We start from the raw sequence: 55,186 nt of genomic DNA, 5'->3' as shown, positions 1-55,186 counted from the left end.
CGGTGCGGATGCTGGACCGGGTCGGCATTCCCGAGCCCGAGCGGCGCGCCCGCGCGTATCCGCACGAGTTCTCCGGCGGCATGCGCCAGCGCGTGATGATCGCGATGGCGCTGTGCCTGGAGCCCGACCTGCTCATCGCCGACGAACCGACCACCGCGCTCGACGTGACCGTGCAGGCCCAGATCCTGGACCTGCTGCGGGAGCTGCGGGAGCGGTCCGGCACCGCCGTCATGCTCATCACCCATGACATGGGCGTGGTCGCGGGACTGGCCGACGAGATCGTCGTGATGAACGGCGGCCGGGCGGTCGAACGGGGCCCGGTCCGCGAGGTGTTCTACCGGCCGAGCGCCGCCTACACCAAGGGCCTGCTCGCTTGTGTGCCCCGGGTCGACGGGCCGTTGCCCGACCGGCTGCCCACGTTGTCGGCACGGGAGGTGACAGCGTGAACGCACCGCTGCTCGAGGCGCGCGACCTGGTCAAGCGGTTCGCCGTACGGCACGGCCTGACCAGGCGGCCGGCCGGACATGTCAGGGCGGTCGACGGTGTGTCGCTGCGGGTGGACGCGGGAGAGACACTGGGTCTGGTCGGCGAGTCCGGCTGCGGCAAGTCCACGGTCGCCCGGCTGCTGACCCGGCTCATCGAGCCGACCTCGGGCACGGTCTCGGTGTCCGGACGGGAACTGGCCACGCTGGACGAGCAGTTGATGCGTCCCATGCGCCGCGACCTGCAGATGATCTTCCAGGATCCGTACTCCTCGCTCAACCCCCGCCAGACCGTCCGGCAGATCCTTGCCGCGCCGTACCGCTACCAGGGGCTGCCCCCGGAGGAACCGGTGGAAGAGCTGCTGGCGCGGGTGGGCCTGCGGCCGGAGCACGCCGCCCGCTATCCCCATGAGTTCTCCGGCGGCCAGGCGCAGCGCATCGGCATCGCCCGGGCGCTGGCGCTGCGGCCGAAACTGGTGGTGTGCGACGAGCCCGTCTCGGCGCTCGACGTGTCGGTCCAGGCGCAGATCCTCAACCTGCTCAAGGACCTGCAGCAGGAGTACGGGCTCGCGTACGTGTTCATCGCGCACGACCTCGGCGCGGTCCGCCAGATCAGCACGCGCGTCGCCGTGATGTACCTGGGCACGGTCGTGGAGACGGCCGACCGCGACACGCTCTACGGCCGCGCCGCGCATCCGTACACCCACGCCCTGCTCTCCGCCGTGCCGCTGCCCGACCCGGACGCCGAACGGGCCCGCGAGCGGATCGTCCTCCGTGGTGACCTGCCCAGTCCGCTCGACCCGCCCAGCGGCTGTCCGTTCCGCACCCGTTGCCCCAGGGCGGCCGACCGCTGCGCCGCCGAACGGCCCGTGCTGCGTCCGATCGCCTCGGGCCACGAGGTCGCCTGCCACTTCCCCGAGCCGCTTCCGCAGCCGCCGTCCGTGTCGTTCACCGAAGGGGCGACCTCATGAGCCTCAGCTACCGCCTGCCCGGTCTCGCCGTGACCGACCACTCCTTCACCGTGCCGCTCGACCACGCCGCCCCCGCGGGGCCTTCGATCCAGGTGTTCGCCCGGGAACTGTCCGATCCGGCTCACGTCGGCGAGCGACTGCCCTGGCTGCTGTTCCTGCAAGGCGGCCCCGGAGGCAAATCGCCCCGGCCGCTGAGCGCCACCGCGGGGTGGCTCGCCCGTGCCCTCAGGACCCACCGGGTGCTGCTCCTGGACCAACGCGGCACCGGCCGCAGCACCCCGGTCACGGCCCGGTCGGCCGGGCGGTTCTCCGATGCCGGGGAACTGGCCGGTCACCTCGCCCTCTTCCGCGCGGACTCGATCGTCGCCGACGCGGAGCTGATCCGGCACGAGCTGTGCGGCGACGAGCCATGGGAGACGCTCGGCCAGAGCTACGGCGGCTTCATCACCCTGACCTACCTGTCCCAGGCCCCCGAAGGGCTCCGTGGCTGCTACATCACCGGCGGCCTCCCCGGCCTGGAGGCCACCGCTGACGACGTCTACGCGGCCACCTGTCCCCGGGTCAGGGAGAAGGTGACCGCGTTCTACGCCCGTTACCCGGGTGACCGCGATCTGGTCCGGCGCGTCGCCGATCTTCTCGACGGCCGGACGGTCCGGCTGCCCGACGGGGACCGGCTCACCGTCCGGCGACTGCGCACCCTCGGCCTGATGCTGGGCATGGGCGAGGGAGCCGAGCGCCTGCACTGGCTGCTGGACGAAGCCCTCGGCGCCGACGGTGAACTCTCGGCGACCTTCCTGCAGCAGGTGATGAACCTGACCGGGCTCGTCGACAACCCGCTCTTCGCCGTGCTCCAGGAAGCCTGCTTCGCGCAGGGCGGCAAGCCCACCGACTGGGCCGCGGCCCGAGCCATCGCCGACCGCCCGGAGTTCACCGAGGACGCCGACCCGCTGCTGTTCACCGGGGAGATGTTCTATCCCTGGATGTACGAGGAGATCGCCGGGCTGCGGCCGTTCCGCGATGCGGCCCATCTGCTGGCCGAGCGAGCCGACTGGCCGGAGCTGTACTCCCCGTCGCGGCTGGCGGCCAACCAGGTGCCGGTGGCGGCCGCGATCTACCACGACGACATGTACGTCCCCACCGAACTGTCACTGCCGACCGCGCGGTCGGTCGGCGCGCTGCGCGCCTGGGTCACCGACGAGTGGGAGCACGACGGGGTGAGCGCGTCCGGCGTGGGCGTGCTGTCCCGTCTGATGGACATGGCCGCCGGACGCGCCTGACGTCCCCCGTCCCCGCACCGGCCGAAGGAGAGAAGAGGAGACATGACCGGATCCCCGCACAGGCTCAGGGCCTTTGCCGCGAGTGCCGCCGCGACGGCGTTCCTGTCGCTCGGCGCCGCCGCTCCGGCCGCGACCGCCGCCCAGGCCGCGAGCACCGCCCGGCCCACGACCACCGCGCCGGAGCACAGTACGGTTCCGGCCACCGACTGTGCCCTTCCCGGCCGGACCGGCTGGACGGACGAGGGCCACACCACCGACTACACCACCCAGTTCCAGCGCCCCCTCGGCACCAGGCACGTGCTCATGCTGTTCGTCGACTTCCCCGACGCCCAGGCCTCGGGACCGACCTCCGACTACTACCGGCAACTCGCCCCGGCCGCCGGCTGGATGAAGGGCGACTCCTACGGACGGGCCACCCTGGACATCACCTCGCTCAACCGGTGGATACGGATGCCGCAGGACTCCACCAGCTACGGCTTCCAGCGCGGCATCACCTTCGAGCAGCACGAGACCTACGTCCGGCAGGCGGTGGCCGCGGCCGACCCGTACGCCGACTTCTCCGCGTACGACATGGTCTACATCGTCCCGGCGAAGTCCGCCTCCGCGATCAGCTTCTCGCCGACGTACCTGTACGACCCCACCACCGCGGGCATCACCGCCGACGGCACACGCATCAAGTGGGCGGTGACATTCGGGCAGGACATGTGGCACTGGGGCTTCAAGGTCGCCGACCACGAGACCAGCCACACCTTCGGTCTGCCCGATCTCTACGCGTTCACCGGCAGCGACTACCACCGCTTCGTCGGCGGCTGGGACCTCATGGGCGACATCTCCGGCGCCGCCCCGCAACACCTCGGCTGGGAGCGGTGGAAGTTCGGCTGGATCGACGATCGCCAGGTCGCCTGTCTGCCCACGACCGGTAGCCGCACGGTCCGCCTGAGGGCCGTGGAAAGCCCCGGCGGTACCAAGATCGCGGTGATCCGCACCGGCGAGACCACCGCCTACGTCGCCGAGTCCCGCAGGGCCATCGGCGCGGACGGCCACGCCTGTTCCACCGGAGTGCTCATCTACCAGGTGGACTCCTCCGCCCAGACCGGCTACGGCCCGGTCCGCATCGTGAACGGCAACCCCGGCGCCACCCCGCCCTCGGGCTGCCGGGCACTGGACATGGCGGCGTTCCACCCCGGCCAGTCCTTCACCGACCCCACCACGCATGTCCGGATCGATGTCGACGGCAGCACGCCTCTCCAGGACCAGGTCTCCCTCACCAAGCAGTGAGAGCCCTGGCTCACTTCGGCAACCGCAGCGACTCCGGATGGCGCCGCCGCCATCGCGCGTACGCCGGTGCGGCGGCGCAGGTGGCGAGATACCCCTCGGCCACTCTGCGGACGACCGCGTCGCCGTGTGCGGCCAACGGCCCGTCGCGGCGCCAGCCGAGTACATGGCGGTACCAGAGTGGATTGCCGCGGAGAGGGCGCACCGTGACGCCGGGCACCTCGATGAAGGTCGCCTGGCAGAGGCTGACGGCCAGGCCCGCCCTCACCACGTCGATCAGCTGCCTGCCTTCGACCTCGTAGGGGGCGTGCGGCTGACGGCCCGTCAGGGAGAAGACGGACGCCCAGTACTCCCGGGTGCGATCGCTGTCCGGGTGCGGCAGAGCCCAGTCCTCGCCGATGAGTTCCTGCAGACTCACCTCTTCGCGTCCGGCCAAGGGGTGCGTGGACGGCAACAAGGAGAAGACGGGCTCGGTGACGACCGGGCACAGGACGACTCCCGCACGGGGCGGGAGTTCATGGCCGGGGTTGTCGCCGAGGACCGCCGCCTCCAGGCGGCCCGCCGCGAGGTCGTCCAGCAGTGGCGAAGGGGAGTACTGGCACCGGGTCGTCACCTTCGCGCCGGGGATCGACTCCCTTGTGGCCACGACGAGATCGGCAAGCAGGGGCGCGCCCACCGAACCGAGGCGTACGCGGCCGGGCGTGGTTCCGCAGCGGGCCGCGCGGGCGGTGTCGGAGAGCAGGCCGTCGATGCCCGGCAGGATCGCCCGCGCCCGGGGCAGGACCAGCTCGCCCAGGGCGGTGGGCACGGCGCCGGCCTGCCCCCGGTCGAAGATCGGCCCGCCCAGCATGGCTTCGATACGCCGGAGTTGGGCGCTGAGCCCCGGTTGGGTCAGACGCAGCGACGCGGCGGCACGGGTAAGACTTCCTGCCTCCGCGATCGCACAGATCACTCGCAAGTGCCGTACCTCTAGATCCATGGCGCGGATGGTAAGGAGCGGCGCAAGCTTTTCGTCAGAGGGCGGCGCGGCATGGTCCCCTATGAAATGTCGCGTGCCGTCCAAGAGCTATGGGATGCGAAGCGCGGAGGTCTTGACGGAAGCGGTGCCATGTGACAGGCGGTTCCGGCAACCGGCGTGGGTCAGTTGACGCAAGGCACTCCGCCCGCCTGCACGGCCGGGCCCGAGTCCGCGGCCGATGCCGATGCCGACTGTGACGGAGCAGCGGTCGCGGTCGGGGACGGTGCTTGTCCGCCGGGCGGCGTGTAGTCCGCACCGAGGGTGACGGCGACATGGCCCGCGGGCACGGCGGAGCCGGCCGTGGCGGTGCCGGCGTGGAGCCGGCCGGCGATCTGCTGGGCCGCCGGCCCGGCCCCGGTGCCGTAGCGGACGGTGGTCACGGACCGCGGGGCGACATTGCCCGTCGTACCGGCCGTGTAACCGAGTTTGACCAGGGCGGACAGCGCCTCGGAAGCGAGGCCGCGCCTGCCGTTGCCGTTGCTGACGTCCACCGTGGCGGAGGAGACCGCGGTGGTGGAGGCCGAGGGGACCGGGGAGGCCGCGGGGCCGAAGGCCTGCTGGACGATCGACTTGACCTTGTCCGGGTCGACGAGGTTGACGTCCTCTCGGTTGCGCATGCCGAAGCCCTCGATGGGCAGGGTGTGGAACACCACGTTGCCGCCGGTGAGGTTGGGGGCCTGCTGGGCGAAGTCGAGCACGTTCCAGGAACTGTCGAGGACGACGTCCTTCTTCACCACGTCGAACAGGCCCTGCAGCTTGGACGGGCTGCCCCAGACTCCCTCGGACTTGAGCTGGTGCGTGACCGTGGAGATGAACGCCTGCTGCCGGCGCGTGCGGTCCAGGTCTCCTTCGTCCAGCCCGTGCCGCTGGCGTACGAAGGCCAGCGCCTGCCGGGCGTTCAGCTGCTGGACGCCGGCAGGGAAGTCCGCGCCCGAATAGCGGTCCCTGACCGGGTGTTTGAGGCAGACCGTGACGGGCTGCAGCACCTTGGCGATGTCGTAGAAGCCGAGGAGGTTGACCTCGGCGAAGTGGTCGATGGGCACACCGGTGAACTGCTGCACCGTGGCCAGCGTCGCCTCCCGGCCGGCCTCACGGCTCTTGGCCTCCAGGTCCGCGCCCTTGACGCCCTGTGCGGCGTACTTGTCGTGGGCGGTGGTATACGCGTTGGCGTACGCCTCCTTGATCTTGTAGTGGCCCTGCACCGAGCCGTCTCCGTTCAGGGTCTGCACATAGTCGTCACGCGGGATGGAGAACGCCTGCACCTTGCCGCCGTCGGCGGGGATGTGCATGAGGATCAGGGTGTTGGTGTTGTAGTAGCCGATGTCGCTCGACCCGGCGTGCAGCTCGGTCTGCACGAACTGCCGCGGCAGGTCGTTGCCATTCATGTCCTTGCGTGAGTCCAGGCCGATGAGCAGCAGGTTGACCGAGTTGTCCAGGTGCCGGGGCGCCTTGCCGCGCACCGCGTCGAGCGCGTCGGAGGTGGTGAGCCCGTCCGTCAGGGACCGGTACACGTACCAGGTCGCACCACAGCCGAGCAGCAGGGCCCCCGAAGTCCCCCACGCCGCCACGCGCAGCGCGAGCTGCCAGGGAGCCCGTCGTCCACGTCGGTCGGCGGCCGTGCGTGGGCGGTGTCGCGTGTTGTCAGCCACGGCTCCTCCGCGTCACCCCGAACCGGAGCACGACCACCGTCAGTGCCACGATGGCCACCGCGCACTCCGCGGCGGCCATCGCCGGGAACACGGCCACGGCCCAGCGCACCAGCCGTGTGGCCAGCGGACCGCGGGAGGTCAGCATGGCTCCCGCCGTGACAGCGGCCACGGCCAGAACCGGCAGCGGCGCCACCCACCCCAGGCTGCGGCGACGAACCGCCACCAGGGACGCGAGCACCGCGCCCGTCGTCGCTCCGACCACCACACCCCAGCCGGGCCCCTGACCGACCAGGGCATCCACCCCGGCCCCCACCACCAACGGCCCCAGCAGCACCGCCACGGTGACACCGGCCCCGGGCCGGCGCACGGCTGATCCGCCGTCCCCTCGGCGCGGCGAGCGTCGTGCACGGGGGGCACCGACGGACGGCGTACGTTCCCCTGCCCTGCCCTGTACGACCACTCGCCCCTGCGCCACAGGGCCGTGCCGCCCCTGCGCGCCCATGGCGCCGGTGATGCCTTCCTGCTGATGGCGCATAAGCTCGCTCTCGCTCATCTCGACACAGGGCAAAACAGACAATTCCGATCGGCGTCGCCCCGACTGCTACCAGTGAGACGAGGAATCGACCCAGATAGTTGCACACTCGCGCAAGTGAGCGAGTGATGATCCGCACAATCCTCGCGATCTCAACCCTGGCGTTGCAACCAAGGGACCCTTCGACCGGTGTTAGCAGTGCGCCAAGAACTTGCGCAACCACGCAACAAGGTGGTTATGCTTCTGGAGGTTTGAAGAGGGCACCTCGTTCGGTGAGGCGTCTGCGCGGACACAGGCCACTGACCCCACGACGTCGAGAGACGCCCAGGGTCAGGACAGGTCTCCCCGGCCCAAGGGGTGACCCCAAGTGGCTTCCCTCGCAAGGGGATTACGCCGTGCAGTGCCAAAGCTCTGACGAGTTGGGGTGAACCGGTCGACCGGACCGGTCCGCTCTTTGCCGAGTCGTACGGCGCACGGCGCCACGGCCGGAGGGAGGCGAGAATCACATGGACTGCAGTTGCAGTAGTCCGGGCCATAGTCGGCCCCGCATCCGATCGACCTCGCCCGTCCTCGGCACGCGGTAACGACACTCATCCACCGGCGTCCCTACTGACCTGGCACCCGTGCACCCCGCGCCGCCTCGGGCTGCCCGGCTGCCCAGGTGTGCCCATGGAGTGTCCCGCGTGCGTCCGATTCATTCCCCGCCGGGGGAGGGGAGGCTCCGCATGACCACGACTGAATCGATGACGCCCATGCCGCCCGCCGCAGTCCTGGCCGACGCCCGCGTCGGTGACTTCCCAGGGCCCCGGCCCGCGGACCAACGACTTCCGCCCCTTTTCGAAGCAGCCGAAGCAAAGGTGTGTTCGTGATGCTCGCCGCACTCGACTACGTACAGCTGGCCGCCCCGGCCGGCTCCGAGGACACCCTGCGCGGTTTCTATCTCACCGCACTGGGGATGACCGAGATTCCGCAGCCCGCTGCGGCGGCCCGGCTCGGCGGATGCTGGTTCGCCGCCGCCGACGGTGGCCGGCTGGAGATCCACGTCGGCATCGAGGACGGGTTCCGTCCGCCCCGCAGGGCCCATCCGGCGGTGCGGGTGACCGGTCTCGACCAACTCGCCGCCCGCCTCCAAGCCCATGGCGCACCGGTTGTGTGGACCACCAGCCTGCCGACCCACCGCCGCTTCTACACCCAGGATCCGGTCGGCAACCGCCTGGAGTTCCGCGAACCACTGCCGTGAACGGCTACGGCAGCCTCGGATCCCACCTCGGGGATCCCGCCCCGCCCCAGTCCTTGCGCACCCGTGTGCGCCCTTCCCGGGAAACGGGAGGCTTCTCATGAACCGCTCCACGCTCGGCGTGCTGTGCCTGGTCCTGGCCGACGGAACCGAACGCCCCTATCTCATCGAGGACCCGACCCCCGAGGCCCTCGCCTCCGGGGCGGTGTACGACCCCTGGGTCCACCTTGCCCATGTGCTGGCCCAACAGGGCCGTGACGCCGACTGGCTCGCCCGCTTCACGGGACTGCCACCCGCAGCGATTCACCGGATCACCGAGGCCGCCCGACAGTCCCAGCGTTAGTCCTGCCCCCTTTCTCAACAGCCCTGTTGCCGCGCCGAGCGCGCACGCGTCCGTCCACGGAGGTGACGTCCATGTCCGCACTCACCCGCCACGGCGTCAGGCACGCCTGGCCCGTCCGGCCCGTCGGCGCCCTGCTCGCCTTCTTCACCCACGTCATCGGCCGGCTGGCCGACAGCCCGCTCGACCACCCCGCGCTGCACGCGGCCGCCCCACACACCCCGGCGCCACTGCGTGCGGCCGCCCTCGCCCCCGGCCGGCCGCATGCCCACTGGCGCACCGTCACCGGTCCGGACGGCCACCGCCGCCTCGAGGCCCACTGGCACAACGGTGCGTGACCGCCCGTCTGTCGCTGTTCAACGCTCCTCGCCGAAGTCTGTTCAAGTCTGCCCCCTCTGGTTCAACGGCTCAGCCTGCTGCTTCCTCGCCCATCTGATGCTCCGCATCCTCCGACGAGACCGCCTCGGCGGAAGGCGCCTCGGGAGTGGTGCGCAGGGTGCGTACCTGCGGCGAGAGCAGGGCCGCCGTAGTGGCCAGGACAACCAGGGCGGCGCAGCCGACCAGGGCCTGGCTGGTGCCCACGGCGGCGGCGACGGGTCCCGCGATCAGCAGTCCGAGGGGGGCGAAGGCCAGGGAGCCGAACCAGTCGTAGGAGCTGACACGGGACAGGAACTGCTCCGGGATCTCCCGCTGGATGGTGGTGGCCCACAACACGCCGAAGACGTCGCTTGCGATGCCGGCGACGAACATGGCTGTGGCGGTCAGCCATACGGGGGCTTCGGCGCCGAGCAGAGCGATCGGCACGGCGGCCGGAAAGGTGCACAGCACGGCTACCAGAACGGGGCGGTTCACTCGCACACGGGCGGCGAGTCCCGCGCCGGCGATGGTGCCCACAGCCTGTGCTGCCACGATGACCGACCACGCTCGCGCCCCGCCGAGGTGCTGCTCGGCCGTCAGGGGGCCCAGCACCCCGACGTTGGCGTTGAGCGCGGCGACTACGACCGCGTACTGGGCGACCACCACCCACAGCCATTGCCGGGAAGCGAACTCCTGCCACCCTTCTCGCAGGTCGGCCCAGCCCGATGCGCTCTTGCGCGGCCGCGCGGCCACCTGCAGTCGGGCAGTCAGCGCCGCGCTGACGACGAAGGACGCCGCGTTGAGTGCGAGCGCCCAGCCGGCGCCTACCAGCGCCACGGTCACTCCGGACAGCGCCAGGCCCAGCAGCAGGGAGCTGTTGGTGCCCACCCGCAGCAACCCGTTGGCCTGTTGCAGGCGGCCCGCGGGCACGATCAGCGGTACGAGGCCGTCCATCGCCGGAGAGAACAGGGCTGTCGCGGTTCCGGCCACCACCGCCAGCGGACACATCGCCGCCAGCGGTGCATGACCGGTCAGCACCATGGCGGCCAGACCCGCATACGCCCCGGCACCCAGCACATCGGCCAGGACCATCAGTCCCGAACGCGACATCCGGTCCGCGATCACCCCGCCCGCCAGGACGAACACCAGCTGTGGCAACGCCTGGCAGGCCAGCACCAGCGACAACCGCCCCGCGCCGGCGCCCGGCAGCGCGAGCACCGCGAAAGCGAGCGCCACCCGCGCGAAGCCGTTGCCCAGCACGGAAATGACGCGGGCGCAGACGAGCAGCACGAACTGCCGATCGCACCACACCGGCGCCCCAACCGAAGGAGCTGTCACGGTCCGGCACCCTATGGCTGCCCAGGCCGGCGCAGGCCCATAACCGGCCACTTCAGGATCCTTTGAGAACTGCTGTCGCGAGCGGCTGCGGCCCTTCACCCCAGGTCGAAGGTGTTGGGCAGCCCCAGTCGATAGCGCATCTCGTCGACCCGCTTCAGGGGCTCCATCTCCGGCGGCCGGAACAACTCCCAGATGTGACACCGCTCGGCGGCCGAATCGTCCGCGTCCAGGAGTGCGTTGACGGCGCGTCGCGCGGACTCGTTGGCGCCCTCCATGGTCGCCAGGTCCACGTCCGTACGGACGTAGTCGCCCGCGAGGAAGAAGTTCGGCACCGCTGTCCTTGCCGACGGGCGGTGGTAGAGGGTGCCGGTGGGGTGGATGAGGAGTTGTTCGCGGTTCTGCGGGTCGGGGCCGCCGAGGCCCGTCACCGCCGGGTCCATGAACCAGCCGAGCCGGTCCTCGTCCCTGAGCGTCGTCTTGCCGGAGTCGTTCAGCCCGTCCTTCAGCTGGGCCCACAGTTCGGCGACGATCTCGTCCTTGGTGCACTCACGGGCCGTCTTGCCGTACAGGATGCCGGGCTTGTCCCACTCGGAGATGATCGTGGACAGGCACTCGTGGGCCTGCCCGTCCCCATAGTCGCGCGAAAAGTCCCGCACGTCCCAGAACTGCGTCTGGCCGATTCCGGTGACCGCCCACGGTGAGTCGAGGCAGTTGATGTGGCCGTGCACGACGGGGGTGGGTGTGCGCAGGTAGAACATCACGCCGGTCATCCAGTCCGTCTTCAACGCGTCGCACCGCCCGAGCTGCGGGTCGGCGGCGCGCAGCGCCGGGCCCCAGGTCACGCGCGCGTGCTCGACCGGGAGGGCGGAGACGTAGTGGTCGGCGGTGATGGTGCGCTGCCGGCTGCCGTCGCGCGCCGCCACCCGTACGCCGGTGACCCGGCCGGCGTCGTACACCACCTCCCGGACCTCGGTGCCGAGGACGAACTCGACGCCCAGGGAGCGCAGATGCGTCTCCCAGGGGTCGATCCACGCCTCGCTGGTCGGGGCGTTCAGTACCCGGTCGATGTCCGCGTCGCCGTCCGTGCCGCGGCCGAGGAGGCCCCACAGGAGGAGGGCCTCGATGATGACGCGGCCGACGGTGCGGGTGGAGGCGATCTCGGCGCGGGTGGCGACGAGGTTGCGGGTCTGGCCGATGCCGAGGAGCACCTGGTACTCGCGACTCATCTCGCCGGCCCGGATGAAGTCCCACCATGCGACCTTCTCCCACTGGTCCTCGCGGCGGGCGTCGCAACTGGTGAGGTGGACCAGGAGGCGGTCGGCGAAGTAGCCGGCCTCGTGGGCGGGCAGGTGAGTGGCGAGGTCCAGCACCAACAGGATCTGGTCGCGGATCCAGGACGGGGTGAGGTCGCCGGGGGCGGGCGGGGTGGTGACCCGGCGGAGCGGGAAGTGCAGGTCCGGACGGCCCGAGCCGCGCGCGAACAACGCCTCCGTACCGCTGCGGAGGTTCCCGTGGACGCCGTTCGCGTTGCCGGGGAAGGGGATGCGGCGCATGGTGTCCGGCAGATTCCGGTAGAAGCCGGGAAAGAAGCGGAAGCCGTGCTCGCCGGGAAGTGGCTTGCGGCCGCCCGTTCCGGTCCCGGGGACGTCCATCGAGCGGGCCTTGCCGCCGAGGGCGTCGTAGTACTCGTAGACCGTGACCTCGTAGCCGCGTTCGGCGAGTTCCTGGGCGGCGCTGAGGCCGGAGACTCCGCCGCCGAGGACGGCGACGCGCTTGCCGGAGGAGGCCGCCGCCGCGCTGCCGGCAGCCCCCAGGGCGCCGACCGCTCCCCCGCCGACGACCCCGGCGACCGCTCTCCCGGTCGCCGTCAGGAAGTGTCTGCGGCTGTGTCCGTTGTGCCCCTGGGACTGCTGCGAGTGTTCTGTTGTCATGAGAACCGGAGGGTAGGGAGGCGCTCCGGAAGCCGGAAGCGCAATGTCCTGTCACCTACAGCATCCTCACAAACACAAGGAGACAGCGATGCCGAGCGTGTACGCGCAAGCCCGGCCCGTCGACTCGCATCCGAGGCTCGCACCCGAGCACCTCGGCTGTTCCGGGCGTCCCACGCAACGGTGAACGCTGAGCGCGGTAGAGCCGAGGCGCTCTGAGCCCGGCTGTCCGCTCGTCACCCCTCCCCGCACGGTGACCCCCGCCTTGCCCGCGCCAGGCGGCCGGCGCAGTCTGGTCCTATGGGCGCTCAGGACGGCCCCACGCTCATCACGTCCGTACAGCGGGCCTTCCGGTTGCTGGAGGCGGTGAGCGCGCACGAGAACGGCGCGCCGGCCAAACAGCTGGCACGGCAGACAGAGCTGCCCCTGGCCACCGCCTATCACCTGCTGCGCACACTGGCGCACGACGGATACGTCAGGAAGTTGCCCGACGGCGGCTTCGTCCTGGGCGACAAACTGGATTCCCTGCACTCGGCGGGCCGCCCGCAGACCCTCCTCAGCCGCGTCCGCCCAGCGCTCGCCGCTCTGCGGGACGAGCTGTCCACCGCCGTCTACCTCACGTTCTACGAGGACGGTGAGATCCGGGTCGCCGAGATCGTCGACAGCCCCCGTACACCGCGGGTCGATCTGTGGGTGGGGTTCGAGGACGCCGGTCATGCCACCGCCCTGGGCAAGTGCGCGCTGCGCGAGCTGGACGAGGAGGCTCGCCGGGACTATCTGTCCAGGCACCACCTCGCCGATCTCACGCCGAAGACCATCACCAGTGTTCCGGAGCTGCTGCGCAGGATCGACGCGGCCCCCTTGGCACCCGCGGTCACGGATCTGGAGGAGTACGCGCTCGGCACGGTGTGCGTCGCCGTGCCCGTGTACCGCGGAGACACCCTCGGCGCGCTCGGTGTCTCGTTGCCGATGGAACGGCAGGCCCGGCTGCAGGAGATCCGGGCAAGTCTCCTCTCGATCGCGAGCCGGGTGACCAGGAGTCTCTCGCTCACTATCTGAAATTCCGCTCCTTGTGGCTGCCCACGCCCAGCCCGTTTCCTTACCGAAAGGGACATTCCGGGTTTACACCCCATAGCGGCGAGGACAGCGGACGAACCATGAGCCAGGCCCGACACCATGGCGGCGACCACACGTCGATGCGACCGTTCAGGAACCGAGTGGCCGGTGTCCGGGACTCGCTCCGCCGATGCGCCGACGGGCAGCTGGCCCCCACCAGGTGCGCGCTGCCCGTACTGGTCCTCGCCATCGTCACGTTCGTCGACGTCGCTGGAGGGATCTGGCTCCCGCTGCTGGCGGCCGGCCCCGCGCTGGCCGCCGCCACCAACGGGCCGCGCGGCGTGCTGAGCACAGGACTCCTCGCCGCGGCGCTGGGCGCGACGCTGGGCCATGAGCACGGGGTTCCGACCGGTGAGCTGGCGGCCGTACTGTCCGCCCTCCTGGCCGTCACCGCGTCCAGCAGCCTGGCCAGCGCGCTGCGTGGCCGTCGGGAACGGGTACTCGCGGCCGTCCGCTCGGTCGCCGAGGCCGCCCAGCACGCGCTGCTCCAGCCGGTCCCGCAGACCGTCGGTCCGTTCCAGGTGGCCGTGCGCTACAGTGCCGCGGCAGCCGAGGCCCGGATCGGCGGGGACCTCTACGCCCTGGTGCCCACCCCGCACGGAGTCAGGCTGATCGTCGGTGATGTGCGGGGCAAAGGGCTGCCCGCCGTGGGGACTGCCGCACTCGTACTCGGGGTGTTCCGCGAGGCCGCCTATGACGAGCCCGACCTGCTCGACGTCGTCGGCAGGATCGAGCGGAGTCTGGCCCGCAACCTCGGCCCGGACGACTTCGTCACCGCGGTGGTCGCCGGATGTTCCCGGTCGGGGAACCTGGAGGTCGTGAACTGCGGACACGCCCCTCCGCTGCTGATATCCGCCTCGGGTGACGTCACGGCGGTGGAGTCCGCTCAGCCGGCCCCGCCACTCGGGCTGCGCGCCCTCACCGGACAGGCTCCCCGCCTCCAGTATCTGCCCTTCACCGTGGGAGACCAGCTGCTGCTCTACACCGACGGGGTCACCGAGGCCCGCGATCACGCCCGTGAGTTCTATCCGCTGGCGGCAGGCGTGGCCCGCCACGCGTCCGACGACCCGGCCCTGACGCTCGGGGCGCTCCATGACGAGCTGCTGGAGCATGTGGGGGGCCGCCTGCACGACGACGCCGCCCTGCTCCTGCTGCGCAAGCAGACTGCGGACAGTCAGGTTCCCGCGCTGCCCCGCTCGGAGGTCGCCTTCTAGGTCCTAGCTCGCCGCGAGATGGGCCCACCGGGTGACCCCGCCGGCGTGGACGTGTATGCCGTGGCGGGTCGCCAGGGCATGGACGATCGTCTCGCCCCGGCCGTGCTCGTCCGGGTCGATATCGGCAAGGGACCGACCCGCCGAGAGCGTGGGTCCCGCGTCGGTCACCTCGATGCGGGCGCCTTCGCCGGGCACCCAGGACAACCGCAGTATCGCCGGGGGGAGGGCGTGCACGATCGCGTTGGTGACCAGCTCGGACACGACGAGGAGTGCGTCCTCGACGATCACCGGAGACACGCTCCAGTCGGCGAGGACCGCCGCCGCACTTCGGCGTACGGCAGAGACGGCACCGGCCACAGGCGGCACCGGAAGCACGTGTTCGTATGCCGCCCGAAGCAGCGTGTTGAGCTGTGCCGCCATGGTCTCTCCCGGTGATGTGCGCGACCGGCCTGGCGCTGTGTCCCAGCGCATTCCGGCTGCCCAGCAAGTTACGGAGACAAATCGGGCGGGTCAATGAACGGCGGTCGCCATTGCCGAACGCGGATCTTCCGGCGGCTTCCCGAAGGGGACCCGCCCGTACGGCGAACCGTCCGTGGCGGTAATAGGCTCGCTTCATGGCCGGCCCAGTCCAGTCGATCGAACGGGCGGCGGCGATTCTGCGCCTGCTCGCCGGTGGGCCCCGCCGCCTGGGGCTCGGCGAGGTCGCCGCCTCACTCGGACTGGCCAAGGGCACCGCCCATGGCATTCTGCGCACGCTGCAGCACGTGGACTTCGTGGAGCAGGACGCGGCGACCGGGAAATACCAGCTCGGAGCCGCCCTCTTGCACCTGGGCACCAGCTACCTGGACGTCAACGAGTTGCGCTCGCGCTCCCTCAACTGGGCGGATGCCCTCGCGGCCCGCAGCGGAGAGGCGGTCCGCCTGGGCACACCCCTGGAGGACAGCGTGCTCATCGTCCACCATGTGTTCCGGCCGGACGACACCTTCCAGACCCTGGACGTGGGGTCGCTGCTGCCGCTGCACGCCTCCTCGCTGGGCAAGGTACTGCTCGCCTACGGGACCGCCACGACAGAGCCCGCCAAGCAGCCGGGGCTGGAGGCGTACACCCGGCACACCCTCGCCGATCGCGAACAGCTCGCCCGAGCGCTCGCCGAGGTCCGGGAACTCGGCTGGGCCGCCGAGATCCAGGAGATGAGCATGGGCGAGGCCGGGCTCGCCGCGCCGATCCGTGGGCACGGCGGCCTCGTCGTCGGCGCCATCGGACTGTCCGGGCCGGTCGAGCGGATCTGCGACAGCCAGGGACGCCCCCGCCCGAGTCTGGTCACCCTGGTCCGTGAGGCCGCGCGGGCGATCTCCAGGGACCTGGGAGCCGCCCGCTGGTAGAACAAGCCGCCTGCCCCTCGACCCGTCGGAAGGCAGACCCGATCATGGCTGAACGGTATGTAATGTCCATCGATCAGGGCACCAACTCCACCCGGTGCATTCTCTTCGATCACCGTGGGCGCTTGGTCACGGTGGCGCAGAGGGAGCATCAGCAGCACTTCCCCGAGCCCGGCTGGGTCGAGCACGACGCCGTCGAGATCTGGCAGAACCTCCGGCGCGTCGTGCCGGAGGCCCTGTCCATCGCCGACATCGACAGGGGACAGGTCACCGCCATCGGTCTGGCCAACCAGCGCGAGACGACCGTGCTCTGGGACCGGCGCACCGGCGCCCCCCTCGGCCGGGCGATCGTCTGGCAGGACACCCGCACGGCTCGGCTCGTGGAGGAACTCGCCCGGGACCCCGGCGAGGAGTTCTTCCAGCAACGGTGCGGTCTGCCACCCTCCACCTACTTCTCGGCGCTGCGGATCCGCTGGCTGTTCGACCACGTCAAGGGGCTCCAGCAACGCGCCGACGACGGGGAGGTCCTGTTCGGAACCATGGAGAGCTGGCTGATCTGGAACCTCACCGGAGGCCCCGAAGGCGGCCTTCACATCACCGACGCCACCAACGCCAGCCGCACCATGCTGATGAACATCCGCACGCTCACCTGGGACGACGAGCTGCTGGCCTTCTTCGAGGTGCCCCGCTCGATGCTGCCCGAGATCCGATCTTCCGCCGAGACATACGGCGACGCCCGCTCGCTGCTGCCGGACGTCGCCATCACGGCCGCGCTCGGCGACCAGCAGGCCGCGCTCTTCGGCCAGACCTGCTTCTCCCCCGGCGAGGCGAAGTGCACCTACGGGACGGGCAGCTTCCTGCTCCTCAACACCGGCAGCGACATCGTGCGGTCCCGGCACGGACTCCTCACCACCGTCGCCTACAAGATCGGGGACCAGCGGCCGGCCTACGCCCTGGAAGGATCGATCGCTGTGACCGGAGCGCTCGTCCAGTGGTTCCGGGACCGCCTGGGCCTGATCAGCAGCGCCCCCGAGATCGAGACCCTCGCCCGGACCGTCGAGGACAACGGCGGCTGCTACATCGTCCCCGCCTTCTCGGGCCTGTTCGCCCCGCGGTGGCGCAGCGACGCGCGCGGGGTCATCGTCGGCCTCACCTCCTACATCACCAAAGGACACCTCGCGCGTGCGGTCCTCGAAGCAACCGGATGGCAGACACGAGAGGTCGTCGACGCGATGAACGCCGATTCCTCGGTCCCCCTCCAGCAGCTCAAGGTGGACGGAGGCATGACCGCGGACAACCTCCTCATGCAGTTCGTGGCCGACGTGCTCGACGTGCCCGTGGTACGGCCCATGGTCGCCGAGACGGTCTCCCTCGGCGCCGCCTACGCGGCCGGGCTCGCCGCCGGCTACTGGCCGGACCTGGAGGTGCTGCACCGCAACTGGCACCGTGCCGCCCAGTGGCTGCCCGACATGGACCCCAAGCTGCGGGAGGCGGAGTATGACAACTGGCAGCGTGCCGTCGAACGCTCCCTGGGCTGGGCCAGACCTCCCCGGTCCGCCGCCGCCCCGGACCCGCCGTGACACCGCCTGCCGGCCCACTGAGCGGATGTGCTCAGAACCGCGCTCGGAAACCGCCGCCCGACCGGCGGCGGGATTTGTTCTGAGTACGAGTACCGATGTGCGCCGGGACGCCGGCTGACAGGCTCCGCGCCATGAAAAACGGCAGAGCGACACGTACGGCCCTGCATCTCTTCCTGGTCTGGGCGATGACGGCGGCCGTGGTGCCGACGCTCGGCTTCGAGCTGGTGGTATCGGCCTGGGGTGGTGGTGCCGGTGCGACGGTGCCGGTCCTCGCGTTGGGTGTGCCGCTGATGGTGGGCCTACTGACCGTGGCGGGCCTACCGGTGAGGACCGTGGTGCCGCTCTGCGGCTCCGCGCCGCAGCGGTTGGGCTGGGCAGTACTGGTCTTCGTCCTCGGCACGCTCGGCGTACTGGCAGGTCTGACCGCCTACGGTGGAGGCGTCGACCTGGGGAGCGCCGGCACCCGAATCGCCCTGACGGGGGCGCCGTACGCCGTGGCCGCGGCGCTCTTCGTGCCGAGCCGGTGGGTGCGGCTGGGGTCGCTGGCCGCGCTGGCGGCCGGGGTGGCCTATGGAGGCTTCGTCGGCCCGGCGCAGGCGCAGCAGCGTCACCACGAGGCGGAAATCGCGCGGTACCGGGAGCATCCGGAGCTGCTGTACCTGGGCACCGCCCCGCCAGGCATGCACGTGTCCCATGCGGAGGTCGGCCCTGCCTCCTTCGCCGTCGACTACCGCCCCGTACGGGAGGGGTACGAATCGGGGTACGTGAGCCTCGTGGTGCGCTCGCCGTTCACACCGGCACCCCGATGCCCCGAGACCGGGGAGAAGGGCGTGACCTGCACGGTGGACGCGGCCGGTGAGATGGCCACGGTCCGTGACTTCCCCGACGGGACCCGCGAGGTCACCCTTACCCGCCGCCACCGGAACGCGGAGGTCGAGGTCACGAGCCAGACCCTTGATGAACCTGGGCTACACCACCTCCTCAACACCTTGCACCCCCTGACGGACACAGAGCTGGAAGGACTGATGCAGGAGAAGGCGATCGACCACAGGCTCTGAGACCCTTCCTCGAACGTGCCCTCGGGCTGCGGACACCACTCACGCAGACGTCAACGCGGTTATCAACATCAAACTGGCCGGCGCCAACCTGAACAGCTCCGAGGCGTACGCCTCGCTACCCTGGTGAGGACCATGACAGGCCGAGAGATCGGGGGCGGGCTGTGGCAGGTCGTTTGAGGCGGGCATATCGCGGGTGGCGTCGGCGCAGGGAGCGGCGCGGGCACCTGGCCGCCCTGGAGTCGTGGCTGATCGTCGCCGCACACAAGGCTGTCGTCCACGGCGTTGTCGACGCGCAAGGCTCTCCCTCCGGGCGCGCGTTCGTGGGGGTCCGAGACGTCCTCGCCCAGGTCCGCCGCGACCTGAACCAACAGGCCACCCTGGGCGCCCTGTTGTCGGTGAGATCCCGAGGGGACAGCTTGGATGATGCCCTCGACAAGGCGCGGGAAGACGAGCAGCGGGCGGACAACCTTGAGATCCCTGCCTGGACCGCGGCGGCAGCGCTACGGAGGCATCTCGAGAAGCGCAGGCTCCCCATCGACACGGATGCCTACGATCCCGTCTACGATCGACCCGATTCCTAGCATGCCCAGCTGACGCGTGCCTCCCTCAACGGGCTCTCAGAGTCAGCGGATCCATCGTGGGAGGTTCCCCATGGGACTGCGCGCCGACAGCAAGTCCCCTGGCTGAGCCATGTGTTGTACGGTGGAATGGGCGCCGGGGCCGGCAACTTCGGGGAGAGCGCGGGCAGATGGGAACGGACGGACAGGATCAACCGGCGTACACACCGAGCCGTCAGGACGTCCTGACGGCGCTGGAGGCGGTGCCCCAGCCTTCGCTCCCCTTCGTGATCGCCGACAAACTGGCCGCCCAGCACAGCGGCGAACCCTCCCCAGGCGACACGCCGCCCGCCTCGGCCTCGACCGTGCTCCAAATGCTGCGCGAACTGGAGAGGGACCACTTGGCCAAGGGATACACGCCGCAGCAGTGGGAGGACATAGGGGTCAAGGTGTGGGGTGCCGAGCTGGCCATGCTCGACATGGTGGCCGATGCCCAGCGGGCCCACAGGGTCCTGGAGGAGCCCGAGACATGGGCGGCTCTCGGGCTGGACCCCCAGGAACCCGCACACCTGACCAAATTCTGGTGGTCGGTGAACCACTGGCGCGACGTCCAGGCGACCGGGATCAGACAGCACCGCGAAGTCGACCGTCGGAAGGCAGCCTTGCAGGAAGCCGAACAGGCCAGGAGGCAGAGCCCCGTGCGGGACGCGGTGGACTCAGTCCTGAAGGAGCGCGAGAGGCTGTACAAGTCCCGCACTCCCTTCGACGGCCCCCAAGGCGAGTGACGGGTTCGGCTCGATCCGGCCACTCTCGTCGGTGGCCGAGCCGCCGGTAGGTTCCCTCCACATGACGTTGCGCAGTGCCACGAACCTGCGGATACCTACGGCGCGTGCGGCGGCAAGCGGATGGCCGGTCCCTTCGGTGCGCAGCCGGTCGATGGCAGCCTCCATGCGCGTCACGCTCTTCAAGTCAACCGGGCCGCTCAGCGCGGTGACCTGTTGGACGATCACCTCGGGCTCGCCCTTGGCGACCGCGTCGGCCACCGAGTCCGGGTCGGTGGACCCTCTTGGCCAACCCCACCGGCAGCCGGGGGCCGGTGAGAATCTCGGGGCGGAGCTGAAGCGAGACCGTCAGGGCCGCAGGATGACCTTGCCGAACTTGCCCGGGCCGGCCAGGCGAGCATAGGCGTCGGCGAACCGGTCGAGCGGGAAGGCCGCGTCGACGGGTACCCGCAACCGCCCCTGTGCCAGCAAGGGCACCACGGACGTCCGCACGGTGGCGGCGAGGAGCACCTTCTCGGCATGTGAGCGCCCGCGAATGGTGGTGCCGATCAACTGGGCACGCGCGAGCATGAGATCGAACATCCGCAGCGGCGCCGTCGTACCGGCCTGGACTCCGACGACAAGGACCTTGCCCCGGCTACGGAGCAGAGCGACCCGCTGCAGGCAATCCTCACCGCCGACCAGTTCCACGATCACGTCGTACGGCGCGTGCGCGGCTTCCTGATCGGGAGTCACGACGTCCACCCGGCCATCCGCGGCGAGTGCCTTCACGCGGTCATGGAGTTCGGGCCGACGCACGCTGGCCACGGTGTGCGCCCCGGAGACCGCGGCGACCTGCACCATGGCCGTGCCCACCCCGCCCGCCGCTCCGCTGACCAGTACCCGGTCGCCGGCACGGACTCCGGCCTGGGTGACCAGGGCGTCCCATGCGGTACTGAACGCCTCCGGGAATCCGGCGGCCTCCTCCCAGGGCAGGCCCTGCGGCAGGGGCAGCAGGAGATCGGCGGGGACCGTGATCCGCTCGGCGTGGGCGCCGCCGCCCACCAGGGCCATCACCCGGTCCCCCGGCACAACCCCCGTGACACCGGCTCCGACCTGCTCGACCTCGCCGGCGACCTCCAGGCCGGGCACGTCGGCCGGCCATCCCGGTGGTGCCGGGTAATCCCCCCGTGCCTGCTGCAAGTCGGCTGCGTTGAGTCCAGCGGCCCGCACCCGGACCACCACGGCCTCCGGCCCCGCGACCGGCTCCGAACGCTGCTCCAACTGGAAGGTTCCTCGGGAATCGATCACTACGGTTCGCATGACGGCAATGTATGCCCACCGTCTCGCGTGCCTGGGGTGACGGGGTCCAGGCGGCCAGCCCGCATCCATCGCCAACCCCGGAAGGTCGTGTCCGCCTCGGCACTTGGTCTCGCTCACTGCACAGCCTCGGCAGCCTTCAGCCGCTGTCCGGCGGCGAGTTGATGGAGCCGGACCCGTTCGACGAACCGGTCCGAGGCATTGACCAGCGTGACGGTGGCGCCGCTGCGGTGCAGCCTGCGGGCGAGGCGCTTGGCGGCCAGCAGACCGGCGTGACCGGCGCCCAGGACGACGATGCGGTGACTCATGAATGGGGGCTGCCTCTGTGACTAGAGGCGGTTTTTCGGTGCCGTCTCGGACATTCGGTCGCCGCGCATCGGGGTCAGGCAGCGGATCTGGCCACGGCGACCGCCCAGGCGATGTACAGGACGTTCACCACCAGTCGAGCCACCGCGCCGGCCGGCCGCTCCAGCAACCGGGGCCGATCCGGCCGCGCACGTCGCAGCGCGTCCACGTGAGACACCTGGTAACAGGTGATCAGGATGGCCGCGGCCCAGCCCCCGGCCAGTCTGCTCCACGGAACCAGCACGAGCCCTCCCACGACGACCTCCGTCGCCCCGGTGGCGGCCACGAGCAGCCGCTCGCGGCGAAGCCATGCGGGGACCAGCATGCGGAAGTAGCCGGGGAGTAAAAAGTGCATGACCCCCGTGACGGCCAGGAACACCGCCAAGGCGACGGCAGCGATAGCGTGCATGACATGATGATCCGGTCGCCTCATGCCTGGGAGCTTGAACAAAACGATCGCCGCATCGTCTTCGCCGCCGGCACCGAGGCGACCATGTTCGCCGAGTCCCGCCCGTTCCGTGTCTCCCGGCACCTGCTGCCCGCGTGGAAAGCCGTGCTGCCGCTCGGCGGCCACGCCGAACTCGCCCAGCCAGGATGGCACTTGACAGCGGCGGCCGGGCTGATCGTTCCGCCCCAGCTGGCCCACCTCTGTGCGGCCACCTCGCCCTACGTCGCCTTGTTCATCGACTCCTGGCTGTTGCCGTCGTGCCCGGGGCCGATACGACTGGATGCGGGTGAGGTCCGTCGCCTGCTCGCCGCGCTCGGCACCGCTGATTCCGACGGCCCCGGCATCCACGAGGATCTGGCTGCCGGGTACGCCGAGCTGCGGGCCGTCACAGGGAACCCGGTCCCGCTCGATCCGAGAGTCGCCCACGCCGTGCACGTATGTATGCTGCGCGATCCGGACATGCCCCTGGCCTCCGTCGCCGATGAAGTCGGACTGTCGGCACCGCGGCTGCGCGCGTTGGTCCGGCAGGAGGTGGGGATCACGCTCGCCCGCTTACGGCGATGGGGCAGGCTCCGTACCGCGATCGCCGGCCTGCCGGATGGTACTGCCGCCCTGGCCGCAGCCACCGCGGGCTTCGCCGACCAGGCCCACCTCGCCCGTACGGCACGGGACTTCATCGGGCGTACACCGGCCTCCCTACGACCCACCAAGGCGTAGACCGGTCGCTGGAACGCCGAACCACGTTCCCAGGACGAGGAAATCACCGGCAAGCCCGACCAGGACGACGGCAGTGACCCGGTTGAACATCCCGGCATCAACCGACCGGAGGAACGGCAAAAGTCTGCGGGATCGGGAGTTCTCGGCTCCGCCCGGATGACACGAGACTCTTGGGGCCTGTCCGGTGGGTCGCATGACCGCCCCTGCTGGTGTCTCGTTCTGCTCAGCGTGAGGCGGGGTGATCTTTCGGACGTCGAGTGGGCGCTGCCGGAGCCGCACCTTCCGAAGAATGTGGGACGGGGCGGCCGTGGCGAGCAGGACCACCGCATGGTGCTCAAAAAGTGGACCATCACTACTGTTATCTGGGGAATCGCTTCTTTTCACAGGTCAGAGCATGATCAGCGTCACAGGCACCTGAGGCACCTCGCCCGCCGGGCGCGTCGTACCGTGTAGCTATGGCCGGGCGAACCCTTCGGTGCGGGTACTGCTGGAGGCCACTGCGGGTGACCGCTCGGAGCGACGCCCGGTACTGCTCGCGGAAGTGCGAGCCAGTAACCGCCGCAGTGCTGACCTGGGCCTGGGGCGGTTCTACTTCCCGCGGTCGAGAGGTTGGCGCCATGTGGCTGGGCCGGCCAGCCTCACCCCGCGCACATCAGCCGGTCCGGCACGACGCCTGCGGGCGTCTCGGCACCTCTCGGCAGGCGTTCAGACGGAGACGCGCGGCGACTGGACGCCGCCGTAGTAGCCGTATGAGCCGCCAGGAGGCGTGCCCCAGTACCCGTACTGGAAGACGTAGATTCCGCTGCCCGGGTAGTACGCGCTCCAGTCCGCCGCGTAGTAGCCCAGGGGCTCCCAGCCGTGGCATCCGTAGTCGTGGACCTGCGTGGTGGAGCCGTTGCTGTCCAGTCCGCGCGGCAGTTGCCCTGAGTCCCCGGCGGGTTGGCGTGCGCGGCGCCGGTGCCGATCGCGATGGCACCGGCGGCGAGTGCGGCGACCGCCGCACTACGGGCTATGTGGCTCAGCTTCAAGGCAGAATCCTCCCCGTTGAGGCCGCCCACTTCGGGCAGCCGCGCCGGAATCCTCCAACAGGGCTGATCACACACCAGAGGAAGCGCACCCTCCGTTCACGAAGCAGACTCCGAACCCAGGTCAGTGGGGAGAGCCACCGCAGGTCCGGCCCGTGGCGGTCTCCCCTCGTCTGTGTGCCCCATGTGCGACCGCCGCGTTGCCCCCGGGCACGGTCACCCGTCGCGATGCGGTCTACTGCGGTGCCGCGTACCGGCAGGCTACTTACCGGGCTCGGCAGGCCGATCGGCTCCGCGAAGCCTTCACGACGCTCGCCTGACCGCCACGAGCTGCGAGTGCGTTGGCTCCACCGTCCCGTACGCGGACCGGGCCAGCGATCGGGCGGTCAGAAAGGGCGGCCAGGGCTCGGAGATACGCACCTCGGCCGGCTCGTCGGTGCCGGCGCGCTGCACGCCGCACACCGCATGCCTGGCCCTCCTCGCCGACGCCGACCGCGCCGCCTACCTTGCTGGCCTACGGCCCGGCGCCGACCTCTATCACCGCGTCACTACTGACGGCGATTTCCTCGGGGTCCAGTTCAGTTGCTACGTCGACTTCGACAGGGCTACCTTCAGCAGCGCCGCCCACTTCGGCGGTGCCGACTTCTGGCCATGTCCAGCTTCGGGAGCCCAAGTTCAGCGGCCGTGACGCTGAACTGTTCAAGAAAACGAGCAGATACTTCCCACCCCAACTGCGAGGCTACAGGGGGACTGTGGCCGCTCTTCCGTGGGCCGTGGTTCAGTCGCGTGTCGAGCCGACGTGCGCCAGCACGCGCCGGAGATACTCGGCTCGGTCGCGCAGGAGAGTGATGCTGACGATGAGCCGGTCACCATCAAGCGAGAGGAACACTGGCCCGGAAACCGGCACTGCGGTCACCTGGAGTCGGAATCCTCCGACACGGATCCCCGTGGTCTGCTCGTACTCGCGCAGCGCGTCCCGCAGCCTGGGAACGGCCCGGGTGGGTCTGGTGGCCTCGGCGACCTCGCGCTTGCGGGCGGCACTCCACCGGTGAAGGGTGTCGAGATTTCCCCTGACGACCTGACCGAGCAGGCCCTCTGGCGGCAACGTGGGTCCCGGTTCCTCCTGCCCGGCGGGGGACAGGGCCCGGTCCCACCAGCGCCGCCACAGAGCATCGGTCTCTCCGTCGGCCTCCACGGCCGGTTCGATGACCAGCGTCAGCGGCGGGTCGACAGCCGGCAGACCCAGGGGATCGGTGATCCCGAGCGCGTCACGGACGCCCAATGCGAAGGCCGCGCCCTGCGAGTAGTCCAACACCACCGACCACGGCGCGCCCGCCATCGCTGTCATGCGGTCAGCCCCCTATCAGTTGATGTACTCGCTGTCACTGGAGCCGCATACGCATGCCGCGAGCCGCACGATGAGACACATGAACAACCTCCCTCCGGATCGGCCCGCCTCCACGCGATCCTTCACCACCTCGACGCGGCGAACGCTGAGAACGAGGTCGTTCACACCTTCCTCGGCCTACAGCGGAACGAGGCGCTTAAGGCCAATCCGGGACGGGTTCAAGCTGGACCGGACACGGACACCGGACGGCCCCGTCGCGACGTCCGCTTACCTCGATGGCTGCAAGATGATGAGCGGTCCAGCCCGGTCCTTGTCCTCGAAGATCACAGAACCGGACAACTGCTCCGCCAACGGCCCACCCCTCAGCCGGTGTCCGCGGGAACCGGAGTCCGGGACAGTCGCTGCCATCAGTGGCTGGTACGGCATGGTGTTCAAACTCGACCTGGGTCATTGCGACTACTTCACCCGCACGCGATCCGAAGCGTCCTGAACCCACCAACCGCGGAACTATGGCCTCCGCCACAGCGCGGCTGATCCAGTCCTGGTGAGATCACCGGATGCTCGGTTTCCTCCTCCGTCTCCTGCCGTTCTGGGTCCGCGAGCCCCTGCTCATCGCGGTCGGGTCCGTTCTCGGCGTCCGCATCATCTACCTCGCCGTCCGCGACGATGACCCGGCCGCGGCTGGTCTCGGTGTGGTGTTCCTCGTGTTCACCGGGATTCGTGTCTACACGGTGGTCCGGGCGCTGCGCGCACGCCGGAACCCAAACACGGCGACCACCGCGCCCGCAGTCGGACCGGTGACCGATGCGGCCGCGCAGGCCCAGACCCAGGCGGCAGCCGTGCCGGTTCCGGGCCCGGTCGCTCCGGAGAAGGAGCCCAACGCGTGGGGCCAGGCCGTCGCGGCCGTAGCCGTGTTCGGGGCTCTCGGGGCCGCGTTGTGGGTGGCTCCGCACGTGCTGCCGTCCGCTGACAACACGCCGAAGCCCGCCTCGTGTTCGGCCCAGGAACACGAGGAACTGCCGAAGGCATACAAGACGACGCCCCAGGCTGTGACCGGTGACCAACTGTGCAAGGCACTCAACCGGCCCGATCTCGCCCGGCTCCTCGGAACGCCGGGAGAAACCGCGACCACGGCTTCCGGCAGCAACGGCACCGCTGCCCTGACCAATGGGAAGGTCGCCGAGCCAGAGGCCGAGGTCGTGTTCGACACGTACACCGTGAATATGTCAGCCACCTACAACGAGTTGTCCATAGCCCAGTACGTGAAGCTGGAGAAGATCGGGAACGAGCAGAACATCGAGACGCGTACGATCCTCGGCCGGCCCGCGGTCTTCTCCTCGGATCACACCATGAAGCTGAAGATCAGTCTCGGGACCGGCGGAACCAGCGGCGGCCCCGTCGAACAAGGCCCCCTGGCCCGGACACTGTCTGTGGCCCTCGGCAAAGACGACCGGGGCGGCTCCTACGACATCACCGTGTGGAGCACGTCCGGAGCCCTCCCCGACGACAGCGCCCTGATCGACATCGCCGAGAAGGTCCTCCCGGCACTCCCCGGACGGAGCGCGCGATGAGACGTATTGCCGCAGGCTTGGGCCACCGCCATGGTGGCCGGGATCGCCGTGTACGCCTCGGTATCCGACCCCGGAAAGGCCGTTCGCCCGATACGAGGCCGGGTTTCTGCCCTCGCGGGCGACGCGCCCGTGGACGGACGGCTGCACCCGTGATCTCGTCTCGCCGTGAGTGGTCCAGGCCCTGCTGACGAATGTCGGTGTGGGTGCCGTGTGCGCAGGGGCTCACCGTGTGCCGGGCCGTCACAGGGAGGAACAGGCTTATGCGTTTCGAGGCGCCGACACGGGGAGAACAAGACCGCCGTCCTGGTCGAAGACATCCAGCGTGAGGCGCCGCGCTCCCTCCCGGATCGTCAGGCCAGGCGGATGGTGTCTGCTGGTCACGATGACCAGGCAGCCGGCCGTCGCCGGCGGCAAAGACCAGACCTGGGACGCGTTGGCGGCGTTGTCGAGCACGATCAGCAGCCTGCGGCCGGCAAGCCAGGAACGGAAGGCCGCGGCCATGTGCTCGCCCTCAGCATGAACCGCGTCCGCAGGGGCGCCAAGCCCCCGCAGGAAGCTCTCACGGACCCGCTCGTACCTGACCGGTGCCTGCGGGTCGTAGTCAGCGCGTCGGTCAACGAAGCCTTGCCCGGGCAATGGGATTTGATCCAGATCTCTGACCCCAGCCGCAAACTATCCGCGAGGGTAGATCCGGAGCGCAGCAGGCATCACCCCGCCACCGAAGGCGCCGCGGCGTACCTCGCTGTCCGCTTACCCCACCACCGAAACCGACTACCCGAGAGGACCCAACACCTGATGTCCATATGGCCTTCGATCGTTGCCGTACTCGGTACCCTCGCCGGTGCCCTGACCGCCGGGCTCCTCCAGCACCGTTCGGCACGCACCGCACGCGCCGAGGAGCGCGCCGACAGCCACCGCCAGGACCAGCTCGGTGCCGTCACCGACTTCGCAGCCGCCCTGGACGCGCACCGCTCGGCGATGTTCCATCGGGAGCGTCTGGCCCTGACCGAGGCAGGCACCGAGCACCAGTTGGAGGCCCAGACGAGGTCCCACGACACCCGGGCGGCAATCACCGCGCCCCACATCCGCCTTCAGGTACTGGTCCCCGAGCTGGCCGGCCCCGCCCAGCAGGCCGCAGATGCCACGTACGCGCTGCGCAAGGCCATCGACCGGACCGAACTGGACGCCCGGCGGCATGCTGCCAAGGAAGCATCCGTCGCCTTCATCGCCGCGGCCGCCACGCTGCTGAGCCCCAACAACCGCTGACTGAGGGCGACCACTGCCGGCGCCCTGGCCACCCGGTCCCATACGCCCTACATCCCCGGCGGGCTGCCCACGAAGATCCACCTCACCGCCGACGCCCGCTGCCGGCCTTGACGTTCGTCCTCACCGAAGGAAGCGGCGGGCGATGCCCGGAGGATCAAGCCACGTTCGCCAGCTCTTGGCGCACGACGATCGCGTTGAGCCGGACCGCGAACGGTGCGGTGTCGGTGAGGCTCAGGGTCCCCACACGGGACTTACCAAAGCCGATGGTGACGTCGGCGCAGAAGGCAACGGCGTACAGGTACGCGCCTGCTTCCTCGTCCTGGAGGGTGAAGAGCAAATCGCGGTAGTAGCTCGTGTGGTCCGGGCCCTCCTCGTAGTAGGCCAGCCCCGGTCCGTCCTCCTGCGCCGCAAGACCTGTGAAGGCATCCACAAGGTCTCGCTCGACGGTGTCCCAGAACGGTGCCTGAGCCGCCTCGGGCGGGAGCGCCTGGCGGACCGCCTCCTTGAGGGAGAGCGCCATCACCAGGATCGGCGCCTCCTCCTGGAGACCCCAACCACGGACCATCTTGACGATGTCACTGTCGGGAAGCGCGGCGGCGGCATCGCGAATGTGACCGAAGTCGTAGTTGACTGTGGCGGGCGCGATCGCCTCCTGGAAGGCACGCCCCAGGGCCTCCGCTTGGGCAAGATGAGCCTCTCCCACCTCGGTGACCGTCCTGAAACAGGCTGCCAACTCCCCCTCCTTAAACATTTTGTTGCACCGGTGAGGCATCAGTATGCACCAGCAGGTCGTACTCATCGACGGGCACGAGCCCGTAAGTCACCGCTGCGCGGACACCCCTGCCGACGATCCGCGTGAACTGGTTGAGCAACGCTGACAGGCAGGCCGGCGGAGGCCGGTTGGCGGGGCCGTCCCTGCAGCAGCCGCAGACCTTCGTCGGACTGCGGAGAGGTGTTCCCGATCCGAGTCATGGTCAATACCTGTGGATCCGGGGAGTTCGTCCTTCGCCGATCAGTTGCTTCCGAGCAGTCGTGCTGTGGTCTGGGCGAGTGTCTCGTCACGGGTGTAGGTCGTGTTTGCCAACTGCGGTGGGGCATGAAGGGCTTCGCCGATGCTCGTAGACTCATGACGTGGCATTCATGAGCACCCCGCACTGCTGCTTCCTGTGATCGGAAGGCGTTGAGGGCGATGCCGGACGGCGTCGCCCTCCTTGGTGTGCCTGCTGCGTGAACCACGTTCCCGACGCTGCCCGTTCCTTCCTGAGGCAGTGACGCTCTGGGCGCGTGTGCAGGCATGGTCTCTTCCCTTCACCCTTGCCAGGAGTGCCTCGTGCCCGTGTCGCTTCCCCCTGCCCTCGAACGGTCCCTCGACCTGCTGCGCTGCCCAACGTGCCGCAGGCGCCACCTGCACCCCGCCCGCGGCGCACTGTGCTGCCCGCTGGGCCACACCTTCGACATCGCCCGCCACGGCTACGCCAGCCTGCTGACGGGTACCCGCGCCATCAGCGGCGACGACGCGGCCATGGTCCAGGCCCGAGACCGATTCCTGTCCACCGGCGCCTACGCCCCCATCCGTGAAGTCGGGGCTCACCTGGCGGCCGACGCCGTGTCTGAGCAGGCCACGGTTGTGGACGTGGGGTGCGGCACGGGCTATTACCTGGCCGGCGTACTCGACCAGCTGCCCGGCGCCCGTGGTCTGGGGCTGGACACATCGGTGCGCGCGCTGCGCTCGGCAGCCCGTGCCCACGACCGAGCCGCCGCGGTGGCCTGGGACGTCTTCCGTCCCTTCCCGCTGGCCGACGGGGTGGCTGATGTCATGCTGAATGTGTTCGCGCCGCGCAACCCGGCCGAGTTCCACCGCGTGCTGCGCCCGACCGGCCGGTTGATCGTGGTCCGTCCCACCGGGCGGCACCTGGCCGAGCTGCGCGGCCGGTTGCCTGCGATGGTCACGATCGACCCGGCCAAGGAACAGCGCCTGCACCAGGTGCTGGACCCGTACTTCGAGGCCGCCGTCACCGAACAGGTGGACTACCCCGCGACCCTGGCCAGGCCTGATGCCCTGGACCTGGTAGCGATGACGCCGAGCGCACGCCACGTGCGCCGTGCAGACCTGAACGATGACGGCCTCCTGCCCGATCAGGTCACCATCTCCGTGCTGGCCACCGCCTACCAGCCTCGGTGACCAGACGCGGGCGCATGCGCCTGCTGACCGACGAACAGTGGGCACGCCTGGCGCCCTGCCTTCCCCGCAACACAGGGAAGGCAGGGCGTCCGTTCGCCGACCACCGTCGCATCATCGAAGGGATCATCTACCGCTACCGCACCGGAATCCCCTGGAGAGATCTGCCCCGCGAAGCGTTCGGTCCCTCGCAGACGGTAGGGAAACGCCGTCGCAGGTGGGCGGCTGGCGGCACCTGGGACACGGTTCTGACACGGTTGACCGCCCAGGCGGACTCGATCGACGGAATCGACTGGACGGTCTCGGCCGACTCGACGTGGTGAGCCTCTCGGTGATCGCCTGGGAGGCCCGGGACTGGCCGGGAAGACGGCCCGGAAGTATCTCGCGGCCAAGAGGCCGACGTCACCCCGCCGCTGCGGACATCGAACGGACGGCATCAGAAGCGGATGGCCGTCGAGTTCGCGCCGCTGATCGACCACCGGCAGCCCCTCGCCGTGTATCTCCCTTCCAGAGCGCAGGAGGCCACCACCGCGACCGGCAACTTCGGATTGGACGATCCTCAACGGGCTCACTGTGCAGCCCGACACCGGAGGGATCGCTTCACCGTGCAAACAGGTCCTTCCCTGCCATCGTCGGCCGTCATAGCTTTGGGTTCGGCGGCAGCCATGTACAAGCTGTGGCTTCCGCCCGTCTGTTCGTCGTGCCGTGTGGACTTGCAGAGTGATGTCATGAGCGTCTGGACATGTGTGGGATACGGCACTGCACATGGCACCTCCGGGCAACCATGTCCTGCCGCTTAGGGCAGAGCCGGACCAAGTAGCGGCACGAAGTCAGGGGACCACTTCAACTGCCCCGGCAAGGGGACGCCAACTACGGGGGAAGCACACCCATGCGGAAACTCGGAAAGTTCCGACACGCCATCGCCCTCACTGCCGCGATGCTCGCCCTCTCTGGCGGCGCGACTGTCGCAGCGGCGAGCGCCGCCCAGGCGGCTCCCGCGAGCTGCGGCACGCCGTCCCACCTGGTCTCCGAGAGCGGCAGTCCATACTTCTACTGCACGGGTACCTACGCCGGCTCCTGGTTTGGTACCTCACGGGTGTCCGCGGGCAGTTTCACGACCAGCTTCATGTGCGGCGACAACGGGACCTGGTCCATTATCAAACTCTCGCCCGGCGCGACCAAAACGTTGAACCCGAATGACGAGTGCGTCGAGGTTACGGTCGGCAGCTGACACCGCCCTCCTGGGGGCCTGCCCATGCTAACGCTTCAGCATGGAAATAGCTGACTGCAGCTGGACCATGCGCCGGTCTCAAACCGGATGAAGACCCGATACGGCACCACCACTAAGGTATGCCAACCAACTTGGGAGGGGATCCACTTGAAGGCTGCTCTGAGTAGGACGAAAATGCTGATGGCCGTGGGCGCGGCGACGGCCGGGCTCCTCGGACTTACCGCGACGACTGCCTCCGCCAGCAGTACTTACTACTTCGGCGGCAACGTGGTCAGTCAGCATTGCGAAGCCTGGGTAGTCTCGAACGGCAACAGCTGGAACTGGGCAATCGGGACAGTCGAAGGCGACGCGAACTGCCAGGTCCGGTTGTGGGAGAGGAACATCAATACCAGAGGCCAGACCTTTACTTCGTGGTCAACCAACCAGACGAGTCCGCTGTACCACAACGACGGCGTCCACCAGGTCCGGGTTGAAATGTGGGATGGCACCTCCGGTTCCTACGGCACCGGGATTTGGGTCAACTAGTGTCTCGTAATCCTGTTCATGGAACCTGAGGCTACTGTGATCGTTGAGTCTGGTGTGGATCTCACCTCTGAACAGATGGCAGAACTGCGGGAGTTGGCCGGGTCGCGGGATGTTCCGGCCGATGTGGCGCTTCGCGCACGGATCGTGTTGTGGTCCGGCGAAGGACGCCGGCGCAAGGACATTGCCGAGCTCGCCGGTGTGGCGCCGCTGACGGTGGACCGCTGCAAGGCCCGTTATGCCGCGCGGGGCCTTGCGGGTTTGGAGGAGAAGCGCCGCGGCGGGCCGCGTACCCAGGTGCCGCCGCAGGGGCGGGCTCGGGTGATCGCTTTGACGAGGATGTCCCCGCCGGCGGAATCCGGTCTGTCGCACTGGTCGACGCGGACACTCGCCGACCACCTGAAGCGGCGGGAGGGCATCTCGGTGTCGTGGCATTACGTCGCCCGCATCTGGCGTGAGGAGAATCTGAAGCCGCACCGCTCGGGCACCTTCAAGATCTCGAAAGACCCGGCGTTCGCGGACAAGGTCGCCGATGTCGTCGGTTTGTACCTGGCCCCGCCCGGCGGCGCCGTGGTGCTGTCGATTGACGAGAAGACGCAGGTGCAGGCCCTGGACCGGACCCAGCCAGTGCTGCCGGTGACTTTCGCGGCCACCGAGAAGCGCACCCACGACTATGTGCGGCACGGCACCACGAGCCTGTTCGCCGCGCTGAACGTCACGACCGGTGAAGTGCTGGGCGAGTGCAGGCCGAACCGGAACGGCGCGACCTTCCTGGCGTTCCTGAAGAGGGCCGTCAAGCCACATACAGGGAAGGAAATCCATATCGTCCTGGACAACCTCTCCACGCACACCACCCCGGACGTGAAGGCGTGGCTGGCGAAGAACCCGCACGTCCACTTCCATTTCACCCCCGTCGGGTCCTCATGGTTGAACCAGATCGAGATCTGGTTCGGGATCATCGCCCGGCAGTCCATCCGCCGCGGCACGTTCGCGAGCGTCAACGTCCTGGTCAAACAGATCCGCGACTACATCGACTCCTGGAACGAGAACGCGAAACCCTTCATCTGGACCGCCACCACCGACGAGATCCTCGTCAAGGTCCGACTCGTCCAGACCAGCGTGAAGAAACTCGTCAATAACAACGCGAAGTAACGCAATCAGGATCACGCGACACTAGCTCCTGCTCGAAGTCGTCACTGGTCTCGCCCAACTGGCCGTTACGGACCGGGCGAGGCCAGTAGGCTTGCACCCGTTGATATCGGGGAGCCGGTTCGCCTCCTTCTGGGCCTCGGTGGATGTCCTCGGGTCGCCCTGCGACCGGTGGCGATCACCGGGTTGTCCGGATCGTCGTCCAGACCGACGAAGCCGAGGTCCACCAGGCGCCGAGGTCGGTTACTCGGAGCTTGGCGTAGATCTGGTTGTGGCGCGCGGTGGCGGTGATGTCGCTGGAGCAGAGGCCAGCAGCGTGCCGCCCGCTCCGGGAGTGGTGATGGCCCGCTCCAACTCCTCGGCCATCGCCGGATCATCGGTCTGCCCGATCCGTTCCGCCACGATGAACTGCCCGATCTTCACTTCCGCGGCCTCCAGCCTCGCCACCTCGGCGTCGATCTCGGCAAGTTCCTCGCGCAGCCGCTCGGCGCGGTCGGCCAGCAGCACCCGACGCTCCATCACCCACCCCGGTACGTCCGCCGCAAACAGCCTTCCCGCGCTGGTTCACTCTCCGGAGGCACGAGGCCAACCGCGACCAGGCACCGCGATTCCGGCGAAGCCACCACCCGACGGACGATCACCTGCTGCCGATCGCGCCCCGGCCGGCCCGAGCACTCCACTCCACGCCCCGCCCGCACCAGCCCCTTGTATCCTGCAACTTCGGGATGGAAATTGCTCATTCCGGAATGGCGCCGAGCACCCTCGACTGCCATCAACGCACCTTCCACCGAGCTGGGTTGTGGCAGTGGGAGTGTGGGTGAGTCGAGCGCGTAGGCGGGCCGCGTCCTGGCCGGGCGGGAGGCCGTAAGTGCTGCGGTACTCGCGATTGAACTGGGTTGCGCTCGCGTATCCGACCGCCTGCGCGATCTGAGCCACGGTGGCATCACCGGCGACCAGGCGCCGCCGGGCCTCCTGCAGTCGCAGGTGCTTTTGGTACTTGAGCGGGCTCACGCCGGCGTCCACCGAGCCTGCGAACTCGGCGTAACGCACTTCGACACGGCCGAGCCGTACGGCTTGGGCACCGGCACCGATGAGCAGCTCCTCGGCCGCGTGGTGAAGGGCTTCTGTGAGCCGGCGCCGGCCTGGCTGCTCGCGCAGGGCGACGACATCGCCCCCGTCCCGGGCGCTCGCAGGCCGCGGCGCCTGGCCAAGAACGTGGCCGCCGCACAGGTCACCCCCGCACCCGAGGGCTTCGCCCGCATCCGGCAGATCCAGCCGAACCGCGCGGCCGGCTCCCGCTACCCGCGGCAGGGATGCCGACCTGGCGGTATCCGACAACGTGGCTGCCGGGGCACCACTCTCCGTCCCCCAGGACGCGCTCGCTGCCGGCCACGCGGTCGTCATCAAGCCCGCCGACCACGCCGCCCACGCCTTGGCGCTCCTCGCCGCGCTGCTGCCCGCCTATCTCGGCACCGACGCCACCGCGGTCGTCGAGGGCGGCTCGCCGGAGACCACTGCTGGGCTCCGGCCGTACGGGCACCGGCGGGCAGACCGAGCGCGAGGACAAGTACGTCGCCCCGACCATGCTGACCGATGCCCCGTCCGACGAGCCCGTGATGCACGAGGAGATCTTCGGGCCCATCCTCCCGATCCTGACCGATCCGGGCACTGCTATCCCGCACGGCCCCACCAGTAGGGCCGTCGCCCATTCCCCTACGGCCCCGATCAGTAGGTCCGCCACCCCTATCCCCCATCCCGTACGGCTCGCAGCAGCGTGGCCGTTCATCGAAAGGCTTGAACCCATGTCTCGTCGTCTTGAAGGACTTGAAGGAACCGTCGCCCTGGGTCACCGGGGCCTCCAGCGGTATCGGCCACGCCACCGCCTTGGAGCCCGCCCGCGAAGGCGCGTCCGTCGCCCTGGTCGTGCCCGCCGACATCACCGACGCCCAGGCCGCAGCGGTTGCGGTCGAGCAGACCGTCGAGGGCCTGGGCCGCCTGAACGCCCTGGTCGACAACGCCGGCCTCATGCTGCTGGGGCCCGCCCCCGGCGCGGACCTGAACGACTGGCGGCGCATGATCGACATCAACCTCATGGGCCTGATGTACAGCACCCACGCGGCCGTTCCCCACCTGGTCAGGGCAGCAGCCGAACAGCAACGTCAGGTCGCCGGCATCGTCAACATCGGCTCCCTCGCCGGGCGCCGTGCCTTCGCCATGTCCGCCGTGTACTGCGCCACCAAGTTCGGCGTCGGCGCCTTCAGCGGGGCCCTCACCAGGAACTGGCACGCCAGCACGTCCGCGGCTCCGTCGTCGAACCGGGCATCGTCGACACAGACTGGGCGCCCACACCCCGGCCGCCGTCCAGCAGCTCACCGCCGCCCTGGGCGACATCGAGCGGATGCAGAGCCAGGACATTGCCCCACCGTCGGCTACGTCGTCACCCGCCCCCGGCACGTGGCCGTCGCCGTCGCCGAGCTAAGGGAGCCGCGGCGGGCGACGCGACCGCAGACCACGTGCACCGCTTCATGGCGGGCGTCTATATCGGCTGGGCTCCCCTGTTCTTCTGGGCGGTGGGAACGATCCGTGCGCAAGGGGCACTGGTCCACTTCCTCGCCGTCCCGATCTTCTTCGGAGCCCTCGGGCGAGTGCTCTCCATCGCCCAGAACGGCCTGCCCAGCCGACCGGCAAAGTTCCTCTCCTTCGACGCCTTGGAGCTCATCCCCGCGTTCGTCATCGTCGGGGCGCAGTCCACTGCGCTCCGATCCAGACGAGTACCAGCCGCTGTTTCCTGAGAATTGGAGCCCATTCCGCCTCGGTCGACCGGGCCCCGACCAGCTTTGGGCCGCCTCCGAGCGCCGGGACGTGGAAAGTGTCGATCTCCGCCCAGGACATGTCCAGCCGGTCCGCGGCCCGGAGCTCGGTCAGCAGCGCCTTGTGCACCTCGCCCGGACCTTCGCGTTGATCCAGTCCCGCGTCCCGCAGCCTGCGCCAGCACGTCATGCCCGAGCCGAAGCCCAGTTCAGCGGGCAGCCGCTCCCAGGTCCTGACCGCGCGTACCGGAGTACCGGACAGCGAGCGGGGAGTACTCCCCGCTGTGGGGTGCTTCCTGATCGGTTCGTCGCGCTGCGCGCCCGCGAATGCCGGCGCACTGTCACGGTGAGTGAGCGTCACGACCGCACCTGTGACCATCCAGAGGGGGCTTCATGTCCCACAGCTCCGGCCGGCCCAGCCGTCCCGTCGATCGCGTCTGGCAGGAGGCCCTGCGGGAGTTCGGCCGCCCGGTGGCTGTCCTCCCACGGCCCGAGCCCGGCTGGCGCCGCCTGGTAGGCCAGGGGTCGGTCGACGGCCTCCTCCGGCGTCTCGACCTCGGATTTTACGCGGAGCACACCATGCTGGTGCAGGTCACCACCCAGCGGCGCCTGCCCGAGCACGTCCGTGTGTCCTCAACGTGTCCTCAACCCTGGGACCGGCGCGGTGCGTGCTCAGGCGACCCAGGGCTGCTCGCCGGCGAGGCGCTCCAGGTGGGCGTCGCGGGCTTCCTCCCACAGCACGCCGGACTCCGCAGCCGGGCAGCCCTTGGCAGCGATGTCCTCCAGCACCGAGGCGAGGACGTCGACCCGCGCGCTGGTCGGCCGCGTAGGCGCGCACCGACGCGGCGGCTCCAGGATGCCCACCCATCAGGGGGATGTCCCTCATGACCTGCGGAAACGCCGGACAGGCCGATGCGTCGCTCGGACTCGACTGCCGGCGTCCGGTGCCCCTCGAGACGCCGAGACCTGCGAGCCGGCCTGCGGTCCGGTTGTCGCGGTTTCGTATTAAAGACCTGCTGGACGGCTTGATGGAGCAACCTCCGGCCTGGCACGCCCATCAAACGGGGCGGAAGTGACCTTGTCGCCCTCTTTGGGGCAGTACCAGCCGGAGCCGCAAGATGAGAAACCGATCCGCCGGAGTCCACCGGTCCCGTGGCCGACGCCGCGCGTCCCATGCCCGCCGTTGGATCGTCGGGACGGTGTCCATGGCCACGCTCGGACTGGTCGCCTGGCAGGTGATGAGCCACTACCAGATCCCGCCGTTCACGGACAAGGGCGATCCCGTCAACTACGACCAGGCCGGCAGCGCGCAGCACGGGAAGAGCGCGAAGGCCGCCGACTCCAAGACGCTGATGCCAACGGGCCCCAAGGCCGAGTTCAGGAACGTCAAGACCCTGAGCGACGGTACCCACGTCAGCGTCGTCACCCTGGACGGACCCAAGTCCGGGTTCAAGGGCAAGGTGTGGGTCTGGGCGCCCAAGGAGTACCAGGACGCGAAGTTCGCCGCGAGCGGCTTCCCCGTGATGATCGCCCTGCCCGGCGGTCCCGGCAACGACAGCAACTACTGGTCGGTGGGCGAGTTCGGCCCGGACAGGCTCTCGCTGGAGAAGAGCATCTCCAAGTGGTACGAGCAGGGCAGGAGCAAGCCCTTCCTGCTGGCCATGCCGATCCTCAATCCGGGACCGGACACACACGGAATCTACTGGGACGCCAGTGACATCCCCAACCAGCCGAAGATGGGCACATGGCTGACAGAGGACGTCCCGGACCTGATGAAGGCCAACTTCCGCACCATCAAGGACCGTGCGGGCTGGAGCTACATGGGTTCCTCCACCGGTGGCTTCGCGAGTCTGAAGGCTGTCCTGAAGCACCCCGACAAGTTCAAGACCGCCATCGCCAACGGCCCCGACATCGTCCCCGACTCCCCGCTGTGGCGGGGCCACGAGCAGGAGATGCGGGAGAACAATCCCAAGGTGCTGGCCAAGCGGCTGGCGGCCGCCAAGGGGCCGGATGTCTACGTCGCGTTCCAGGTCGGTACGAGGGAGAACGCCGCGACCATCAGCGCCATCAAGAACTTCATGGCCACCTACGGAAAGGGCCCGGTCCACACCAGGTTGTGGGAGATACCCGGCGGCACCCACAACGGCGCCACCTATCTGAAGCAAATGGAGGGGCCCACGCAATGGATCAGCGAACAGATGGAGGGCCCCACGCCGTCCTCCTGAGCCCGGAGTGCTGCGCGGGCCTGGAGGCCGCTGCGGGCGAACAAGGCAACGCGGCGCGACGGTGGCGGCCGGGATGCGGTCGGCCCGGGACACCGTGTGGACGATGTCCGACAGCGGCGCCGACGTGTGCTGGGCCACCGCATCGTCCGTGGTGCGCGCCGCGGCGCGGGTGACGTCGCCGGCGGCCGTGACTCCGTGCGCGGCGAGTTGCCTTGCGAAGACCTGCCCGGCGTCGATGGAGGTGTCCTGGACGCCGGGCCCGTCGACGACCAGCGCGCGGACCGGGGCGACGGCGTCGGGGTAGTAGCCGTCGTTCCAGCCCTTGGCCCGGATCGGCTCGGGGAACAGGCTGTCGTCGACGGTGACCTTCGCAGTGGTCCGGCCCGCGGCCTTGAGTCCGGCGATTGCGGTCTTCGCCAACTCTGCGAGGTCGGTGGTGGTCACGGTACGGTCGCCGCCCCCGACGAGGGTCCGGGCGCCAGGCCGAGGCCGACTCGAAGGGCCTGATCAACTGGGCCGCAAACGTCGACTCCACCGTCTGCCGGGCCCACCAGCACGCCGCCAGGGCTTCCAAAAGGGACACCTGCAAAAGGCGCCGCCCGGCGGCATCGCCGTCGAGCAGGGACAGAAGCCGCTGTCGGCGCTGATCACAACCGGACAACGAGGTGAATCCCCGCAATCCGATCCAGTCCTGGAGGCCATCCCCGTGCCCCGGACCGGTCCCGGCGGCCCGGCAAGCGCCCGGACCGGGTGTGGGCAGACAAGGCGTACGACAGCCGAGCAACCGGGTCGTCGTAGCCACCAGGTACGACACGCGTGCCGTCCGTTACGAGGCGACCGTGCTGGTCGCATTCCTCAACTAGCGGCTGTGACCAGCACTTTCCCATCGGATCCTAGGAGCGGATGAGCGTGCGCGCTTGCTCGGTCCACCCCAACACGGCCTTGGCACCGCAGCTCTCGGCGACCGACTGGGCCCCGTCGAGGTGAGGCAACGCCGCCGACGGGTTACCGGTTTCGGCCGCGAGATGGGCCAGCGCCACGAGGCGGCCGCTTCCCCTGGTCGGAAGCCGATCTCCCGGCGCAGTGTCACCGATTCGGTCAACCGCTCGCGAGCCTGATCGAAACGGCCTGCGTCCTTGTCGGCGAAGCCGAGATGCCGAATCGCATAGGACATCGTCATCCGGTCATCGACAGAATTCGCCAGCGCGTACGACTGCTCGAAGTATGGCCTGCCCGCAACGCCGTCGCCCTTCACCACCTGGTGCCCGCAGCCGAACCTGGTGCCAGCAGCCGCCCCAGAACAACGCGTCCGCCTCGTCCTCCTCGCCGGGATCCGCTTCAGCCTGATCGACCATGCGCTCGCCCTCCCCCGCGAAGGCACGCTCGGGGCGACGGATCCGGAGGGGTTCTGCCAGCTCAAGCGGGACCTCGCCGCGGTCGTCAGCGCGAAGGCGCTCTTCCCATCGCTTCCCTCCGGCGCGAAGCCGCAGCCGGACCAGCCCCCTGATCACAGGACTGCCCGAGCGGCCTCTTAATATCGTTTCGCATTCTTCGACGGGCGCTGACGGACGCTGATGGCCGCTGGGCCGTGCCCGCCGTCCAACGCCCAACGCCCAACGCCCAACACGACACAACGACTCCACCGCATGGCGATGGAGTCGTGCATCGAGGAGGAACGTTCAATGCACGCCCGGAAGGTCGGTGCGGCCGCCGCAACAGCAGTGGCGCTTCTGGCTGCCCGCGACCTCATCCAGAAGAGGCACGCACTGCTCCGTAACTTCCCGGTGATCGGGCACGCCCGGTACCTGTTGGAGACGATCGGGCCGGAGCTGCGGCAGTACATCGTGACGTCCAACGAGGAGGAGCGCCCGTTCAGTCGTGACCAGCGCACCTGGATCTACGCGTCGGCGAAGGAGGAGAACAACTACTTCGGGTTCGGAACCGAAGTCGACGTGGAGCACGTGCAGGGGCACGCCTACCTGAAGCAGCGCACGTTCGCCGGTACTCTGCCCGACGCACACGACCCGCAGGCGCCACTGCCGTCGGCCAAGGTGCTGGGCGGGCCGCGCGGGCGCGCCAAGGCGTTCCGGCCGGCGAGTGTGGTGAACATCTCGGCGATGAGCTTCGGCTCGCTCTCCGGCGCGGCCGTCACGGCGCTCAACAAGGGGGCGGCACTGGCGGGCACGATGCACAACACGGGCGAGGGCGGTCTCTCGCCGTACCACCGCAACGGCGGCGACCTCGTCCTTCAGATCGGTACGGCGTATTTCGGCTGTCGCAACGAGGACGGCAGCTTCAACCTCGACAAGCTCAAGGACGTGGTCTCCGGTGCCCCGGTCAGGGCGATAGAGATCAAGCTCTCGCAGGGCGCCAAGCCGGGGCTGGGCGGGATGCTGCCGGGCGCGAAGGTGACCCAGGAGATCGCCGCGATCCGCGGCATCCCGGTCGGCAAGGACTGTGCCTCCCCGTCGCGGCACACCGCGTTCAGCGACGTCGACTCGATGCTCGACTTCGTCGAGCTGATCGCCACCGAGACCGGTCTGCCGGTCGGCATCAAGAGCGCGGTCGGAGAGATGGGCTTCTGGCAGGAGTTGGCCACGCTGATGGCGCGTGGTGACCGTGGTGTCGACTTCGTGACCGTCGACGGGGGTGAGGGCGGCACCGGGGCGGCGCCGCGCATCTTCGCGGACTCGGTGTCACTGCCGTTCCGGATGGGCTTCTCCCGTGTCTACGGCACCTTCGCCGAGCTGGGGCTGACCGACGAGCTCACCTTCATCGGCTCCGGCAAGCTCGGCCTGCCCGACAACGCCGCGGTCGCCTTCGCTCTGGGCGCCGACATGATCAACGTGGCCCGTGAGGCGATGCTGTCCATCGGCTGCATCCAGTCGCAGAAGTGCCACACCGACACATGTCCCACCGGCATAGCCACCCAGAACCCGTGGTTGGCCCGCGGCCTCGACCCGACCTCGAAGGCCACCCGGGCCGCTGTCTACCTGCGTACCCTGCGCAAGGAGCTGATCAAGGTTTCGGCGGCCGTCGGCGTCCCCCACCCGGCACTCATCACGGCCGAAGACATCGAGATCATGAACGGTGACTACGAGGCCCGCACCCTGGCCGGCGTCTACGGTTACAAGGACGGCTGGGGCGAGCTCGGCCCGCACCTCGCCGATGAGATCACGGCACTGCTCGCCACCAAACCGACCGCCGATTAGCCGTCTATCAGAAGCCGGCCGTCCGCCGCGCCGACAGCGACAAGCGCCGCGCTCAGGGCTCCCCCGCGAGATCCGGGGCTGGGGAATCTTCGTCCACGGATTCGCCCTCGGAAAGGACTCGCCGGCCGCATCAAGGTTCAGGACACCGTCCGTGCGGCAGCTTTGATGGCGGAAGGAGGAACTCCGGCAGACCTGCTGGTGGGGCGCTCATGGGGAGGCGCCGCCATCGCCGCAGCGGCCGAGGATCGCGCGCAGTGTTTGTCGGCGGGAGGACCCTGGTCCTCAAGCGTGCCTTCGTCGACGACGTCCACCAAGCTCGCCTGCGCTACCGGATACGCGAGTTGCACCTGCCGTTGCTCGTCATGCATTCGCCCACCGACAACACCGTCGACGTCGCCAACGCCGGGGAGATCGCCCGCGAGGCACGACACCCGCGAAGCTTCGTCTCACTCGCAGGAGCAGACCATCTCCTGACCGCACGAGGACAAGCGCGCGGATGAGGGACCGGCTCTCCGGAGAGCGCTGTCAGGCGTCGTCCCGGTCCGAGAAGTGCCTGCGGACCAGGAGGAAGGCCATGTCATCGCGAGGCTCGTGGCCGGCGAAGTCCATCAGGTCCTGCTGCAACCGCTCGATGAGCTGGGGAGAGGGCAGGGCGGCCCAGGAGCGGAGCCGTGCCGCGAGTGGATAGTCGGCGCCGTCCGCGTTCCGGGTCTCGGTCACCCCATCCGTGCACAGGGCCAGCCGGTCCCCCGGGGCGAGGGGGATCTTCTGCTCGCTGCGGGAGTCCGGGGCCAGTTCGTCCAGCCCTAGGGGCAGTCCCGGGGTGGTGAGCTGTACCTCGGCGGCGCTGCCCAGAGTGAGCAGGAACGGCGGGACGTGCCCACAGTGCACGATCAGTGCGTTCCCGCCGGGATCGAGCTGCAGCAGCAGCGCGGTGACGAAACGGCGCCCGCCATGCTCCCCGCCCTCTTCCGCGTCCCGCTCCGTCCGCTGGTTGTGCCGCAGCAGGGCCTGCTCCAGCCGGTCGGCCACACCGAGCAGGGAGGGCTCGTGGTAGGCGCACTCGCGGAAGGAGGTCAGGACGGTCATCCCTGCCTGGAGCGCCGACAGTCCCTTGCCGCGTACATCGCCGATGAGTACCCGTGTGCCGTGCCGGGTGGACAGCGCCTCGTAGATGTCACCGCCCACCAGCGCCTCCCGCGTGGAGGAGTCGTAGAAGCCGTCGACCGTCGCATCGTCGGTGTGCAGAGGAAATGGGCGGATCAGGAACCGCTGGACGGTCTCGGAGGCGGACAGGGCCTGCGCGAGGAGATGATCGCGCTGCCGGCGCAGCGCACACAGCCGTAGGAGGGCGGCGCCTATGGCCACGTTGCCCGCGAGGACGGCGTAGCTGGTCAGGAAACCGGCCTCCTTCCAGCTGTAGATGTACATCGCGGCCGTTGCCGCGAAGAATGCCACGGTCACGATCACGGTCTGCCGCACCGTGCAGTACATGGCAGCGATGACGGCCGCGATCACGGACACCTGGATGATCCGGAAAACCGGCCCGGTCGCGAGGTCCACCAGCAGGACCACGAGGATCGCGACTACCAGTCCTGTGGTCAGGGCCCAGCCGCCCGTATCCGACGGGCGCCGTAGACGAGAGCGCCCGCCTCGTGCGGCGTCACTCGTTCCGCGAGTCATGCGACTCCCTTCGCCGATCGGTGATCGGCCCCTCCACCCTCGCATGACACTCCCGGGGGAGCCAACGGCAGTCACTCACTGTTCCCAGTCCGGGAACCAGGACGGACCACACGGACCGGCGACGCCGGCGGATGGAAGTTCGCCCAGGTCAGCGGCTTTCGCCGACAGCCCAGCGGGGCACCGACGGATTGAGGTTCGTGAGGTGACGGAATACCCGTGGCTGCAGTCAAGCCCCGCAGGCGCTCGTACACGGCATCCCGCCCTTCCGCTCACGCCGCGGGCCACGGCGCCGACGCCCGGCCGACCTGCACGCGGACAAGGCTCACCGGCTGCTTCCTGACCCTTTCCTGGCTATCACCGCGCCTGCAGCCGGCCTCATCTGCTACCGCGGACTCCCCAATTGAAGTGGGCAGACGCCATCTCAGGTCCGCCCGCCCCTGGAGCCCTTGCGGTTGGTGAAGACATTTGACAGCCCCGACTGGCGGAATATTGACTCCCCCTGAAACACATTCACGATGACGGGGAGTCATGCGAAAGACAGTCAAGACCCTGATGCTCGGTGCGGCGCTCGCGGGCGCCGTTGTACTGCCCAGCGCCACGGCGGCGTCCGCCGCGTCGGACCCAGTGCAGCGGCCCGCTTGCGGGAGCTACAAGTTGCCCGACGACCACGCGTGCCTCATGGCCGTGCGCGGGAAGCAGGTCAACGGCTGGCGGGTGACGGTCAATCTCCACGCGCAGAAGAAGAGCGGCCACGACTGGGTGTTCGGCGCGGCCTGGGTCGGCAAGGGCGGACACGTGTGGGTCGAGCGGCAGCATGCCGGGCACATGCAGACGCTGGGCCGTACGACCGCGCTGGGCGACGGTGCCGTGTCGATGGGGTGGGACCGGGCGGTCTACGACGGGCCGGGCTACAAGGCCAGGGCCTGCGCCGACATCAAGGGCGGCCAACTGCGCGCGTGCACGGACTGGTACTGAGGGGCTCATCACCCCTGCCTGTGCCGGTAGAGGTTCGGGCATCCTCCGGCGCCCACACGGACTGGCACGAAGAAGTCCGCACCGACCTGACCGCCTGCCTGCTCGACCCTCACACTGCTGTAGCTGCGCCCCCGGTGCCTGGCGTTCGGCTCTCGGTGCGATACCGCGTGTCCTCGACATCTGCGGGCAACGGGCACGGCGTCGGGGCCTTTCCAGGTAAGTCGGGGCCTTTCCAGGTAAGAGGAACGCTTGAATATCGGCAGGCTGCGGACCGCCTTGCCACCGGTTTCGCGCCGCCGCTTGGGCTTCTCTTACCTCTCCCGACCTGCGCCGACGCGCGCGGATCCGGACGACCGACCAGACTGGAATTGGTCAGTCCGCCGGAGGGCGAGGCCACGACGGCGAGGTATCACGATGACTGCCAGGCCGGGTCGGCACCGTACGGTGGCGGCTCTCGCCGCCACCGCCCTGTCGGTCGCCGTATGCCCACTCGGCACGGCGACGGCGGCACCGCAGCACCCGCCCCTCACGCGCGCCGCGCACACCCACACCGTCGACTGCCGGGCCGTCAAATGCGTGGCCCTCACCTTCGACGACGGCCCGACCCAGTACACGGCCGCCCTCCTCACCACCCTGGAACGCAGCCATGCCCTCGCCACGTTCTTCCTGATCGGACCGCACGCGCTCCAGTACCGCGCGGACGCGCTGAGGGAGTACCGGGACGGCGACGCGATCGGCGACCACACAGTCACCCATCCTCACCTCACGCTTCTGCCCCGCCCCGGGATCGACCAGCAGATCGACGTCGCGGCGCAGCAGATCGCCTCGGTCACGGGCCACAGGCCGGTGCTCTTCCGGCCGCCCTTCGGGGCGTGGAACGCCCGTGTGCGGGAGGCGGCCGGCGCCGCGGGCATGGCGGTGGTGCTGTGGAACGTCGACCCCCGGGACTGGAAGCACCACGACCCGGCCTTCATCGACCGGGCCGTCCTTGCCGGGGTGCGGCCGGGCGCGATCGTCGTTCTGCACGACCGCTACGCGACGACCCCGCCGGCCGTGCCCCGTCTGATCGACGTGCTGAGGGCCCGCGGATACGACCTCGTCACCGTCCCCCAGCTCTTCGCCACCAGCGGTGGCTTGCGCAGCGGCGTGGTGTACCACCACGGGCCGGGCCCGTGACTCGTCATCCGCTACGGCGTGCCCGTCCCCGGCCTGGTCACACCGACGTGCTGGTGGACATCCTTGCCACCCGCTGAGTCGGAGGAGTCCTCCCTTGCTCAGGCCAGCCTGTTGTTCATGCCCGCCTCATGTTCATGCGAGCCTCTTGTCCTTGATCGCCAGTTCCCGGTCGCCCTGCCGGTAGCCCACGGTGCGAATGCCCAGCGCAGCCTTGAGCTGTCGGGCGGGCACGACCTGGGGAGTGGGGGCGGGGGCCCGTCCCGGCTTGGGCAGTGGGTAGGCGGTGGTGGTGGCGGAGTGGAAGGTGATGTTGCCCTCTGTCTTGGTGAACAGTTGGTGGACGTGTCCGTTGAGACAGGTCACCGAGGAGAAACGGCGCAGGAGCGCGATCACCTTCAACGCGTCGTCCGTGCTCCAGCCCCACTGGGGGTACATGGCGAAGAGCGGGATGTGGCTGAAGACCACTATCGGGGTGTCCGATGACAGCCCCGCCAGGTCTTTGCGTACGAAGTCGATCTGCTCGGTGCCGAGGTGACCCAGCTTTTCCAGGCTCAGAGTGTTGACCAGGGCGATGAAGTGCACTCCGTGGGTGTCGAAGCTGTACCAGCCGTCGCCGAGCGTGCCCTTGCCGAAGATCCGCCGGTATGCGCGGCCCGCGTCGCCGATGGAGTCGTGCTCACCGGGCACGGTGAAGACGCGGTCCGTGCGCAGCCTGGTCATCATCTGCCTGACCTGATCGAACTGGTCCGCCTTGGACAGGTGTGTCAGGTCACCGCTGTGCATGACGAAGTCGGGCCGGAAGCCCAGCATGTTGACCTGGTCGACCGCTTCGGCGAATGAACCGACGACGTCCATGTTCGCCGGCCCATGGAAACCTATGTGGCTGTCGGAGACCTGCACGAACCGCAGGGCGCCGCTGGTCACCGCGGCGGCCTCGGCGCCGGTGCCCCGGGAGCCGGCGATGTGGCTGATCACCTCTCCGCCGGCCACGGTCAGCACGACCGCCCCGCCGAACCATCCCGCGTGACGGATGAGTTGACGTCGTGTCATGCCGTATTCCCCGGCGGGCTGTTCGTCGGCACCGCCCGGGACTGGATCCTGGACGTCACGGTACCCGGTCATCGGGTCACCTCCACCTTGGCTGTCATGAAGGGATGGATGGTGCAGAGATAGGTGTAGGTGCCCGGCTTGGTGAACTGGTAGCTGTAGGTGGCGTGGGTGGCCAGAGCGGGCGAGTGCAGCGGCCCGCCCGATCCGGCGCTGGTGACGGTGTGGGCGTCGGTGTCCTGGTTGGTCCACGTCACCGTCGTGCCCGCTTTGACCTTCAGCGTGGCCGGGGAGAACGCGAAGTTCTTGATCGCCACGGTGTCCGAGGCCACCGGCGCATCGGCTGCGCCCGCCGTCGGCGAGTTCATCGGCATGCTCATGCCGGACTTCGGCGAGGCGCCGGGTGCGGTGCTCGCCGCCTGTGCCGACTCGGAGGCACCGGGCATCCCGGCCACCTGACGCTGACCAGGACCGGGCGTGATGTCACCGGCCGCTGTGGAGTGTGAGGACTGGCCGCACGCGCTCAGGAACCCCAAGGCGGCTGCCGTCACGACTGTGAGCCCGGCCGCGACGCGTGATCGTCGACCGACATGACCAAGGTTCGGGTACATGGTGATCATTCCTCGCCGATCAGGAAGAGGGGGGAGGTGGTGGCCGAGCACGTGCGATGGCCGTGCGTCCCGTAACGGGCCCGGCGAGCGAGGTGTGTCGCGGCGGCAGTGCAGCAGCGACGCTCGTCGGCGATTTGCCATGATTTGCCGTGCAACTCGGCTCTTGTCTGACTTCACGAGCGACGGTGCCGCCCGGTTCGACCCATGTACGCCTTTTCTTCGACTTTCTTTGTGATCTCCCCGGATCCAGCAGGTCGCCTCAGGTATCACATGGCACGCAGCACGACAAAAGAACCTGTATGCGTAATGATCGTCTTATGCCATGGAGTGCCCGTAAACGTGGCCAAACTGCCGATACGGATCGCTCCGCGCGCCGTGTCCCTGGTGAAGGGACCATTTCGGCCACGGACGAGGAACTCATCCGCGCTCTGTATGCCGAGCACGCGGGTCCCCTGTTCCACTACGCGCTGCGCCTGACGTCAGGAGACCGGCAGTGGGCCGAGGATGTCGTACAGGAGACGCTGCTGCGGGCGTGGCAGCACCCCAGCGCGTTCGAACCCCGACGTGGCCCTGCCAGGGCCTGGCTGTTCACGGTCGCCCGGCACCTCGTCATCGACGCCCACCGGGCCCGGCGAGCCAGGCCTGCGGAGACGGGCGGCGAGGCCCTGGAGCGGGCCGCCGAGCAGACCGGGGGCGAGGACCAGATCGAGCAGGCACTGCAGAGCTGGGCGGTGGCCGACGCCCTCCGGACGCTGTCCCCGGACCATCGCGCCGTACTGGTCGAGACGTACTACCGGGGCCACACCATGGCGGAGGCCGCGGGCGTACTGGGCATCCCGCTCGGCACGGTCAAGTCTCGGACGTACTACGCCCTGCATGCCCTCAGGCTCGCGCTGCAGGAACGAGGCATCGAGCCATGACCGAGGCGTGGAGGAGGTGCCGGCCATGAACACGGACCACGACGCCGTGCGGATGGCGCTGGGAGGGTACGTCCTGGGCGCGCTGTCCCCGGCCGAGATGGAACAGGTACGCGCCCACCTGACGACATGCGACGCATGCCGGACGGAGCACGAGCAGTTGGCCGGACTGCCGGCGCTGCTGGCGATGGTCACAGCGGCCGAAGCGGCAGGCCAGACGGTGCCCGCCGACAACGAAGACCTGGCCGACGGCTTGGTGCGGCGGGCAGCCGAGAGCACGCAGGGTGCACCGCAGGCACCGTCCGGCGTGTCCGCGGCGCCTCGGGCTCCCGAGGCAAGGCTGATCGACAGGATGCTCCAGCAGGCCGCGGCCAGGCGCCGCAGGACCTGGCGGTTGCAATTGGCAGGTGCGGCCGCTTCCCTGATGCTGGTCGCGGCGGCGGCGGTCGGCGGCACCTGGCTGGCAACCAGCACATCCGTGACAAGTCAGGGTAAGCAGCCTGGACCCGCCGCGCCGACTCCGTCGCGCACCTTCTCCGGAAACGATTCCACCACCGGCGTCACCGCGCTGGTAAAGGTCTTCCCCTCGGCCTGGGGCAGCGTCGTGCAGGTCTCGGCCCATGGTGCGCCGGCCGGCGTAATCTGCCGATTGCAGGCAATCGGGCCCGGCGGCACCAGGGCGGACGCCGCTACCTGGCGAGCCGGCGAGTACCCGCCCGGAACGAAGATCACAGGGGCGGTCCCCATGCCTCCGGGAGCCATCGAGCACTTCGAGATCGTCGCCGGGACCGGCCAGAAGCTGGTCACGATCCAGGCGTGAGGCCAGCCGGAAGCTGACAAGCCTGGAACCGGAAGCTGACAAGCCGGGAAAAGGTGTGAATCTCTCGAACCGTATGCCACTCGCCGTGCGTTTCACCGGATGAGCGCTCACCTGCAGGTTCCGGCACAGCGGCCGCCTCCGCGTTCTTGGCGGTCCTCACCTCGATCCAGCCTCCGCATCCGCACAGAAGAGCCAGAAGACCATGTTTGTGACCGATTCCGAGCGCACCAGCTCAGGGCCCTGTTCCCATCGGGCGACGCTGACCCTGCCCGCACGGGAGGCGCATGTGTCCGCCGCACGTCACTTCACGGCGGATCTGCTGGAGTGCTGGAGCGTTCCCGAGAGCGAGCGTGACTCCGCCGTTCTCATCGTCGACGAACTCACCGCCAACGCCGCCCAGTACGGCCGTGAGTGCATGACGTTGGTACTCGACCTCGACCACGGCGCCCTGCATATCGTGGTCAGCGACTCGGGAACCGCGGTGGAGCACGGTGCGCACGACATCGCACCGGACGAACACGGCCGCGGAACCGGCATCGTCACGTACCTCGCGCAGTCGACCGAGATCCGCCAGACGCACAGCGGCCGGGAAGTCCGCGCCTGCCTCCGGTGCTCGGCATGACGGTCTGGGCCACCAGCACGACCGCGACCATGTCGTAGAGCGACGCTGCACAGAGCCGAAAGAGTGACCCTCGCCCCTGTCGGCGATGGCCGCGGTCACCACCCACGTGGATGACTTCGCGTGGCCGCGCCCCATGATGAGGCTCGGATCCGTGCGGCAGTCCCCCCGTGCGTGCCTGGGCTACGGCAAGGAGGTGGTCGCATGTGCCGTCGGCACTCCAGCGGGCGAAGCGCCCATGGACGGTCTGCCAGGGGGCCGAACCGCTCGGGCAGGTCCCGCCCCACTGCAGACCGGTGCGGAGTGTGAACACAATGCTTTCGAGGACCTGGCGGAGATCCCGCCACCAGCCGTGAGACCGCCCCGGAGGCCGCAGCAACGGCGCGATCATCACCCACGCAGCGTCGGAAATCTCCCCGAGCCTCACGACCGGACCAACGATCCGGTGATCGGGAAGAGACGCCCTCGCCTCCGTCCTACCCCGCCTGCCGGAGTTCCTTCTCCAGCAGCGTGAAGGACTTGGGCGGCCCGCCCGGCTGCGGCTTGCCCTCCTTGTGGCCCACTACGCGATAACCGGCGTTCTGGTAGTAGGCGTTGAGCTGTGCATTACCGGCCAGGCAGTCCAGGCGCACACATGTCCGTCCCACCGCGGTCACTCGGCGTTCCGCAGCGCTCAGCAGCAGCCTCCCTGTCCCGGGCGCGGCGACAACCCGGTCCACCATGAGCCGGTGCACGTATCCGGCCACGGGCGGCTGCGGGCCCCAGGCGGCCTCGTCCTCCCACCACAGCTCCCAGGCGCCGGTGATACACCCGCCGACCTCCGCGAGCCAGACCTCGCCATGCGCCATCACCTGGCGAAAGTGGCCCTCGTCCAGCTCGCCCGGCCGCCACTGCCCAGTGATGCCGCGGGTCAGCATCCAGCGTGCCGCATCGTCGCGGAGGCGGACGAGGTCGGCCAAGTCGGCCTCAGTGGCCCGGCGGACGCGCAGATCATTCACCCGTGGATCCTCGCACACGCGTCCAGCGACGATCTCCGCCAGATCTGCTGTTGCTCCGCAATCAGTGATCGGCAAGACGCTTGCTAAGCCGGCTTGGGGGAAGTTTCTTGCTGTTGCTCGCTGTTGCTCGGAGCCGGTTTCATTGCTGGGTCATGGCCTGGTCGACGGCCCCACCGCGGGAGTCGGTGCTGGTCTGGGCACGCTGCGAGTAGTCCTCGTACTTCGCCAGCTAACGGCGGCGCCCCTTGAACGCCTGGCCATGTGCGCCGAGGCGTTGTCCAGCACAACGACCGTGCATGGCCTGCGGCGTTCCCAGAGGGGCATCACATGGATGCCGAGGCCGTCGGTGGCCAGGCCCAGCACGTCCGCTCCACCGCCCAGGCCCGCCAGCCGTACGCAGACGAACTCCAGCAGCGTCCCCGCGTCGATCTTCCCGTCGGTTTCTGGTGTCCGCACGCGATACCACCGCCCGTCGGCCAGTCCGCAGAGATTCTCTCTCCCCTCCGGCGCTCGGCCTGCAGCCAGTCGCACAGGGCCGGGGCACTCCACGTGATCCCCACCTCGGCCGAGACGTGGACCAGCTCGGCCAGCGCGATCCGGTCGTCGGGTCCCAGAAGCTTTGCCGGACGGCCTGAGCGAGGGACGCCTACCCGACGCAGCCAACTTCACCGGATCCACGGACGCCCCTGCTTCAGCGCCTCCCGCGCCGCGCCAGGTAGCACAGGATCGCGGCCCCGGCCAGGAGGCCGCCCGTCAGCGGTACGAGGACGTTCACCCAGGGATCGCGGATGGGCTTGTACGTGGTCTTGCCCTCTTTGATCTCGATGAAGCCGAGCGGCCTTGCTTCGGCCCCGCCGCCGACCACGCCGCCCTCACCGGCCTCCTGGCCGGTGTTGCCGCCGAAACCGAACCCGATCCGCGCCACGGGAATCACAGTGACGTCCTGACTCACGATGGGCTCGCCGAACACGACGGTGCCCGGGGCCCGGCCGCCGAGCTTGTCGGCCAGCTGTTTCAGCAGAACGGCAGAGACATGGTCTGCCGCCCTCGTTTCCAGCGGTGCGTTCTCGGAGGCGGTCATCGGGGGCCGCCCTCAGCCGGGCGTTCGGCCGGGCTCAGAAGGTCGATGGCAGCCGGGGGGGACATTCGAATCTCGGCAAATGCGAAGCAGTCCACCACCGTGAGGATACACGCAGCCGGGGTCAGGAAGGGGGGATCGTCAACCAGGCCATGCCCCAGCAGCGAGACCGGCTCCGAGCATCAGCGAGCATCAGCAAGGGACTTCACCCAAGCCGCTTAGGCCCGCCTGTCGGCCCACGAACCTCCTCTTGGGGCCGTCGCTACCCGCGCTGACCACCCTGCTGAGCTGTGCCGGCTGCCTCGCGGGGATACGGACCGCGAGGCAGCGCGGCGTGCCATCGGTGGGTCAGCCTCGGACGACGATCGTCTTGGCCTTACCGGAGCGGTTGGAGCAGGACCGCTTCTCCTCAGTGGTCATCTTCCTGGACTTGACGACCACCGCGTTGCTCTGACCGTCCGTCCCGTTCGGGGCGGGCCCCGTGATGACGTCGGGGACGAACCAGAAGTAGTGACCCCACTTCCGGTTGTCGTAATGGGTCTGCCATGTGCCGGAGACGGTCTGCATCACCTGCGCGCGGGAGATCCAGCCGACTTCACCGGGATTCACCGTCATGTTGACGGAGCTGGTCACCGAGTGCGTGCTCGACCAGGTGTGGCTGTAAGTCGCCGTCACGCTGAGGTCGATGATTCCCGCTATCTTGCCGCCGGCGGTCACGGACACGCCCGCCGAGTCCGTGGAACCGACTGTGTCGGACCAGGTCATCGACTGGGTGGCAGGCGAGGTGCTGCAGTTGTAGAGCGAATCGGAGACCCGGTGGAAGCCTCCGAGATACGCCTGGTCCAACTTGGGGTCGTTGAAGGTGCACTTCCCTTCACCCGAGTCGCAGTCGGCTATGAGCTGTGCCCGAGTCGGCTGGTCATCGGCTGAGGCTGGAGCGGCTATCGCCGCGACCATGCCCAGGGCAGCCGCTGAGAGCGCCAGCATCCGTCCGCCGTAGCGCATCCTGCGGTCGTTCGCCATACATGTGCCTTTCGCTGTGCATGAGGGGGGTCGGCGATCGCAGGAAGAGCGACCGAGGTGTCACCGCGATCACCGCCTGTTGCCATCCAGAAGGGGCAACAACTGACTTGTTTACACGACCAGTTGGTGAAATCCCAGCCGTGGGAAACTTTCTGCCTGTCAGTGATCGGCGGACCTGCTTCGCCTCCGCGATGCCGTGACCGCCAGAGGCACCCGCCAGATTGAGGTGGACGAGGCGCATGCAGGAGCGGACGGTTGTTCAGGGTGTCCAAGACCAAGAATCTGCTGGCAATGGACCGTGCTGAGTCACCACCGCGCGGATGAGACTGAGCCTGTCAGAGGCACATGAAGCGCGCCCCGGCGTGTGCTGTGCGGCAACAGGCCGACGGATTCTGCCAGTTCCCCTCATGACTACAGTGCAGTCCACGCTCCATCCGTGCGGTGGGGAACCGGTTCCGGCGCGGGGCCCGGGTGTCCGGGGCAACCCTCCGGAAGGTGAACACAGGAGATGGTTGAGCCTCCGGCAGCCTACGGCTGTTTGACGGGTTTTCATCGCCAGTGACCTGAAGGCCCTGACTGCGCCGCTCTACTCTCCTACCGCCTGATCAGAAAGGACCTGATCAGTGGACAACCTCCCCGCTCTCCGCTCACACAGGAGGTCCACCGTGTCCTTGCTGTCCCGCATCAAGCGCTCGCACCGGGCGCTCTCCCTTGTCACCGCCCTCCCCGCCGCCCTGGTCGGGGTGTGCGTCGCCGCCCCGGCCGCGCAGGCCGCCGCTCTTCCCACCCCCGACCACGTGGTCGTGGTGGTGTTCGAGAACCACCCCTACGAGCAGGTCATCGGCAGCACGAGCGCCCCGTACCTGAACAACACCCTGAAGGTCGGCGGCGGCAACCTCACCAACTCGTTCGCCATCACCCACCCCAGCCAGCCGAACTACCTGGATCTGTTCTCCGGCAACAACCAGGGCATCACCAACGACAACTGCTACACCCCGCAGTTCAGCAGGGCTGCGAACCTCGGCTCCGAGCTCATCGCCGCCGGCAGGACCTGGGGCAGCTACAACGAGGGCCTGCCCTCCCAGGGCTCCACGGTGTGCACCAACTCCGCCACCAAGTACGCGCGGAAGCATAACCCGTGGTTCGCCTTCAGCAACGTTCCGCTGAACACGGCGCACACGTTCGCGCAGTTCCCGACGGACTACACGACGCTGCCGAAGGTCTCGTTCGTCACCCCGAACCTGTGCAACGACATGCACGACTGCTCCATCTCGACGGGCGACACGTGGCTGAAGAACAACCTCGGCGCCTACGCCACCTGGGCCCAGACGCACAACAGCATCCTGGCCGTCACCTTCGACGAGGATGACAGCTCACACAGCAACCACATCGCCACCGTGTTCTACGGTGCGCATGTCGCGCCGGGCAGCACGACCTCGACGCACTACAACCACTACAACGCGCTGCGCACTCTTGAGGACCTGGCCGGGCTGACGACCCACGCCGGGGCCGCGGCCGGCGCCTCCGACATCGCCGGCATCTGGAACTGACCTCGGGGCGGGCTTCAGGCAAAGCAGCTCCGCCGCGGTGAAACAGCTTCAGGACCGCCGCGTCCCAGGAGGCGGCGGTCCTGTCCGTCCGGCCGGCTGCAACAGATCGGGCGCGTCGGTGGGGGCGGTGGGTCGGTGCGTGAGAGGACGTTGACCGTGCTCCAGGCCTCGGCCACGGTGACGAGCTGGGGGCTGGTGGCGCCGTAGAGATCCTTCGCCGCGCTCGGAGTCGCGGTGCGGGCACCCTTGTAGTCCGTGGAGGAGGCCAAGTAGACGGTCAGCGCCCGGTATCAGATGGCGGAGGCCTTCCGGTTGCCGATGCCGGTGACGGTGAAGCCGTTGCAGGTGGGCTGTTGCAGGGGACGCCGTTGATGGTCTTTGGCACCGCAGTGCTCATGGGTGAACTCCATCAGCGCACGGTTGGCGTCGGGGTCGGAGAGGTCACAGACGCGGACATGGCTGCCGACCATGTCGGCCACCTCGCGTCCATCCACCCCACACGTCGAGGTCCGCGACGACCACGCGCCCCCACCCCCGCCCCGACCCCCGCCTTCGCCGGCGTCAGTGCCGTGTCCCGGCCCAGTCCGCCGACACCGTCGGTGACCATGTCCACCTTGCCTTGAAGCGCGGCGCCGTCCGTCTGTCCTGGCCGGCGGCGGCATCGCTCCGAACGGCGGTCATTCCAGCTCCAGGACGAGCTTGCCGACGTTCTCCCCGCGGAAGAGCATCTGCAACGTGTCGGGGAAGTCGTCCACACTCCCCCTCACCACATGTTCCTTGACCTTGATGTGGCCGGCTCCGATCCAGGCGGAGATGTCCTGGGCGGCCTGCGCGTAACGCTCCGCGTAGTCGAAGACGACGAAGCCCTCCATGCGGGCGCGGCGCACCAACAGCGAGAGGTAGCTGGAAGGACCCTTGACCGGCGTGGTGTTGTTGTACTGGCTGATCGCACCACAGATCACGACACGCGCGTGCATGGCCAGTCGCGTCAGAGCCGCGTCTAGGATGTCCCCTCCGACATTGTCGAAGTAGACGTCGATGCCGTCGGGGGCGTGCCGCCGCAGCGCCTTCCTGACATCCTCGGCGCGGTAGTCGATCGCCGCGTCGAATCCCAGTTCATCGATGAGCACGGAGCACTTGTCCGGCCCTCCGGCGATGCCGACGACCCTGCAGCCCTTCGCCTTCGCGATCTGACCTGCGATGCTGCCGACCGCCCCGGCCGCCCCCGACACCACGACGGTCTCGCCGTCCT

Annotated in this window: 53 protein-coding genes, 10 pseudogenes and 1 riboswitch (2 of these 64 only partly in view); of the genes and pseudogenes, 35 read left to right on the top strand and 28 right to left on the bottom strand. The window is 69.1% G+C overall.

Annotated features, from left to right (window positions below; translation table 11 throughout):
- From AB5L52_RS39315 to AB5L52_RS39300, 4 genes and pseudogenes are all read left to right on the top strand, one after another.
- Positions 1–392: pseudogene (locus tag AB5L52_RS39315) on the top strand (ABC transporter ATP-binding protein); its annotated part reaches 376 nt to the left of the window's first position; the annotation flags it as partial.
- A gap of 50 nt (positions 393–442) precedes the next feature.
- Complete coding sequence (locus AB5L52_RS39310; RefSeq protein WP_369368060.1) at positions 443–1,453, top strand: ABC transporter ATP-binding protein; 1,011 nt, start codon at positions 443–445, stop codon at positions 1,451–1,453.
- Complete coding sequence (locus AB5L52_RS39305) at positions 1,450–2,730, top strand: alpha/beta fold hydrolase (protein WP_369368059.1); 1,281 nt, start codon at positions 1,450–1,452, stop codon at positions 2,728–2,730. Before AB5L52_RS39310 ends, AB5L52_RS39305 begins: the two co-directional genes overlap by 4 nt.
- A gap of 42 nt (positions 2,731–2,772) precedes the next feature.
- Positions 2,773–4,008, top strand: coding sequence for a M6 family metalloprotease domain-containing protein (locus AB5L52_RS39300; protein WP_369368058.1), 1,236 nt, complete (start codon positions 2,773–2,775; stop codon positions 4,006–4,008).
- A gap of 10 nt (positions 4,009–4,018) precedes the next feature.
- Here the strand turns inward: AB5L52_RS39300 and AB5L52_RS39295 are convergent, their stop codons facing one another.
- The 3 genes from AB5L52_RS39295 to AB5L52_RS39285 all read right to left on the bottom strand — a co-directional run bounded on the left by AB5L52_RS39295 (position 4,019) and on the right by AB5L52_RS39285 (position 7,039).
- Positions 4,019–4,984 (bottom strand): LysR family transcriptional regulator, encoded by a 966-nt coding sequence (locus tag AB5L52_RS39295; protein ID WP_369368057.1) that lies wholly within the window; start codon positions 4,982–4,984, stop codon positions 4,019–4,021.
- Positions 4,985–5,145: 161 nt separating this feature from the next.
- On the bottom strand, positions 5,146–6,672 hold the full coding sequence (locus tag AB5L52_RS39290) for an LCP family protein (protein ID WP_369368056.1): 1,527 nt from the start codon (positions 6,670–6,672) through the stop codon (positions 5,146–5,148).
- The gene (locus tag AB5L52_RS39285) at positions 6,665–7,039 is read right to left on the bottom strand and encodes a hypothetical protein (RefSeq protein WP_369368055.1); all 375 of its coding nucleotides are present in this window, start codon (positions 7,037–7,039) and stop codon (positions 6,665–6,667) included. Before AB5L52_RS39285 ends, AB5L52_RS39290 begins: the two co-directional genes overlap by 8 nt.
- A 422-nt stretch (positions 7,040–7,461) precedes the next feature.
- Positions 7,462–7,635, top strand: a riboswitch (M-box (ykoK) riboswitch).
- 437 nt (positions 7,636–8,072) lie between these two features.
- Between AB5L52_RS39285 and AB5L52_RS39280 the strand changes: the two genes are divergently transcribed.
- The 3 genes from AB5L52_RS39280 to AB5L52_RS39270 all read left to right on the top strand — a co-directional run bounded on the left by AB5L52_RS39280 (position 8,073) and on the right by AB5L52_RS39270 (position 9,119).
- Positions 8,073–8,444, top strand: a complete 372-nt coding sequence (locus tag AB5L52_RS39280) for a VOC family protein (RefSeq protein WP_351019479.1) — start codon at positions 8,073–8,075, stop codon at positions 8,442–8,444.
- A gap of 97 nt (positions 8,445–8,541) precedes the next feature.
- A complete protein-coding gene (locus AB5L52_RS39275; protein WP_351019012.1) occupies positions 8,542–8,784 on the top strand; it encodes a hypothetical protein in 243 nt (80 codons plus the stop codon).
- 71 nt (positions 8,785–8,855) lie between these two features.
- The gene (locus AB5L52_RS39270) at positions 8,856–9,119 is read left to right on the top strand and encodes a hypothetical protein (RefSeq protein WP_351019015.1); all 264 of its coding nucleotides are present in this window, start codon (positions 8,856–8,858) and stop codon (positions 9,117–9,119) included.
- Positions 9,120–9,189: 70 nt separating this feature from the next.
- Here AB5L52_RS39270 and AB5L52_RS39265 read toward each other — a convergent pair whose 3' ends face one another.
- Both AB5L52_RS39265 and AB5L52_RS39260 read right to left on the bottom strand, forming a co-directional pair.
- Positions 9,190–10,476 carry an MFS transporter gene (locus AB5L52_RS39265; protein ID WP_369368054.1) on the bottom strand — a complete coding sequence of 429 codons (1,287 nt, stop codon included), beginning with the start codon at positions 10,474–10,476 and terminating at the stop codon, positions 9,190–9,192.
- Positions 10,477–10,571: 95 nt separating this feature from the next.
- Positions 10,572–12,407: an FAD-dependent oxidoreductase gene (locus AB5L52_RS39260; RefSeq protein WP_351019021.1), complete on the bottom strand. Its 1,836-nt coding sequence runs from the start codon at positions 12,405–12,407 to the stop codon at positions 10,572–10,574.
- 297 nt (positions 12,408–12,704) lie between these two features.
- Here AB5L52_RS39260 and AB5L52_RS39255 point away from each other — a divergent pair, with 297 nt between their 5' ends.
- Entirely contained in the window at positions 12,705–13,463 is a 759-nt protein-coding gene (locus AB5L52_RS39255) for an IclR family transcriptional regulator (protein WP_351019024.1), read from the top strand.
- Between the two features lie 137 nt (positions 13,464–13,600).
- A complete protein-coding gene (locus AB5L52_RS39250; RefSeq protein WP_369368053.1) occupies positions 13,601–14,734 on the top strand; it encodes a PP2C family protein-serine/threonine phosphatase in 1,134 nt (377 codons plus the stop codon).
- A 3-nt stretch (positions 14,735–14,737) separates the two neighbouring features.
- Here the strand turns inward: AB5L52_RS39250 and AB5L52_RS39245 are convergent, their stop codons facing one another.
- Positions 14,738–15,154 (bottom strand): ATP-binding protein, encoded by a 417-nt coding sequence (locus AB5L52_RS39245; protein WP_351019030.1) that lies wholly within the window; start codon positions 15,152–15,154, stop codon positions 14,738–14,740.
- Positions 15,155–15,348: 194 nt separating this feature from the next.
- Between AB5L52_RS39245 and AB5L52_RS39240 the strand changes: the two genes are divergently transcribed.
- From AB5L52_RS39240 to AB5L52_RS39225, 4 genes are all read left to right on the top strand, one after another.
- Positions 15,349–16,116, top strand: coding sequence for an IclR family transcriptional regulator (locus AB5L52_RS39240; RefSeq protein ID WP_351019033.1), 768 nt, complete (start codon positions 15,349–15,351; stop codon positions 16,114–16,116).
- Positions 16,117–16,160: 44 nt separating this feature from the next.
- Positions 16,161–17,693, top strand: a complete 1,533-nt coding sequence (glpK, locus tag AB5L52_RS39235) for a glycerol kinase GlpK (RefSeq protein WP_369368052.1) — start codon at positions 16,161–16,163, stop codon at positions 17,691–17,693.
- 131 nt (positions 17,694–17,824) lie between these two features.
- Positions 17,825–18,751, top strand: coding sequence for a hypothetical protein (locus tag AB5L52_RS39230; protein WP_369368051.1), 927 nt, complete (start codon positions 17,825–17,827; stop codon positions 18,749–18,751).
- Positions 18,752–19,499: 748 nt separating this feature from the next.
- On the top strand, positions 19,500–20,093 hold the full coding sequence (locus AB5L52_RS39225) for a hypothetical protein (RefSeq protein ID WP_369368050.1): 594 nt from the start codon (positions 19,500–19,502) through the stop codon (positions 20,091–20,093).
- Here the strand turns inward: AB5L52_RS39225 and AB5L52_RS39220 are convergent.
- The 4 genes and pseudogenes from AB5L52_RS39220 to AB5L52_RS39205 form a co-directional block, all read right to left on the bottom strand.
- Positions 20,025–20,351, bottom strand: coding sequence for a hypothetical protein (locus AB5L52_RS39220; RefSeq protein ID WP_351562864.1), 327 nt, complete (start codon positions 20,349–20,351; stop codon positions 20,025–20,027). The two genes, AB5L52_RS39225 and AB5L52_RS39220, sit on opposite strands and share 69 nt — an antisense overlap.
- Positions 20,352–20,438: 87 nt before the next feature.
- Positions 20,439–21,392, bottom strand: a complete 954-nt coding sequence (locus tag AB5L52_RS39215) for a zinc-binding dehydrogenase (RefSeq protein WP_351019051.1) — start codon at positions 21,390–21,392, stop codon at positions 20,439–20,441.
- A gap of 134 nt (positions 21,393–21,526) precedes the next feature.
- A pseudogene (locus AB5L52_RS39210) lies at positions 21,527–21,697 on the bottom strand (FAD-dependent oxidoreductase); the annotation flags it as partial.
- A gap of 74 nt (positions 21,698–21,771) precedes the next feature.
- Positions 21,772–22,143: a hypothetical protein gene (locus tag AB5L52_RS39205; RefSeq protein ID WP_369368049.1), complete on the bottom strand. Its 372-nt coding sequence runs from the start codon at positions 22,141–22,143 to the stop codon at positions 21,772–21,774.
- Between the two features lie 3 nt (positions 22,144–22,146).
- Here AB5L52_RS39205 and AB5L52_RS39200 point away from each other — a divergent pair, with 3 nt between their 5' ends.
- On the top strand, positions 22,147–22,899 hold the full coding sequence (locus AB5L52_RS39200; protein ID WP_369368048.1) for a helix-turn-helix domain-containing protein: 753 nt from the start codon (positions 22,147–22,149) through the stop codon (positions 22,897–22,899).
- A 228-nt stretch (positions 22,900–23,127) separates the two neighbouring features.
- Positions 23,128–23,235: pseudogene (locus AB5L52_RS39195) on the top strand (IS5/IS1182 family transposase); the annotation flags it as partial.
- A 1,467-nt stretch (positions 23,236–24,702) separates the two neighbouring features.
- Here AB5L52_RS39195 and AB5L52_RS39190 read toward each other — a convergent pair.
- Positions 24,703–25,272 (bottom strand): hypothetical protein, encoded by a 570-nt coding sequence (locus AB5L52_RS39190; protein WP_369368047.1) that lies wholly within the window; start codon positions 25,270–25,272, stop codon positions 24,703–24,705.
- 557 nt (positions 25,273–25,829) lie between these two features.
- Here AB5L52_RS39190 and AB5L52_RS39185 point away from each other — a divergent pair.
- Positions 25,830–26,843, top strand: coding sequence for a DUF6215 domain-containing protein (locus AB5L52_RS39185; RefSeq protein WP_369368046.1), 1,014 nt, complete (start codon positions 25,830–25,832; stop codon positions 26,841–26,843).
- A gap of 258 nt (positions 26,844–27,101) precedes the next feature.
- On the opposite strand, the gene AB5L52_RS39180 is transcribed toward AB5L52_RS39185, so the two are convergent.
- Complete coding sequence (locus tag AB5L52_RS39180; protein WP_369368045.1) at positions 27,102–27,344, bottom strand: hypothetical protein; 243 nt, start codon at positions 27,342–27,344, stop codon at positions 27,102–27,104.
- 294 nt (positions 27,345–27,638) lie between these two features.
- Here AB5L52_RS39180 and AB5L52_RS39175 point away from each other — a divergent pair, with 294 nt between their 5' ends.
- Entirely contained in the window at positions 27,639–28,109 is a 471-nt protein-coding gene (locus AB5L52_RS39175; protein WP_351019066.1) for a hypothetical protein, read from the top strand.
- A 154-nt stretch (positions 28,110–28,263) separates the two neighbouring features.
- Here AB5L52_RS39175 and AB5L52_RS39170 read toward each other — a convergent pair whose 3' ends face one another.
- Positions 28,264–28,842 carry a Type-2Aa cytolytic delta-endotoxin gene (locus tag AB5L52_RS39170; RefSeq protein WP_369368043.1) on the bottom strand — a complete coding sequence of 193 codons (579 nt, stop codon included), beginning with the start codon at positions 28,840–28,842 and terminating at the stop codon, positions 28,264–28,266.
- 597 nt (positions 28,843–29,439) lie between these two features.
- Between AB5L52_RS39170 and AB5L52_RS39165 the strand changes: the two genes are divergently transcribed.
- The 5 genes from AB5L52_RS39165 (at position 29,440) to AB5L52_RS39145 (ending at position 33,193) form a co-directional block, all read left to right on the top strand.
- Positions 29,440–30,291 (top strand): methyltransferase domain-containing protein, encoded by an 852-nt coding sequence (locus AB5L52_RS39165; RefSeq protein ID WP_369368042.1) that lies wholly within the window; start codon positions 29,440–29,442, stop codon positions 30,289–30,291.
- 14 nt (positions 30,292–30,305) lie between these two features.
- Positions 30,306–30,611, top strand: coding sequence for a transposase (locus AB5L52_RS39160; RefSeq protein WP_351019075.1), 306 nt, complete (start codon positions 30,306–30,308; stop codon positions 30,609–30,611).
- A 566-nt stretch (positions 30,612–31,177) separates the two neighbouring features.
- Complete coding sequence (locus tag AB5L52_RS39155; RefSeq protein ID WP_351019077.1) at positions 31,178–31,519, top strand: hypothetical protein; 342 nt, start codon at positions 31,178–31,180, stop codon at positions 31,517–31,519.
- A gap of 174 nt (positions 31,520–31,693) precedes the next feature.
- Positions 31,694–32,044: a hypothetical protein gene (locus AB5L52_RS39150; protein ID WP_369368041.1), complete on the top strand. Its 351-nt coding sequence runs from the start codon at positions 31,694–31,696 to the stop codon at positions 32,042–32,044.
- Between the two features lie 54 nt (positions 32,045–32,098).
- The gene (locus tag AB5L52_RS39145; protein WP_369368040.1) at positions 32,099–33,193 is read left to right on the top strand and encodes an IS630 family transposase; all 1,095 of its coding nucleotides are present in this window, start codon (positions 32,099–32,101) and stop codon (positions 33,191–33,193) included.
- A 240-nt stretch (positions 33,194–33,433) separates the two neighbouring features.
- Here the strand turns inward: AB5L52_RS39145 and AB5L52_RS39140 are convergent, their stop codons facing one another.
- Both AB5L52_RS39140 and AB5L52_RS39135 read right to left on the bottom strand, forming a co-directional pair.
- Complete coding sequence (locus AB5L52_RS39140; RefSeq protein ID WP_369368039.1) at positions 33,434–33,697, bottom strand: hypothetical protein; 264 nt, start codon at positions 33,695–33,697, stop codon at positions 33,434–33,436.
- Positions 33,698–34,009: 312 nt separating this feature from the next.
- Positions 34,010–34,204, bottom strand: a pseudogene (locus AB5L52_RS39135) (helix-turn-helix domain-containing protein); the annotation flags it as partial.
- A 299-nt stretch (positions 34,205–34,503) separates the two neighbouring features.
- On the opposite strand from AB5L52_RS39135, the pseudogene AB5L52_RS39130 reads away from it, so the two are divergent.
- The 3 genes and pseudogenes from AB5L52_RS39130 to AB5L52_RS39120 form a co-directional block, all read left to right on the top strand.
- Positions 34,504–34,791, top strand: a pseudogene (locus tag AB5L52_RS39130) (hypothetical protein); the annotation flags it as partial.
- Between the two features lie 322 nt (positions 34,792–35,113).
- Positions 35,114–35,416 (top strand): annotated as a pseudogene (locus AB5L52_RS39125) (SDR family NAD(P)-dependent oxidoreductase); the annotation flags it as partial.
- A 188-nt stretch (positions 35,417–35,604) separates the two neighbouring features.
- Positions 35,605–35,982 carry a DUF4345 family protein gene (locus AB5L52_RS39120; protein WP_369369042.1) on the top strand — a complete coding sequence of 126 codons (378 nt, stop codon included), beginning with the start codon at positions 35,605–35,607 and terminating at the stop codon, positions 35,980–35,982.
- A gap of 20 nt (positions 35,983–36,002) precedes the next feature.
- Here the strand turns inward: AB5L52_RS39120 and AB5L52_RS39115 are convergent.
- Positions 36,003–36,229: pseudogene (locus tag AB5L52_RS39115) on the bottom strand (IS5/IS1182 family transposase); the annotation flags it as partial.
- 443 nt (positions 36,230–36,672) lie between these two features.
- Positions 36,673–36,864 (bottom strand): hypothetical protein, encoded by a 192-nt coding sequence (locus AB5L52_RS39110; RefSeq protein ID WP_369368038.1) that lies wholly within the window; start codon positions 36,862–36,864, stop codon positions 36,673–36,675.
- A 341-nt stretch (positions 36,865–37,205) separates the two neighbouring features.
- Between AB5L52_RS39110 and AB5L52_RS39105 the strand changes: the two genes are divergently transcribed.
- Positions 37,206–38,225 (top strand): alpha/beta hydrolase-fold protein, encoded by a 1,020-nt coding sequence (locus AB5L52_RS39105; RefSeq protein ID WP_351019092.1) that lies wholly within the window; start codon positions 37,206–37,208, stop codon positions 38,223–38,225.
- A 99-nt stretch (positions 38,226–38,324) separates the two neighbouring features.
- Here AB5L52_RS39105 and AB5L52_RS39100 read toward each other — a convergent pair.
- A pseudogene (locus AB5L52_RS39100) lies at positions 38,325–38,696 on the bottom strand (D-alanyl-D-alanine carboxypeptidase); the annotation flags it as partial.
- A gap of 1,211 nt (positions 38,697–39,907) precedes the next feature.
- On the opposite strand from AB5L52_RS39100, the gene AB5L52_RS39095 reads away from it, so the two are divergent.
- Together AB5L52_RS39095 and AB5L52_RS39090 are read left to right on the top strand one after the other, a co-directional pair.
- The gene (locus AB5L52_RS39095) at positions 39,908–41,437 is read left to right on the top strand and encodes an FMN-binding glutamate synthase family protein (protein WP_369368037.1); all 1,530 of its coding nucleotides are present in this window, start codon (positions 39,908–39,910) and stop codon (positions 41,435–41,437) included.
- 254 nt (positions 41,438–41,691) lie between these two features.
- On the top strand, positions 41,692–41,937 hold the full coding sequence (locus AB5L52_RS39090) for a hypothetical protein (protein ID WP_369368036.1): 246 nt from the start codon (positions 41,692–41,694) through the stop codon (positions 41,935–41,937).
- Positions 41,938–41,962: 25 nt separating this feature from the next.
- Here the strand turns inward: AB5L52_RS39090 and AB5L52_RS39085 are convergent, their stop codons facing one another.
- A complete protein-coding gene (locus AB5L52_RS39085; protein ID WP_369368035.1) occupies positions 41,963–43,120 on the bottom strand; it encodes a PP2C family protein-serine/threonine phosphatase in 1,158 nt (385 codons plus the stop codon).
- A 224-nt stretch (positions 43,121–43,344) separates the two neighbouring features.
- On the opposite strand from AB5L52_RS39085, the pseudogene AB5L52_RS39080 reads away from it, so the two are divergent.
- From AB5L52_RS39080 to AB5L52_RS39070, 3 genes and pseudogenes are all read left to right on the top strand, one after another.
- Positions 43,345–43,524 (top strand): annotated as a pseudogene (locus AB5L52_RS39080) (hypothetical protein); the annotation flags it as partial.
- Between the two features lie 124 nt (positions 43,525–43,648).
- Positions 43,649–44,095, top strand: coding sequence for a hypothetical protein (locus AB5L52_RS39075; RefSeq protein ID WP_351019103.1), 447 nt, complete (start codon positions 43,649–43,651; stop codon positions 44,093–44,095).
- 414 nt (positions 44,096–44,509) lie between these two features.
- Positions 44,510–45,271: a polysaccharide deacetylase family protein gene (locus AB5L52_RS39070; RefSeq protein WP_351578877.1), complete on the top strand. Its 762-nt coding sequence runs from the start codon at positions 44,510–44,512 to the stop codon at positions 45,269–45,271.
- 132 nt (positions 45,272–45,403) lie between these two features.
- Here the strand turns inward: AB5L52_RS39070 and AB5L52_RS39065 are convergent, their stop codons facing one another.
- Complete coding sequence (locus AB5L52_RS39065; RefSeq protein WP_351019109.1) at positions 45,404–46,393, bottom strand: metallophosphoesterase; 990 nt, start codon at positions 46,391–46,393, stop codon at positions 45,404–45,406.
- On the bottom strand, positions 46,390–46,764 hold the full coding sequence (locus AB5L52_RS39060) for a cupredoxin family copper-binding protein (RefSeq protein ID WP_369368034.1): 375 nt from the start codon (positions 46,762–46,764) through the stop codon (positions 46,390–46,392). Before AB5L52_RS39060 ends, AB5L52_RS39065 begins: the two co-directional genes overlap by 4 nt.
- 482 nt (positions 46,765–47,246) lie before the next feature.
- On the opposite strand from AB5L52_RS39060, the gene AB5L52_RS39055 reads away from it, so the two are divergent.
- The 3 genes from AB5L52_RS39055 to AB5L52_RS39045 all read left to right on the top strand — a co-directional run bounded on the left by AB5L52_RS39055 (position 47,247) and on the right by AB5L52_RS39045 (position 49,288).
- Complete coding sequence (locus AB5L52_RS39055) at positions 47,247–47,849, top strand: sigma-70 family RNA polymerase sigma factor (RefSeq protein WP_351019117.1); 603 nt, start codon at positions 47,247–47,249, stop codon at positions 47,847–47,849.
- Positions 47,850–47,856: 7 nt separating this feature from the next.
- Positions 47,857–48,666 (top strand): zf-HC2 domain-containing protein, encoded by an 810-nt coding sequence (locus tag AB5L52_RS39050; RefSeq protein WP_351019120.1) that lies wholly within the window; start codon positions 47,857–47,859, stop codon positions 48,664–48,666.
- Positions 48,667–48,868: 202 nt separating this feature from the next.
- Positions 48,869–49,288, top strand: coding sequence for an ATP-binding protein (locus AB5L52_RS39045; protein WP_351019123.1), 420 nt, complete (start codon positions 48,869–48,871; stop codon positions 49,286–49,288).
- Here the strand turns inward: AB5L52_RS39045 and AB5L52_RS39040 are convergent.
- From AB5L52_RS39040 to AB5L52_RS39020, 5 genes are all read right to left on the bottom strand, one after another.
- Entirely contained in the window at positions 49,206–49,712 is a 507-nt protein-coding gene (locus tag AB5L52_RS39040) for a transposase (protein ID WP_369368033.1), read from the bottom strand. The two genes, AB5L52_RS39045 and AB5L52_RS39040, sit on opposite strands and share 83 nt — an antisense overlap.
- 49 nt (positions 49,713–49,761) lie before the next feature.
- Positions 49,762–50,283 carry a GNAT family N-acetyltransferase gene (locus AB5L52_RS39035; RefSeq protein WP_351019126.1) on the bottom strand — a complete coding sequence of 174 codons (522 nt, stop codon included), beginning with the start codon at positions 50,281–50,283 and terminating at the stop codon, positions 49,762–49,764.
- A 150-nt stretch (positions 50,284–50,433) separates the two neighbouring features.
- Complete coding sequence (locus tag AB5L52_RS39030) at positions 50,434–50,739, bottom strand: hypothetical protein (protein ID WP_369368032.1); 306 nt, start codon at positions 50,737–50,739, stop codon at positions 50,434–50,436.
- A gap of 235 nt (positions 50,740–50,974) precedes the next feature.
- Positions 50,975–51,364 carry a GerW family sporulation protein gene (locus tag AB5L52_RS39025; RefSeq protein ID WP_369368031.1) on the bottom strand — a complete coding sequence of 130 codons (390 nt, stop codon included), beginning with the start codon at positions 51,362–51,364 and terminating at the stop codon, positions 50,975–50,977.
- A 345-nt stretch (positions 51,365–51,709) separates the two neighbouring features.
- Positions 51,710–52,384, bottom strand: coding sequence for a hypothetical protein (locus AB5L52_RS39020; protein WP_369368030.1), 675 nt, complete (start codon positions 52,382–52,384; stop codon positions 51,710–51,712).
- Positions 52,385–53,118: 734 nt separating this feature from the next.
- On the opposite strand from AB5L52_RS39020, the gene AB5L52_RS39015 reads away from it, so the two are divergent.
- Positions 53,119–53,934, top strand: coding sequence for an alkaline phosphatase family protein (locus AB5L52_RS39015; RefSeq protein ID WP_369369041.1), 816 nt, complete (start codon positions 53,119–53,121; stop codon positions 53,932–53,934).
- Positions 53,935–54,080: 146 nt separating this feature from the next.
- Here AB5L52_RS39015 and AB5L52_RS39010 read toward each other — a convergent pair.
- Positions 54,081–54,284: pseudogene (locus AB5L52_RS39010) on the bottom strand (M4 family metallopeptidase); the annotation flags it as partial.
- Between the two features lie 327 nt (positions 54,285–54,611).
- Positions 54,612–55,186: the 3' portion of an NADP-dependent oxidoreductase gene (locus AB5L52_RS39005; protein ID WP_369368029.1), read on the bottom strand. Its footprint extends 433 nt past the window's final position; the window shows 575 of its 1,008 coding nt (coding positions 434–1,008); its start codon lies beyond the right edge, outside the window — the gene reads right to left on this strand; its stop codon occupies positions 54,612–54,614.

Origin of the sequence: Streptomyces sp. CG4 (genome assembly GCF_041080655.1) — a bacterium.
Classification (GTDB): domain Bacteria; phylum Actinomycetota; class Actinomycetes; order Streptomycetales; family Streptomycetaceae; genus Streptomyces.
This window is presented reverse-complemented; position numbering and strand designations above follow the sequence as displayed.

What these genes read in the sequence shown, in the direction of transcription:
- AB5L52_RS39305 (WP_369368059.1), top strand. Translation starts at nt 1,450, where the DNA reads ATGAGCCTCAGCTACCGCCTGCCCGGTCTCGCCGTGACCGACCACTCC.
- AB5L52_RS39300 (WP_369368058.1), top strand. Translation starts at nt 2,773, where the DNA reads ATGACCGGATCCCCGCACAGGCTCAGGGCCTTTGCCGCGAGTGCCGCC.
- AB5L52_RS39295 (WP_369368057.1), bottom strand. Translation starts at nt 4,984, where the DNA reads ATGGATCTAGAGGTACGGCACTTGCGAGTGATCTGTGCGATCGCGGAG.
- AB5L52_RS39280 (WP_351019479.1), top strand. Translation starts at nt 8,073, where the DNA reads ATGCTCGCCGCACTCGACTACGTACAGCTGGCCGCCCCGGCCGGCTCC.
- AB5L52_RS39275 (WP_351019012.1), top strand. Translation starts at nt 8,542, where the DNA reads ATGAACCGCTCCACGCTCGGCGTGCTGTGCCTGGTCCTGGCCGACGGA.
- AB5L52_RS39270 (WP_351019015.1), top strand. Translation starts at nt 8,856, where the DNA reads ATGTCCGCACTCACCCGCCACGGCGTCAGGCACGCCTGGCCCGTCCGG.
- AB5L52_RS39260 (WP_351019021.1), bottom strand. Translation starts at nt 12,407, where the DNA reads ATGACAACAGAACACTCGCAGCAGTCCCAGGGGCACAACGGACACAGC.
- AB5L52_RS39255 (WP_351019024.1), top strand. Translation starts at nt 12,705, where the DNA reads ATGGGCGCTCAGGACGGCCCCACGCTCATCACGTCCGTACAGCGGGCC.
- AB5L52_RS39250 (WP_369368053.1), top strand. Translation starts at nt 13,601, where the DNA reads ATGCGACCGTTCAGGAACCGAGTGGCCGGTGTCCGGGACTCGCTCCGC.
- AB5L52_RS39245 (WP_351019030.1), bottom strand. Translation starts at nt 15,154, where the DNA reads ATGGCGGCACAGCTCAACACGCTGCTTCGGGCGGCATACGAACACGTG.
- AB5L52_RS39240 (WP_351019033.1), top strand. Translation starts at nt 15,349, where the DNA reads ATGGCCGGCCCAGTCCAGTCGATCGAACGGGCGGCGGCGATTCTGCGC.
- glpK (WP_369368052.1), top strand. Translation starts at nt 16,161, where the DNA reads ATGGCTGAACGGTATGTAATGTCCATCGATCAGGGCACCAACTCCACC.
- AB5L52_RS39230 (WP_369368051.1), top strand. Translation starts at nt 17,825, where the DNA reads ATGAAAAACGGCAGAGCGACACGTACGGCCCTGCATCTCTTCCTGGTC.
- AB5L52_RS39225 (WP_369368050.1), top strand. Translation starts at nt 19,500, where the DNA reads ATGGGAACGGACGGACAGGATCAACCGGCGTACACACCGAGCCGTCAG.
- AB5L52_RS39215 (WP_351019051.1), bottom strand. Translation starts at nt 21,392, where the DNA reads ATGCGAACCGTAGTGATCGATTCCCGAGGAACCTTCCAGTTGGAGCAG.
- AB5L52_RS39205 (WP_369368049.1), bottom strand. Translation starts at nt 22,143, where the DNA reads ATGCACGCTATCGCTGCCGTCGCCTTGGCGGTGTTCCTGGCCGTCACG.
- AB5L52_RS39200 (WP_369368048.1), top strand. Translation starts at nt 22,147, where the DNA reads ATGATGATCCGGTCGCCTCATGCCTGGGAGCTTGAACAAAACGATCGC.
- AB5L52_RS39190 (WP_369368047.1), bottom strand. Translation starts at nt 25,272, where the DNA reads ATGACAGCGATGGCGGGCGCGCCGTGGTCGGTGGTGTTGGACTACTCG.
- AB5L52_RS39185 (WP_369368046.1), top strand. Translation starts at nt 25,830, where the DNA reads ATGCTCGGTTTCCTCCTCCGTCTCCTGCCGTTCTGGGTCCGCGAGCCC.
- AB5L52_RS39180 (WP_369368045.1), bottom strand. Translation starts at nt 27,344, where the DNA reads ATGGCCGCGGCCTTCCGTTCCTGGCTTGCCGGCCGCAGGCTGCTGATC.
- AB5L52_RS39175 (WP_351019066.1), top strand. Translation starts at nt 27,639, where the DNA reads ATGTCCATATGGCCTTCGATCGTTGCCGTACTCGGTACCCTCGCCGGT.
- AB5L52_RS39160 (WP_351019075.1), top strand. Translation starts at nt 30,306, where the DNA reads ATGCGCCTGCTGACCGACGAACAGTGGGCACGCCTGGCGCCCTGCCTT.
- AB5L52_RS39155 (WP_351019077.1), top strand. Translation starts at nt 31,178, where the DNA reads ATGCGGAAACTCGGAAAGTTCCGACACGCCATCGCCCTCACTGCCGCG.
- AB5L52_RS39150 (WP_369368041.1), top strand. Translation starts at nt 31,694, where the DNA reads ATGCTGATGGCCGTGGGCGCGGCGACGGCCGGGCTCCTCGGACTTACC.
- AB5L52_RS39105 (WP_351019092.1), top strand. Translation starts at nt 37,206, where the DNA reads ATGGCCACGCTCGGACTGGTCGCCTGGCAGGTGATGAGCCACTACCAG.
- AB5L52_RS39095 (WP_369368037.1), top strand. Translation starts at nt 39,908, where the DNA reads ATGCACGCCCGGAAGGTCGGTGCGGCCGCCGCAACAGCAGTGGCGCTT.
- AB5L52_RS39085 (WP_369368035.1), bottom strand. Translation starts at nt 43,120, where the DNA reads ATGACTCGCGGAACGAGTGACGCCGCACGAGGCGGGCGCTCTCGTCTA.
- AB5L52_RS39075 (WP_351019103.1), top strand. Translation starts at nt 43,649, where the DNA reads ATGCGAAAGACAGTCAAGACCCTGATGCTCGGTGCGGCGCTCGCGGGC.
- AB5L52_RS39070 (WP_351578877.1), top strand. Translation starts at nt 44,510, where the DNA reads ATGACTGCCAGGCCGGGTCGGCACCGTACGGTGGCGGCTCTCGCCGCC.
- AB5L52_RS39065 (WP_351019109.1), bottom strand. Translation starts at nt 46,393, where the DNA reads ATGACCGGGTACCGTGACGTCCAGGATCCAGTCCCGGGCGGTGCCGAC.
- AB5L52_RS39060 (WP_369368034.1), bottom strand. Translation starts at nt 46,764, where the DNA reads ATGCCCGGTGCCTCCGAGTCGGCACAGGCGGCGAGCACCGCACCCGGC.
- AB5L52_RS39055 (WP_351019117.1), top strand. Translation starts at nt 47,247, where the DNA reads ATGCCATGGAGTGCCCGTAAACGTGGCCAAACTGCCGATACGGATCGC.
- AB5L52_RS39045 (WP_351019123.1), top strand. Translation starts at nt 48,869, where the DNA reads ATGTTTGTGACCGATTCCGAGCGCACCAGCTCAGGGCCCTGTTCCCAT.
- AB5L52_RS39025 (WP_369368031.1), bottom strand. Translation starts at nt 51,364, where the DNA reads ATGACCGCCTCCGAGAACGCACCGCTGGAAACGAGGGCGGCAGACCAT.
- AB5L52_RS39020 (WP_369368030.1), bottom strand. Translation starts at nt 52,384, where the DNA reads ATGGCGAACGACCGCAGGATGCGCTACGGCGGACGGATGCTGGCGCTC.